This window comes from Mixta sp. BE291, assembly GCF_031457955.1.
In the GTDB taxonomy this organism is placed as follows: domain Bacteria; phylum Pseudomonadota; class Gammaproteobacteria; order Enterobacterales; family Enterobacteriaceae; genus Mixta.
Genome location: NZ_JAVDXN010000014.1, coordinates 1 through 57,671, shown reverse-complemented (window position 1 = coordinate 57,671; position 57,671 = coordinate 1). Strand labels below are relative to the sequence as shown.

Sequence of the window (57,671 nt, the reverse complement as noted above, 5' to 3'; positions counted from 1 at the left end):
CGGCTCTATCAGACGATTGAGAAGGCGAACCATGGTGGATTTCCCTGAACCGGAAAGCCCCATGATGACAAATATCTCGCCTTCTTCAATGGCCAGACTGGCATTTTTAACGCCTAAAGAGAGTCCGGTTTTTTCCAACAGCGTTTCTTTGCTGACGCCTTTATCAATATATTTAAAAGCACGCTCGGGATTTTCGCCAAATACTTTATAAAGATTCTTTGCTTCAAGCTTAATTGCCATGCAATTTAAGTTTCCTGGTTAGTTAATTATTTACAGTGAGACTTGTCCTGGTGAATTTAAAACGGTCTATACCCTATCATACTTAGCATCTCAGACAACCCTTTGCGCGCCGCGCGGCATCACACTTTGAGATGCGCATCTCACCTCAGGTCAGAAGGAGTAAGGGCTAAGGCGGAATAATCGCTGGCTAAAAAAAGATGAATTTCAGGGGTGAGAAGGGGCGTTTTTGCCATTATTTTTAGGAAAAAATCGCGAGCAATTGTGATTAATCACGCAGGATGAAATGATTATTTTTGACGAAGTGTCTGGGTTTGAATTGTGTTATTTGATCGGCATTAGCAGTGAAAAAAGAACAGGGCGCTGAAGCGCCCCGGAGATTATTTAAAAATCCCAGTCCTCATCTTCGGTATCCACCGCTTTGCCCATCACATACGAGGAACCGGAGCCGGAGAAGAAATCATGATTTTCATCGGCATTAGGCGACAGCGCGCTTAAAATCGCCGGGTTTACCTGGGTCATCTCCGCCGGGAACAGCGCCTCATAGCCCAAATTCATCAGCGCCTTATTGGCGTTATAGTGCAGGAAGGCTTTTACCTCCTCCAGCCACGGCGTGTCGCCATACAGCGCCTCGGTATAGGCCAGCTCGTTATCATACAGCGCCATCATCAGTTCAATAGCAAACTGTTGCAGCGCCTCACGGCGGGCGGAGTCAACTTTTTCCAGCGCTTTTTGATACTTATAGCCGATGTAGTAGCCATGCACCGCCTCATCGCGAATAATCAGGCGAATAAGGTCGGCGGTATTGGTGAGCTTACCGCGGCTTGACCAGTACATCGGCAGCCAGAAGCCGGAATAGAACAGAAACGATTCCAGAAAGACGCTGGCAATCTTCTTTTTCAGCGCGTCGTCGGCGCAATAGTGCTGGTGGATCAGCGCCGCTTTATTTTGCAGCGGGCCGCAGCTTTCGCTCCAGGCGTAGGCGGCGTCCACCTCGTTAACCGAACAGAGCGTTGAGAAAATCGAGCTGTAGGAGCGGGCATGCACCGCTTCCATAAAGCTGATATTCGACATCACCGCCTCTTCGTGCGGCGTCAGCGCATCGCTCATCAGCGCGGGCGCACCGACGCCGTTTTGCAACGTATCCAGCAGCGTCAGGCCGGTAAACACGCGGATGGTTAGCTGCTGCTCCGTTTTGCTCAGGCTATTCCATGCCGGTAGATCGTTCGAAAGCGGCACCTTTTCCGGCAGCCAAAAATTGCTGGTCAGCCGGTTCCAGACCTCCAAATCCTTCTCATCTTCAATGCGGTTCCAGTTTATCGCCTGGATGCGCTTAAGGTTTTGCATAGATCCATCCATTCAGTTTATAGCGAGCAGGAAACGCAGCCCTGTACCTCGGTGCCTTCCAGCGCCATCTGCCGCAGGCGAATGTAATAAAGGGTTTTAATACCTTTCTTCCAGGCGTAAATCTGTGCGCGGTTGATATCGCGCGTGGTCACGCCGTCGCGGAAGAACAGCGTCAGCGACAGGCCCTGATCAACATGGCGCGTCGCTTCCGCATAGGTATCAATAATCGCCTCCGGGCCAATCTCATAGGCATCCTGCCAGGCGGCGAAATTCTCGTTGCTCAGGAAGGGCGCCGGATAGTAAACGCGGCCGGTCTTGCCTTCTTTGCGGATCTCAATCCGCGAGACGATAGGGTGGATGCTCGAGGTGGCGTGATTGATATAAGAGATCGATCCGGTGGGCGGAATCGCCTGCAAATTTTGGTTATAGAGGCCGTCGCGCATCACCGCGTCACGCAGCGCTATCCAGTCCGCCTGGTTCGGCAGCGCGATACCCGCGTCGGCAAACAGACGGCGGATGCGCGCGGTACGCGGCAGCCAGGCCTGCTCAATATACTGCGTAAAATAGTCGCCGCTGGCGTAGCGCGACTGCGCAAAACCGGCAAAGCACTGCTGACGTTCGCGCGCCAGCTGGTTTGAGGTGCGTAGCGCATGCCAGGTAATGCAGTAAAAGTAGAGGTTGGTAAAGTCCAGCGCCTCTGGCGATCCGTAGGCGATCCCTTCCCGTGCCAGATAGCCGTGCAGGTTCATCTGCCCCAGGCCAATGGCGTGCGACTGCGCATTGCCCTGCTCGATCGACGGCACTGAATGAATATGGCTCATCTCTGATACCGCGCTCAGGCCGCGCACGGCAATCTCAACGGTACGCGCCAGATTGCCGGAATCCATCGCGTGGGCAATATTCAGCGAGCCGAGGTTACAGGAGATATCTTTGCCCACCTGGCGATAGCTGAGATCGTCATGGTAGCTGGAAGGGCTGTTCACCTGCAGGATCTCGGAACAGAGATTGCTCATATTGATACGGCCCTGTACCGGATTGGCACGGTTGACCGTATCCTCAAACATGATGTAGGGATAGCCTGATTCAAACTGAATTTCCGCCAGCGTCTGGAAAAACGCGCGCGCGTCGATAAAGGTTTTGTGGATACGCGCATCCGCCAGCATCTCATCATACTTCTCGCTGATGCTGATATCGGCAAACGCCTGGCCATACAGGCGCTCCACGTCATACGGCGAGAACAGCGCCATCGGCTGATTCTCTTTCGCCAGACGAAAGGTCACATCCGGGATCACCACGCCGAGCGACAGGGTTTTAATCCGGATTTTCTCATCGGCGTTTTCCCGTTTGGTATCAAGGAAACGCAGAATATCGGGATGATGCGCATGCAGATAAACCGCGCCCGCGCCTTGCCGCGCGCCCAGCTGGTTGGCATAGGAAAAGGCATCTTCCAGCATCTTCATCACCGGGATCACGCCGGAGGACTGGTTTTCGATACGCTTGATCGGCGCGCCCGCTTCGCGCAGGTTAGAGAGCAAAAAGGCTACGCCGCCGCCGCGTTTTGACAGCTGTAACGCCGAATTTACCGCGCGACCAATGGATTCCATATTGTCTTCGATACGCAACAAAAAGCAGGAGACCAGTTCGCCGCGCTGCTGCTTGCCGCAGTTCAGGAACGTCGGCGTAGCGGGCTGGAAGCGACCGGAGAGGATCTCTTCCATCAGCGCGGAGGCTAACGCTTCATCGCCCTGCGCCAGCGTCAGCGCTACCATGCAGACGCGATCGGGGAAATCCTCCAGATAGCGTTTGCCGTCGAAGGTTTTCAGCGCATAACTGGTAAAGAATTTCCACGCGCCTAAAAACGTCTGGAAGCGGAAGCCCCAGCCGGCCGCCCGCTCAAACAGCTGGCAGACAAACGCAAAGGGATAAGCGTTCAGCACGTCCGCTTCATAGTAGCCTTCCGCCACCAGATATTGCAGCCGCGCCGTCAGCGAATCGAAAGGCACGCTGTTGGGGATCACCTGCTGCAAATAGAACTGGCGCGCCGCCTCACGATCTTTATCAAACTGGATATTTCCCTGCTCATCATAAAGATTGAGCATGGCGTTCAGCGCATGATAATCGGGCGCTAGCTGTGGGCTGTCTGTTGTTGCCAAAATTGGGTTACTCCCGCTTTAACGTTGGCGATATCGTCGGCGGTTCCCATTAGCTCGAAGCGGTAAAGGTAGGGAACCTGACATTTTTGCGCAATGATGTCACCGGCGAGGCAAAAGCCTGCGCCGAAGTTGCGGTTGCCTGCGGCAATCACGCCGCGCAGCAGCCGACGGTTAGTTTCATCATTAAGAAACTGAATAACCTGAGCGGGCACCGCACCGCGGGCACTGCCGCCGCCGTAGCTGGGCACCACCAGGATAAAAGGGCGATCTACTTGCAGGCGCTGTGCTTTATCGATCGGAATGCGCCGCGCGGGCAGGCCAAGTCGGATAATGAAGCGATGGGTGTTTTCCGACTGGCTGGAAAAGTAGACCAGCATCGGCTTAGCCCTGCGCCTGCGGCGCCAGGCGCATCAGCTTATCGGGACGAAAACCGCTCCAGTGATCGCCATCGGCCATTACTACCGGCAGCTGGCGATAGCCCAGCGCTTTCAGGTTCTCGATAGCCGCAGGCTCGTCGTCCAGATTAACCAGCTGATAAGCCAGACCCTGCTTATCCATAATGTTTTTGGTCGCGGTACACTGCATGCAGTTGTTTTTAGTGTAAATAGTAATGAGCATGATTCGTATTTCCTTTTATGGTCCTGAAACCCTGTGCTACATTACACGCCAGCGCATAATGCGCTGCGCCTGAATTACAAGGTGTTGTGTCTGTTTGTTGTTTTGAATACTAGATGTAGCGTTTTGGATTTTCAACCATGAAGATGTCAGGCCTAACGGCAAACCACGACGCAGGGCGCGTCAGCGCTGGGGAAATTTTTTTCAGGCAAAAAAATCCCCGCACGCGGCGGGGACAGGGAAGGCAGATCGGGGGTTAGCGACGGGAAGCCAGCAGCGCGCCGATAAAGATACCGATAGCGGTACCGACGCCTGCGCCGTGCCACGGCTTATCGCGAATCCAGGTGTCAACCTGCTGGCCCGCGTCACGCGCCGCCTGACGCACGCCGTTACGGCCGTTGATTTTCGCACGGGTCTCTTTCAGCAGCGCTTCTGCTTTGCTGCGCGCCGCGTCAATATCATCTTTGGTTTTGCTGCCATACGATTTCAGTAAGTCGTCCAGCGCATCTGCCAGTACCGAAACGTCCTGCTGCACGTCTAATTCATCATTTTTCACTGTTTGTTTAGACATTTTTCCTCTCCCTTTGCTGAATAACGTAATACTTAGTGTAGACCATTCCCGGTCAGCGAAGCGCGAAAGGGGGCCAGAGGCGGACTTTCTGGATAATTCTGAATGTCCCTGGCTGCTGCGCTGAGGTAAGGTTGCGAAGCTTTATAAGATTGAGAGGAACAAGCATGTATTTACGACCAGATGAGGTGGCACGCGTTCTGGAGAAGGCTGGCTTTGAAATGGATACCGTGACGCCGAAAACCTATGGCTATCGCCGTGGCGAAAACTATGTTTACGTCAACCGCGAAGCGCGCCTGGGGCGAACCGCACTGGTCATTCATCCGACGCTGAAAGAAAAAAGCCTGAACTACGCGGACCCGGCGTCAGATATCAAGACCTGCGATCACTATACGCACTTCCCGATGTACCTTGTGGGCGATACGCAGGATCACTACGGCATTCCGCACGGTTTCAGCTCGCGCGCCGCGCTGGAGCGCTATTTACAAAGTATGTTCGGTTAACCTTATCCGCCCGACCGCTGTTAAGCCATACCGCTTGTTACGTTGCATTCTGCCGCATGGACAGGTATAAACTTTGCCACATTTAGAAGTTTAGACGTCCATACGGATCAGGCAACCATGCAGTCAGAACAGCCGCAAGGCGGACAATTTAAACGTAGTATGAAGGCGCGCCATCTGGTGATGCTTTCTCTGGGCGGTGTGATCGGCACCGGCCTGTTTTTCAATACCGGCTATATCATTTCCACTACCGGTGCGGCAGGAACGCTACTGGCGTACCTGATCGGCGCGCTGGTGGTCTGGCTGGTGATGCAGTCGCTGGGCGAGCTGTCGGTAGCGATGCCGGAAACCGGCGCGTTTCACGTTTACGCCTCGCGTTACCTTAGCCCAGCCACCGGCTACACCGTGGCCTGGCTCTACTGGCTGACCTGGACCGTTGCGCTCGGCTCCAGCCTGACGGCGGCCGGTTTTTGTATGCAGTACTGGTTCCCGCAAACGCCGGTCTGGCTCTGGTGCCTGGTGTTCTGTCTGGCGATTTTTCTGCTGAATGTCATCTCCACGCGCTTCTTCGCCGAAGGGGAATTCTGGTTCTCGCTGATTAAAGTGATCACCATTCTGGCGTTTATCATTCTGGGCGGCGGCGCGGTATTCGGCCTGATTCCGCTCAAAGATGGCACGCCCGCGCCGTTTTTCCATAACCTCACCGCTTCCGGCTGGCTGCCGCACGGCGCGCTGCCGATCCTGATGACCATGGTGGCGGTTAACTTTGCCTTCTCCGGTACCGAACTGATTGGCATCGCCGCTGGCGAAACGGAAAATCCGCAGAAAGTGCTGCCGCTGGCGATTCGCACCACCGTTGCGCGCCTGATTATTTTCTTTATCGGCACGGTGCTGATTCTGGCGGCGCTGATCCCGATGGAGCAGGCGGGCATCGTAAAAAGCCCGTTTGTGCTGGTATTTGAGAAAATCGGCCTGCCCTGGGCGGCGGATATCTTTAATTTCGTGATTCTGACGGCCATTCTTTCGGCGGCTAACTCTGGCCTTTATGCGTCGGGCCGGATGCTCTGGTCGTTATCGAATGAAGGTACGCTGCCGCGCTGTTTCTCGCGCCTGACGCGACGCGGCATTCCGCTGGTGGCCATTAGCGCCAGTATGCTGGGCGGGCTGCTGGCGCTGTTTTCCAGCGTGGTTGCCGCCGATACCGTTTACGTCGCGCTCTCCGCTATCTCTGGTTTCGCCGTGGTGGCGGTCTGGCTCAGCATCTGCGCCTCCCATTACGCCTTCCGGCGGCAATATCTGCGCGAAGGGCGGCCGCTTGCCGGGCTGAAATTCCGTGCGCCCTGGTTCCCGCTGACGCCGATTCTGGGCTTTGCGCTCTGCCTGCTGGCCTGCGTCGGGCTGGCATTCGATCCTGAGCAGCGCATCGCGCTGTGGTGTGGTTTGCCCTTTGTGGCGATCTGCTATGGTGCTTACTGGTTAACACAACGCAAAACGCAAAACAGCGCTAAGGAAAAACAACATGTTATTTGATCCCATTGCCGATCTTTTACAGCGTCGCGATACGCTGATCCTGGATGGCGCGCTGGCGACGGAGCTGGAAGCGCGCGGCTGTATGCTTGCCGATGCGCTGTGGTCAGCCAAAGTGCTAATGGAAGATCCGCAGCTGATTTATCAGGTGCATTACGACTATTTTGCCGCCGGGGCGCAGTGCGCGATCACCGCCAGCTATCAGGCGACGCCGCAGGGTTTTGCCGCACGCGGGCTGAGCGAGCTGCAATCACGTGAGTTGATTATTCGCAGCGCTGAGCTGGCGCTGCGCGCGCGCCAGGACTATTTGACGCAGCAGCCGCAGGCCGCGCCGCTGCTGGTGGCGGGATCGGTCGGGCCTTACGGCGCTTTCCTTGCTAACGGCGCAGAATATCGCGGCGATTATGCGCTGCCGCAACAGGAAATGATGGCGTTTCATCGTCCGCGCGTAGAGGCGCTGGCGGGTTCCGGCATCGATCTGCTGGCCTGTGAAACGCTGCCTTCTTACGCCGAACTTGAGGCGCTGGTGGCGCTGCTGGCGGAATTCCCCGCCATGCCCGCCTGGTTCTCTTTTACCCTGCGCGACAGCGAGCACCTCTCCGACGGCACGCCGCTGACAAAGGTCGCGGCCTTGCTGAATGGTTGTCCGCAGGCGGTGGCATTGGGCATCAACTGCATTGCGCTGGAAAAGGTGACGCCAGCGTTAACTACGCTGCGCGGCCTGACCGCCAAACCGCTGCTGGTCTATCCCAACTCTGGCGAGCAATATGATGCGGTCAGCAAAAGCTGGCACAGCGCGCCAGCAGGCTGTTCGTTACAGGATAAGCTAAGCGAATGGCGCGCTGCCGGTGCGCAAATTATTGGCGGCTGCTGCCGCACCACGCCGCAGGATATCGCCGCGCTGGCCCACAGCTGCGCGCATCCGTAACCTTTCACACCGCCTTAGCGCCGGGAAAGGCAATCCGGCGCTAAGGAAAAGCGCCGCGTTGCCGATTACACTACTACCAAACCGTAAAATTCAGGAAAGCGTATGAAACGCCTGTTACTGGCGCTGGCGGCAGCATCGCTGCTCAGCGGCTGCGCCACCATTGTTGGCTCCGAAACGCAAAGCGTGCGCATCGATTCGATTCCGCAAGGAGCAACCTTTGTTGTACAGGATGAAACCGGACGCGCGGTAGCGGAAGGCATTACCCCGAAAACCGTGGTGCTGGAGAAATCTACCGGCCGCTATTTCGGCAAAAAAAGCTATCAGGTGATGATGGAGCGGCCTGGCTACGTTCCGCTGACGCTGCCGTTAAAAGAGAAGGCGAACCTGTGGTATATCCTCGGCAACATTCCGCTGGGCGGCTTCCCCGGCTGGCTGCTGGTGGATCCGTTTTATGGCGGCATGTACAACATTGAACCGGCCGTGGTTCAGCCGGTGATCAACCGGGTCGGCGCGCGCGCGGGCTGACCGATTTTCTGCCCGTAAGCGGTCGTCAGCGACACACCCGATCGGCGTACGGGCTGATACGCGCCAGTCACGGCAGCGCGTGAGCGTACCTCCGCGCTGCTGCGCGCCTACTGGGCGGTGGGTTTGACCATCGCGCCGGGATGGGCTTTATGCTTTTCCAGATACTGATGCTGGAAAATGCACATGCGAATGGTGTTACGGTACTCGCCGTTAATAAAGAATTCGTGCTTCAGTACGCCTTCGATCTCAAAGCCCAGCTTGCTGTAGATATGGATCGCTTTCTCATTCTCCTGATCGACAATCAAATAGAGCTTATACAAATTCAGCACGGAAAAACCGTAATCCATTGCCAGCTTCGCTGCCTGGCTGGCCAGCCCTTTGCCCTGATGCAAAGGATCGATAATGATCTGGAACTCGGCGCGGCGATGGACATGGTTGATCTCCACCAGTTCCACCAGGCCCGCTTTCTCGCCGTGGTTTTCCACCACAAAGCGACGCTCGCTCTGATCGTGTATATGTTTGTTATACAGGTCAGACAGTTCAACAAACGCCTCGTAAGGCTCCTCGAACCAGTAACGCATCACGCTGGCGTTGTTATCCAGCTGATGCACAAAGTGCAGATCTTCCCGCTCAAGCGGACGTAATTTCACGCTCATACAAACATCCTGGTAAAAAAGAGAACATATTTTAGTTGCGGCGCGCTTAGAACACAGCCTGTGGTTTGCAGGATACTATCGCTACCAGCGCCACTTTTATCATAGAGAACAAGCGCTCCTTCGGGTAACTTATCTTGTATGAAGCAGATTTTTTCAGATTTTAAGAATTTCACCAATCCGCGAGGTATGGTGCGTGGATATCGGATGTGCATTGGCTGAAATAATAGCGGGAATATAAATGAAACTTTTAATGCCGGCAGGGTTTATTAAATGTTTAGCTATAGAATTAACCGGATTCCGCTGCTTATAATACCGAAGCATCATTAACGCTAAGGAGCAGCGTATAGATACGGTTGAAGAATTAAACGGAACTTATTTTTATAATGGAATCGCTAATATTTCAGCGGGTGAGTTGTTTTTTTGGATCTTGCTGGACGAAGTTAATGATTACATTGGTGGCGTTGAAAACATCACAACGATATCATTGATTTTGCTTGGACAACCGCTAATAAAAACCAGAGGGAAACCCATGGGTACAACGCCTGGGACTTCTGTTGCATCAGTCACAGCAAGGCGCTTGCTGAATATTGAACTTCCTTATCCTCTGCCAACATTTACTAATGCCAGTATAAAAACCCTTAAACCGATGATGGTCAATAATCTGGGTGCATTTGTTGGTCGTACTGTTCCTGTTTTAGGATGGGGGTTATTGACAAAAGATGTGGCGCTAATAACCTTTAATACGTTACATAAATATAATAAAATTGTCCGTGGAGGTGACAAAATATGGTAACTGACGACGAGGTTCTTGCTTTTTTTCGTCGCGAACTACCCGTACTTGCCACGCTACGGTTTAAACCGATTCCCTTGAAACTTGATGACATATTGCAGGAGTATGCGCCAGCAGACGATCTGCTAACGGCAATTGATAAATATGACGCGGTATTTAACGTCGACGTTTCGCCATTAAATCTGGATGATTATTATCCCTGGGAAATTCCCTGGTTTTTCCGACAATGGTTTACGCAAAAACCGGTGATACAAACCCGTAAGCCCCTGAGCGTGCGTATGTTTGCCGAATCAGCCAGGGCGGGGCGCTGGCTGTATAGCTAAGCGATGAGCAGCGCTACAATCACATAGCGGAAAGCCGGTTAACAGTGATGGCAGCCCGTTGTTGGGCAGGCTGCCGGAAACTCAGCAGACGCCGAAGTCGCCATCTTCATGGTAAGGATTCACCAAGCTGGCCGGGATCTCGATCTCTTTTTGCTCTGCGTCATCAATCCGCGCGCACCACAGCGTTTCACCCTCCACGCGCACGATCTGCATTTTTGGGCCGCCGGTTTTCGCCTGCACAAAATCACCTTTCTGAAACATGCTTTTCTCCATCATTCTTCGTTAGTTACATTTTTCTCGCCGCCGCTTAACCAGCCTGTATGCGGGCTGACAGCGCGTGGCACTGTGGTGAAGAGGTTGCTGCCAGCTAATACGCAGCGGACTAACTATACTGATAGTACATTTCAGTAAAACCGGAGGAAAGATGACGATTCATAAGAAAGGTCAGGCACACTGGGAAGGCGATCTCAAACGCGGCAAAGGCACCGTTTCTACTGAAAGTGGCGCGCTGAAACAGCAGCCATACGGCTTTAACACCCGCTTTGAAGATCAGCCGGGCACCAACCCGGAAGAGCTGATTGGCGCAGCGCACGCTGCTTGCTTCTCAATGGCGCTCTCTATGATGCTGGGCCAGGCAGGCCATACGCCGCAGAGTATCGATACCACGGCGGATGTCTCGCTGGACAAACAGGGCGAAGGTTTCGCGATTACCAAAATCGCGCTCGACAGCAACATTAAACTGCCGGGCATCGATAACGCCGCCTTTGATGAGATTATCAACAAGGCAAAAGCGGGTTGCCCGGTTTCACAGGTGCTGAATGCCGAAATCACCCTGAATTATAAACTGGAAAACTAACGTTTTTTCCTGCCGCGCCTGCATCCGCAGCGCGGCTGTTTCACCTCGCTACGCTGATTACCTCCCTGTTTTTACCCGCTCGCAATAACCGCAAAAGCGCGTAGTTTTGCTCGTCATCAGCGCAGAGATCGCTATACTGCCCGCTTTGCATGCCGGAAGGGTAAGGAATCATCGCGATGATGAATAACGACGTACTGCGTAGCCTGCGCTACACGCTAAAACTCAACAACAATGACATGGTCGCGATCCTGGCGTTGGCCGATATGGCGATTCCCGTTGAGCAGATGGCCAGCTTTATGCTGAAAGAAGAGGAAGAGGGCTTTGCCGCCTGCCCGGACGTGCTGATGAGCGGCTTCCTGAACGGCCTGATTTACCACAAACGCGGCAAAGATGAGAGCATGCCGCCGCTGAAGGTTGAGCGCCGTATCACCAACAACATCATCCTTAAAAAGCTGCGTATCGCCTTTGCGCTGAAAACTGACGATATTCTGGCGATCCTGACGTCGCAGCAGTTCCGCGTCTCGATGCCGGAAATTACCGCCATTATGCGTGCGCCGGAGCATAAAAATTACCGCGAATGCGGCGATCAGTTTCTGCGTTATTTTCTGCGCGGCTTAACCGCTCGCCTGCGTCCAGCTACCGGCACCAAATAACACCACACCGATTATGACCTTCTCCGCCGCCTGGCGGGGAACGGTCCTCGCGCTATCCCGCCTCTTTACCTTTTACTGACTCTCTGCGATCGCCCGCCAGACAATTCCGTAATACGCATTTACATCCGGAATGAAAATGATTAAATTTCTCATTCTCACCATTAGCGACGAAATGATTTTTTACCTATGCATTTAATCGCTAAGCCGACATGGACGGATATCACGCCAGGCGTTCTGGCTCAGGGAAAACTGCCTTAAGCGTAGAGCTTCTGCAGATCGAGAACGCGCATACGGTCAGGCAAACGAAAAAAATAATATCTCTTGAAGGTAAACAATGTCTTTGATTTCAGTTAATAACAGGGAAAATCGCCTTGACGGCGTAGCCGCTAAACGGGCGTTAACGTCACTGGCAGCGCTGATCGCCATTGCGCTGTACGGCAACAACGCCTTTGCGGCGGCGCAGGAAAAAACGCTGGTGGTGGACGCCACCAGCGAAGAGACAGCGAACAGCGCCGAAAAGGATTACAGCGTGCCGGTTACCCAGGCGGGCACCAAAATGACCTTAACCGCGCGCGATATTCCGCAATCCGTCAGCATTGTCAGCAAGCAGCGCATGCAGGATCAGCAGATGCAGTCGCTGGGTGACGTATTAAAAAGCACTACCGGCGTAACGCAAAAAGTGGCCGATCTCGATCGCCAGACCTACTACTCACGCGGGTTTATGATTGATAACTACATGGTTGATGACATTCCAACCGTGTTTGAAGAGCGCTGGAACCTTAACGATTCCTCTTCCGATACCGCCATGTATGACCGTATCGAAGTGGTGCGCGGCGCAACCGGCCTGATGAGCGGCACCGGCAACCCGTCAGCGTCGGTGAATATGATCCGTAAGCACGCCGACAGCCGCGAGTTTGTTGGCAACGTCTCCGCCAGCTACGGCAGCTGGGACAAGCAGCGCTACGTGGTTGATCTCTCTGCGCCGTTAACCGAATCAGGCAACGTACGCGGACGCGTGGTCGCCGGTTATCAGGACAGAAACAGCTATATTGATAACTACAGCAACAACAGAAAATTCATTTATGGCGTGGTGGATGCGGATCTCACCGATTCCACCACCTTATCGGTGGGTTACGATTACCAGGAAGATAACGCCGACAGTCCGACCTGGGGCGGCTTACCGCGCTGGTATAGCGACGGCAGCCTGGTCAGCTACGATCGCAGCGACAATACCGCGCCTGACTGGGCCTATCGTAATACCGAGTCCCGACGCGTATTTGCCACGCTGAAGCAGCGCTTTGATAACGGCTGGCAGTTCACCCTGAACGGCACCCATGCGGAAACCAAACTCGACAGCAAGATGCTCTATCTTGATGGTTTCGTGGATAAAAACAGCGGGCTTTTAGTCAGCCCTTACGCAAGCTATCCAGGCTATGACGATCTCGTCGGCGGCACCGGCTATAACACCGGCACGCGCAAAGTGCATGCGCTTGACGCCTTCGCCAGCGGCCCTTATCAGCTGTTTGGTCGTCAGCATGAGCTGATGACGGGCGTAAGCTACAGCCGTCAAAACAACCGCTACCACAATGCCTACGATAACCTCTCACCGCAGGAAGCTGGCGATTACAACAACTGGAATAGCGGTTTCCCTGAAACCAACTGGGGCGCAATGACGCTGGCGCAGGCCGATACGGTGCACCAGAAATCAGCCTATCTGGCGACGCGTATTTCGCTGGCCGATCCGCTGAATCTGATTGTGGGCGCGCGCTACACCAAATGGAGCACCAGCACGGTGACCCAGGCGCTGGCGAAAAACCGCATTACGCCATATGCAGGTCTGGTGTATGACATCAACGATACCTGGTCCGCCTATGCCAGCTATACCTCGATCTTTAACCCGCAGACCAATCGCGATATCAACGGCAACTACCTGAATCCGGTCACCGGCAAAAACTATGAAACCGGATTAAAAGCGGACTGGCTGAACAGCCGCCTCACCACCTCAGTGGCGCTGTTCCGCATTGAGCAGGATAACGTTGCGCAGACGACCAATCAGATCATCCCAAACACCGCCAACGAGCAGGCTTATTACGCCGCGCAGGGCACGGTGAGCAAAGGCATTGAGTTTGAAGTTAACGGCGCGGTCACCGATAACCTGCAAATGACTTTCGGCGCCACGCGCTACGTCGCGGAAGATGGCGACGGCAAAGCGGTGAATCCGATGCTGCCGCGCACCAGCCTGAAGCTGTTTGCCGCTTATAACGTGCCTGCCTTAAAAGAGCTAACGCTGGGCGGCGGCGTTAACTGGCAGACGCATGTCTGGCAGGATGTTGCCGCGCCGCAGGGCAACGGCAACTGGCGGGCAGAGCAGGGCAGCTATGCGCTGGTGGATCTGTTTGGTCGCTACCAGTTCACCAAACAGTTCTCGGTGCAGGCGAACCTGAATAATCTGTTTGATAAATCCTACGATACCAGCGTGAGCCAGTATCAGGTTTACGGCGAGCCGCGTAACGTTTCCATTACCGCCAACTATAACTTCTGATCAACCTGATGGCTCCGTTCAGGAGCCATCGCTTTTCTGCTGCGCCTGAGCCAGGCCGCTTCTGGCTCAGGCGTGCGGCGGGTTATCCCTTTTGTGCCGCACCTCTCTGCACTGGCGACGGCTCAACGTGCATACTTCGTTATCCGACGAAGCATCGGTTCTGCGCCTGCGGCAAGCTGGTGTTCTCTGACAGAAGGAGCCGACCATGTTTGCCGTTATATTTGAAGCCGAACCTCATCCCTCGCAGCGTCAGCATTATCTGAGCCTGGCGGCGGAGCTTAAGCCGCTGCTCAGCCAGATTGACGGATTTATCGCTATCGAGCGTTTTCAAAGCCTGACCCAGCCGGAAAAAATATTATCGCTCTCCTGGTGGCGCGATGAAGAGGCGATCCGCGCCTGGCGATGTCAGGAAGCGCACGGTGCGGCCCAGCAGGCGGGGCGCGATCATATTTTTAGCCATTACCGGCTACGCGTTGCGGCGGTGATCCGTGATTACGGTAACCGCGATCGCGCTCAGGCGCCGCAGCCAAAGGGAGCAACAGATAATGGCGTTTGATTTCGCAACGCTGCTGCTGGCTGGCGTTACTTTTTTGCTGGCGGGGCTGGTGAAGGGCGTGACCGGCATGGGGCTGCCGACGGTGGCGATGGGGGTGCTGGGATCGCTGCTTTCACCGGCCATTGCCGCTGCGATGATGCTATTGCCTTCTTTTATTACCAATATTTTTCAGCTGAGCGGCGGCGGCCACTGTGGCGCGCTGCTCCGGCGGCTGTGGCCGATGCAGCTGGCGATCGTTAGCGCTACGCTGCTGAGCTGCGGGTGGCTGGCCAACGGTCACAGCGCTTATACGCAGCTGGCGCTGGGCGCGGCGCTGATGGTTTACGCGCTCTGGACGCTGAGCGGGCGCAGCCTGGTTATTGCGCCACGGCATGAATCCGTTTTATCGCTGCCGATAGGCATCCTGACCGGAATGTTGACTGGCGCAACCGGCGTGTTTGTGATGCCCGCCGTGCCCTGGCTACAGGCGCTGGGGCTGGAAAAGGATCAGCTGGTCCAGGCGCTGGGGATCTCGTTTACCAGCTCCACGCTTGCCCTTGCCGTCGGGCTGTGGTGGCATGGCGCATTGCCCTCCGTTTCTTTGGGCGTTTCAGGATTAGCGGTGATCCCGGCGCTGATCGGGCTGTTTATCGGGCAGCGGCTGCGCAGGGTTATCTCGCCGCCGGTGTTTAAACGTTACTTTTTAATCTGTCTGCTTGCGCTGGGCCTGGAGATGGTGGTGCGGGCCATCTGAAGGTAACGTATCAGCATTCGTTTTCCGGTTAATGGCAAAAGGTGAAGCAACATGGCATTACGCAGCGAAAAAAACGCCGAGGCGCAGGAGATTTGTCCGCCGGAAGATCTGCTGGCGGCGACGGCGGCCATCATGGCGGATAAGTCACGCGCCCGTATGCTGTGCGTATTGATGGACGGGCGCGCCTGGACGGCAACAGAACTGAGCGCTGCGGCAGATATTTCACCTTCTACCGCCAGCGCCCATCTGGCGAAGCTTACCGCGCAACGGTTTGTGGTTTGTCTGGCGCAGGGACGGCATCGCTATTATCGCTTAAGCAGCGCAGCAGTGGCCGACCTGCTGGAACGGCTGATGGAGATCGCCTGGGCCGGACACGCCGCGCCGCGCATTACCACGCCCGAGCATCTGCGCCGCGCCCGCACCTGTTACGATCATCTGGCGGGGGAGGTGGCGGTAACTCTCTATCAGCGGCTAACCGAGCGTGGCTGGTTAACCGGGGAGGGCAGCGGCCTGAGCGCGCAGGGCGGCATAGCGCTGGCGGCGTTAGGCATTGCGGTGCCGTCCGCTGGCATACGCAGAAAATTCAGCTGCGCCTGCCTGGACTGGAGCGAGCGGCGTTACCATCTCGGCGGGGCGCTGGGTGCCGCCCTGCTCAGCGGGTTTGAGCAGCTGCGCTGGATGGAAAAGGATATCGGCAGCCGCTGCATCCATATCACCGCCAAAGGCGCGAAAGGGCTGAAGCAGCATTTCGACATTCAGCCTGTTTAGCGATCAGGCTTTGACGCAGGTGAACTCAGCGAATCGCTGCTTTATCCGGTGGCCCACCGCTTAATTGCGCAATGCGATGCGATGTGGCCTATTGAAGGCTATTTTTCAACTCCGCCTCCAGAAAGGTTAAAAACTGCCGGTTGATTTCGCTGCGCTGCCGATGCTGCGGATAGACGGCATATAAACCCAGCGGCGCGGGCCAAAAATCATCCAGCAGGGTCACCAGCGCGCCGCGCGCCAGCGCAGGCGCGACGATAAACTCTGGCAGCAGCACCAGCCCCATCCCCGCCACGGCGGCATCGCGCAGCATTTCGCCGTTGTTGCTGATCACCGGGCCGCGCACTTCAAACAGTTTGCTTTTGCCTTGCACGCAAAGCTCCCAGCCGGTTTGGCCTTCTCGCCCGTAGCGTAAGCAGGCGTGACTGCGCAGATCGTCCGGCGAGCGCGGCGGCGAGGTGCGTTGCAGATAGGCAGGGCTGGCGCAAATCACGCGCTTCAGTTCGCCCAGGCGGCGGGCGATCAGCGTCGAATCCGCCAGCGTGCCGATACGAATCGCCATATCAAAGCCTTCGCCGATTACATCCACATAGCGATCGGCCAGCTCGGTTTGCAGCTGCACGGCGGGATGCTGCTGCAGAAACTGCGCCAGCAGCGGCGAAAGATAGCTCATGCCAAACGACATCGGCATGCTGATACGCAACGAGCCGTTCAGCGTTTGCTGCCCGCCTGAGACCGCCTGCTCCGCCTCATGAATATCATCCAGAATTCGCTGCGCGTGACCGGCGAACCGCTGTCCGGCTTCGGTCACCGACAGACGACGCGTGTTGCGCATCAGCAGCCGGGCGTTGAGCGAAGCCTCTAACGCCGCCATGCGACGGCTAACGTACTGTTTGGATAACAACAGCTGTTCGGCCGCTGCGGTGAAGCTGCCAGCCTTTACCACAGCGATAAAAATACGGAGATCTTCTATCTGCATATTGTCCACTAATTTGTGACAGTGATTGCCATTTCAGCGCATTGTTGAGCAAACAGGTTTACATGTAAGCTTCTTTCATCGCAAGGGCAAACACATTCACCGCATATAATTAAGGAACGCATCATGATTGAACAACGTCTGTCAGAACAACGTGGCCAGGGTAATCACGGCTGGCTGAATTCACATCATACTTTTTCGTTCGCTAACTACTGGGATCCTAAACAGACCGGCTTCTCCGATCTGCTGGTGATCAATGACGATCAGGTAGCGCCTTCTCGCGGTTTCGGCAGCCACGCCCACAGCAATATGGAGATTATCTCTTATGTGCTGGAAGGTGCGCTGGCGCATAAAGATTCGATGGGAACGGGCTCGGTGATTGTTCCCGGCGATGTTCAGCTGATGAGCGCAGGCTCTGGCGTAACCCACAGCGAGTTCAATCATGCTGACAACGAGTATGTTCACTTTCTGCAAATCTGGGTGGTGCCGTCAGAAAACGGAACCGAGCCGGGTTATCAGCAGATGTCGGTGCCGGAAGCGGATAAGCGCGGCAGGCTGCGTCTGATTATTTCACCTAATGGTGAAGCGGATTCTCTACGTATCCGTCAGGATGTGAAAATTTATGCCGGTCTGTTTAGCGGTAATGAGCAGGCTACCATTACGCTGGATGAAAACCGTTACGCCTATATTCACGTTGCACGCGGCAGCGTGATGGTGAACGGCATCGCCTTTAACGCAGGCGACGGCGCACGGGTACGTGATGAAAGAACGCTGACCTTTAGCGGCGGCGATGACGCAGAAGTGCTGTTTTTTGATTTGCGTCCGCTGGAAGTGAACCACCCAACGCGCTAACGCACGGAGAAAAGGGGATGCCGAAGCATCCCCTTTTTTTACTTAATGCGATTGCAGGAAAGTCAGCAGATCTTCATTCAACCGATCCTGATGCGTCACCGCGAAACCGTGCGGGCCGTTGTCATACACCTTCAGCTCGGCATTGGCGATCATCTCTGCCGCAACCTTGCCGGTGGTTTCAAACGGCACCACCTGATCGTTGCTGCCGTGAATCACCAGCGTCGGTACATCAATTTTCGCCATGTCCGGACGGAAATCGGTTTGCGAGAACGCGGTAACGCAGTCCAGCGTGCCTTTCAGCGAAGCCAGCAGCGCGATATTTAACGTCTGCGTCAGCACGCCTTCAGAAACCGTCTGCCCGGCATTGGTGCCGTAAAAAGTCGCGGCGAAATCGCTAATAAACTGTGCGCGATCTTTCAGTAAACCTTCACGAATACCGGCGAAAACGCTTAAATCAACGCCCTGTGGGTAATCTTCCGCTTTACCGAAAATCGGCGTTACCGCGCCCAGCAGCGCCAGACCCGCCACGCGCGCCGTGCCGTAACGGCCGATATAACGCGCTACATCGCCGCCGCCCATGGAAAAGCCCACCAGCGTCACGTCATGCAGATCGAGGCTGGTAATTAAATCGTTAATATCAGAGGCGAACGTATCGTAATCGTAACCCTGCCACGGCTGCTCTGAACGGCCAAAGCCGCGACGATCAAAAGCGATAACGCGATAGCCGCGCTCGGCAAGGAAATTGAGCTGGCTGTCCCACATATCCGCATCCAGCGGCCAGCCGTGGCTGAACAGAACCGGTTTGCCGGTGCCCCAGTCTTTGTAATAAATCTGGGTGCCATCCTGTGTTGTGAAAGTACTCATAGCTATCCTCATTTTGATTATTTAACAAAAATGGACTTCATCATTTGCCCGGTGCGACAAGATAACGAACGGTTGGCGGCTGTTCACCGCGATGAAAAGCCTGAACGCGCTGCTGGATCTTCAGGTCATTCATCGTATGGCGTTCATGCTGCCGGAGATGTTCAATCCATGAACCCACTACAAAGGTTTCGACAAAAATACCAGGCTGCTGCGCATCTTCATAAACCGACCAGCTCAGCGCGCCGCCGCGCCGACGTACCCGGCGTATCTCCTGAATACAGACGGTAAAGGCGTGCGCGTCCTCAGGATCAATATAATATTCAACGTTTACCATCACCGGGCCGCGCTGGTGGGCGATGGCGATCTCCTGCAACGATTCCGCCGCGCCGCTGATCTCCAGATTCAGATCGGGATCTTTATTTAAGCGCCAGCGCAGGCCGGTAACGCAGGCCAGCAACATGCCTGCCGTCGCCACGCAGAGCGAAACCTGAATCGAGAAATGTGACGCCAGCTGGCCCCAGATCGCGCTTCCGAGCGTCATCGCGCCGAAGAAAAAAGTCAGATAAACCGCCAGCGCCCGTGCTTTCACCCACTTCGCCGCGCTGCGCTGCGCGCCGAGGTTAAGCGTGGAAAGCACCGCTATCCACGCGAAACCGGTAAAAAACTCAAACGCGTTCAGCAGCCAGAAGTGGCGCACAAAAGCCAGCGCCAGCATGGTCACGGCAAACAGCAGGCTGGCCAGCAGCATCAGACGATCGGCATCGAAACGCTGACGCAGACGCGGCAACAGCACCGCGCCGCAAATCGCGCCGAGGCCGATACAGGCCAGCATAATGCCGTAGCCGCCGGGACCAAGTCCCAGCTCGCGCCGCGCCACCAGCGGCAGCAATGCCCAGCCCGCGCTGGCGAACAGGAAAAACGCTACGGTGCGCACCAGCACATTGCGCAGCACCGGCGCGGCATGCACATAGCGCAGCCCGGCACGTACCGCCGGGAAAAAATGCTCCGGCGGCAGGCGCTGAACGGAAGGCTCCGCGCGCCAGCGATAGAGCACCCACGCCACGCCAAGCACCGACAGCGCGTTCAGCATAAACACCATCCACGGCCCCGCCAGCGACAGGATAACCCCGCCCAGCGCAGGCCCGATGGCGCGGCTGATATTAATGCCCAGCGAGTTAAGGGCAATGGCGGAACCCAGCTCGCTTTTCTTCACCAGGTCGGGCACGATGGCCTGAAACGGCGGCGAACTCATCGCCGCGCCGGTACTCAGCAGAAACGCGGCGATCAGCAGGATCGCGGGCGTCACCTGGCCGGTAAGCGACAGCATGGTCAAACCGGCGGCGGCAATAAACGTCCACAGCTGGGAAAACAGCAGATATTTCCGCCGGTCGACAATATCCGCCATCACGCCGGAGGGCAGGGCGAACAGAAACATCGGCAGGCTGCTGGCCGCCTGCACCAGCGCCACCGACAGCGGATCGGCGCTGAGCGTCAGCATGCTCCAGTTGACGCCGATATCGTTCATCCATGAACCGATATTCGACACCACCGTCGCGATCCACAGCATACGGAATACCGGCTGGCGCAGCGGCTGCCAGGAAGAGGCATGCTGCGCGGGCGCGGCGGCCTGCGCGGTTAGCGCGTGAACATCATTAACCTGCGCCATCGCAGAACTCCTTATGGCTGCGCATCAAAAGGCGAAGCAGCTACAGCCGAGCGCGCCCCAGAAGGCGTTATCGTCTGAAACCGGAATCGAAGATTGTCGCGCCGTATCGTGCTGATGGCTGTGTACGCCGCACGGGCCGCTACAGTGATGCACGGCAGACATCGTGCCGACGCGGTTGGCCTGCGGCGGCGCGCTGCGATAATGTCCCGCGACGTTCACCACCGGCGACCAGTCCGGCAGTACCGGAATCGATGGCGGCGCTTCAGCGCTGAAACCGCCAGCCGCATAAACAATCTTGCCGTCTACCACCGTCAGCACCGATTCGATGCCTTTGATCTCCTCGACTGGCACGCGGAAATAATCTTTGCTCAGCACCGCCAGGTCAGCCAGCTGACCCGCTTTGATCTGGCCTTTTTTCCCCTGCTCGTTGGAGAACCAGGCGCTGCCCTGCGTCCAGAGCATCAGCGCGGTGTCGCGGTCGAGCCGGGCGTTAACGTCATACATCTGCATGCCGCCAACGGTGCGGCCGGAAACCAGCCAGTAGAGCGCGGTCCAGGGGTTATAGCTGGCAACGCGCGTGGCATCGGTGCCCAGGCCAACCGGCACGCCGGTTTCCAGCATTCGCGCCACCGGCGGGGTATGGCGGGTGGCTTCGATGCCGTAGCGCTCGGCGAAATATTCACCCTGAAACGCCATGCGATGCTGTACCGCGATGCCGCCGCCCAGCGCTTTAATACGATCGATATTCGCCTGGGTCACCGTTTCCGCATGGTCAAAGAACCAGTGCAGGCCGTTGAATGGAATATCGCGATCGACCCGTTCGAAAACGTCCAGCATCCGGCTAATGGATTCGTTATAGGTGGCGTGCAGGCGGAAAGGCCAGCGATGCTCCACCAGGTGACGCACCACGCGCTCCAGCTCATCTTCCATTCCCGGCGCCAGGTCAGGGCGCGGCTCCAGAAAATCTTCAAAATCGGCGGCGGAGAACACCAGCATCTCGCCAGCGCCGTTATGGCGGAAGAAATCGCTGCCCTGGCCCGGCGTCAGCATATCGGTCCATTTTTCAAAATCTTCCAGCTCGTGGCCGGGGCGTTGGGTAAACAGGTTATAGGCGATGCGGATGGTCATCTGCTGTTTTTGATGCAGCTCGGCGATCACCTGATAATCTTCCGGGTAGTTCTGGAAGCCGCCGCCCGCATCGATGGCGCTGGTCAGGCCAAGGCGATTCAGCTCGCGCATAAACTGGCGCGTCGAGTTCACCTGCTGTTCCAGCGGCAACGTTGGGCCTTTCGCCAGCGTGGCGTACAGGATCATCGCGTTGGGACGGGCAATCAGCATGCCGGTTGGGTTGCCGTTGCTGTCGCGCTGGATCTCGCCGCCCGGCGGATTCGGCGTCTCTTTGGTATAGCCCACGGCTCTGAGCGCCGCGCGGTTAAGCAGGGCGCGATCGTACAGATGCAGAATAAATACCGGGGTATCGGGCGCGGCTTCGTTGATCTCATCCAGCGTCGGCATGCGGCGTTCGGCGAACTGAAATTCAGTCCAGCCGCCGACCACGCGCACCCACTGCGGCGACGGCGTACGCAGCGCCTGCTCTTTCAGCATCCGCAGCGCATCGGCCAGCGAAGGCACGCCTTCCCAGCGCAGCTCCAGGTTGTAGTTCAGCCCGCCGCGAATCAAATGCAGGTGGGAATCGTTCAGGCCGGGGATCGCCGTTTGCCCCTGTAAATCGATAACTTTGCTGCCTTCGGCGTGATGCTCCATCACTTCGGCGGCGCTACCCACCGCAAGAAATTTGCCGTCACGAATGGCAACCGCCTCAGCGACCGGCTGTTCGCGGTCGATGGTATGAAATTTACCGTTAATTAAAATCAGATCTGCTTTACCGAGCGGGACCATAGATCCTCCTGTCTGAAACGTCCGGCAAAGGCGAAAAACCGCCGGACAAAAGGGCGCGCTGCTCAGGCAGAGCAGTACACGGAAGTTGCCAGGATTATGGTCGGCTGTGGAAAGCAGCGTCTATTATACGAACGTATAGTTATACACAGAGATAATAGCCCGCCCCGCCAACCCCTCTTACTATTCACTCCGACAGCGCAGCTCAGCCTTCTATCTGATGACTGTACCGGCTGTCAGCACGTTTTCCGCATGCCGTTGCGCGGACTCTTTTACTTAAACCTCAAATGGGTATTCTCATGACCAACGCTAAGCTTGAAGTTCTGACGCCTGAAAACAGCCAGCTGATTTTTATTGATCAACAGCCGCAAATGGCATTCGGCGTCCAGTCCATCGACCGCCAGGTATTGAAAAACAACGTTGTGGGCCTGGCGAAAGCGGCCAAAGTCTTTAACATTCCCACCACCATCACCACGGTGGAAACCGAGAGTTTTTCCGGTAATACCTTCCCGGAGCTGCTGGACGTGTTCCCGGAGCATGACATTCTGGAACGTACCTCAATGAACTCCTGGGACGACCAGAAAGTCCGCGATGCGCTGGCGAAAAACGGCAAGAAAAAGGTGGTGGTCGCCGGTCTGTGGACCGAAGTGTGCAACAACACCTTTGCCCTGTGCGCCATGCTGGAAGGCGACTACGAAATCTATATGGTGGCGGATGCCTCAGGCGGCACCTCGAAAGACGCGCACGACTTCTCTATGCAGCGCATGATCCAGGCGGGCGTAGTGCCGGTGACCTGGCAGCAGGTGATGCTGGAGTGGCAGCGTGACTGGGCGCATAAAGAGACCTACAACGCCGTGATGGATATCGTTAAAGAGCACTCCGGCGCTTACGGCATGGGCGTGGATTACGCCTACACCATGGTGCATAAAACCCCAGCTCGCGCAAAAGGCGCGCATCGCACGCTGGCACCGGCTCCGGCCAACAAATAATTGCCCGCAGGCTGGCCCTGTTCGGCCAGCCGCAGCAACGATAAAAGGGAGAAACATCATGACCGCAGGGCTGCTCTCCCTGGGCGCAGGCGTGGTTATTGGTTTGCTCTATGCACTGCTGAAAGTGCGATCCCCGGCTCCGCCCGCCATTGCGCTGGTGGGGCTGTTGGGCATGCTGATTGGCGGCTGGCTGACCAGCGCGGCGCTGGAGGCTTACGCCGCTCACGACGTCACGCAGGCGACGTCGCTCTATACGCGCACGGGCTGATTATGTTGAAATCTTATCTTGTTTCGCTGGCGACCGGCCTGCTGGCCGGTGTCATCTACAGCGCAATGCATGTTCAGTCGCCAGCGCCGCCGATTATCGCTCTGCTGGGGCTGTTCGGCATGCTGGTTGGCGAGCAGCTTATTCCGGTATGCCGACGGCTTATGCAGCGTCAACCGGTCACACTGGCATGGTTTCGTCATGAATGCGTGCCTAAAATCAGCGGCACTCCTCCTCCTGAAGGCGAAAGCAAACCTTAAGAAAGAGCGCCACTCACGTTCGCGTGAATTCAGACAGGGGATCACCGCATGAGGCTGTCACCGTGCATTGTCATTGTTGACGATGAACCTTCCGTGCGCAGCGGGCTATGCAATTTATTGCAGTCGGACGGTTACGAAACCGAGGCGTTTGAATCTGCGGAGGCGTTTCTGCAGGATGACAACGCGCGGGCCGACGCGGCGCTGCTTATTCTGGATGTCAAACTAAAGGGCATGAGCGGTCTGGAGCTTTATCGTCAGCTGATTGCGCAAACCACTCCGCCGCCGGTGATTTTTATCTCCGGTCACGGCGATGAAAACATGCTGTGGTACGCCATTAACCTCGGCGCGGTCACCTTTTTACGTAAACCGATTAACGTGGATACGCTGCTGGATTATATTCGTCGTGAACTCTCTGCCCGCGAGGAGCGCCGATGAGCGAGAAACTTTCCGACGCCGGAAAAATGATGGACGCCGAAGTTTTCGCCTTAAGCGATGACATTATTTTCACGCCGCTGGCGCAGGAAGGCCCGATTGCCTGGACGCTTTGCCAGCCGCTGCATGGCGCGGACCCCTTTATCATCGCCAGCGCGGCCAGCGAAGAGAGCGCGTTTCAGGCGATCCCGCTGCTGAAAAATGAGTTTTCGCTGCGCGCGCAGCTCACCCATGACTGGGCGGTAATGCCGATCGGCGCGACGCTGCATCACGGTCGTTACGCGTTGGTCTACGCCTCTTTTGCTTTTAAAACGCTGGCGCGAGTCAGAATCAGCGCGATTGCCGATTTTTTAGCGCAGGCGGTGCGCCTCTGTCAGCCGCTGCGGCAGATGCACGCGCTGGGATTGATTCATAACGATATCAAGCCGGGCAACTTTTTTATCGATCCCGACGGCGAATGGCGGTTGGGCGGATTTGGCCTCACCGTCACCGCTGAAAGCGCTGCGCAGACGCGCCTGAATGTCTCCGGCGGGACGCTGGCCTATATGTCGCCGGAACACACCACGCGCACCCGTGACGCGGTGGACAGCCGCAGCGATCTCTACAGCCTGGGTATTGTGCTCTATGAGCTGCTGACCGGCTCGCTGCCTTTTGATCTCAGCGAAGGCGGGCAGGCGGAGTGGGCGCATCACCATATCGCCTCTGCGCCCCGGCCGCCTCATCAGCTGTGCGCCGCGATCCCGCCAATGCTTTCCGTGATTATTTTGCGCCTGCTGGAAAAATCGCCCGCCAATCGTTACCAGACCGTGAGCGGACTTATCGCCGATCTGCGCCGCTGCCAGGCGACCCTTTCGCCACAGCAAGAGATCGCGGCGTTTACGCCAGGACTACAGGATCGCGTTCCCGCCCGCTGGCTGACGGATAACCTTTATCTACATCATCCGCAGGAAGGGCAACTGCTGGCCGCTTTTGAGCGGGTTGCCGCGGTGAACCGTTCCGCGCTGGCTATCGTTAGCGGGCCGCAGGGTAGCGGTAAATCCTCGTTAATCGCCTCAGCGTTAAAAAAAATTCAGCATAAACCGGCGCTGCTCGCCGTCGGCAAGGCCGATCAATATTCGCCGGTGCTGCCCTATGCGGCGATCGCCGCCGCCTTTCGCTCGCTGACGCTTTACCTGCTCGGTCTGGGCGCGGTTGAAGTCAGCGGGTGGAAAATGCGACTGCGTCAGGCGCTGGGAAGCCATGTCGGGCTGGCGGTGAATCTGGTGCCGGAGCTGGGGCTGCTGCTGGCAAGCAAGCCGCTGTTGCCTGCCGATATGCACTCTGCCGATGCGCGCCTGCGTTTTAATCAGATGGCGCACTGCCTGGTGACGGCGTTTGCCACGCCGGGGCGTCCGCTGGTGCTGATTATCGATGATATTCACTGGCTCGATCAGGCCAGTTTACAGCTGCTGGAGTATCTGGCGGAAAACAGCGCGGCGCTGCCGCTGCTGATGGTGATGTCGCACTGCGATGCGGAAAGCGGCGCTGAGCCACAGCTGACGGGACTGCGCGCCGCCGCCGGTCACCTGGTGGAAATCAGGCCGCAGCCGCTCGGCGTTAAAGCGATAGCGCGCTGGCTGGCCGAGCTGTTTCAAACGCGCGCCGCAGGCCTGAGCGAGCTGGCGGCGCTTATCCATGAGAAAACCGGCGGCAATCCGCTGTTTGTCCATGAATTTTTTCGCCGTATCGTGCAGGATGGCCTGGTTATCCACCATCCGCAGCACGGCAAATGGCATTACGACCTGGCGGCGATTCGGGCGCGTAACTATACCGAAAACGTTACCAGCCTGATGCTTCAGCAGCTGGCTGAACTGCCGTTGCCGACGCGCAAGCTGCTCGGCTGTTTCGCCAGCGTCGGCGGCAGCGGCAAGCTGGCGCTGCTCAGCCAGCTACAGAATATTTCGCTCAACTGCCTGCGGGAACAGCTCCAGCCCGCCATCGCCGCGCGCCTGATTACCCTTGCCGGAGATGAGTATGCGTTTACGCACGATCGCCTGCATAAGGCGGCGCAGGCGCTGCTGGAGCCGGAAGAGATTTGTCGGCTTAACGTTGCCGCCGCCCGTCAGCTAACCGATACGCTAAGCCAACACGATAACAACGACACGCTGTTTCTGGCGGTGCACCATATTACCTGCGCCATCGACGATCTGCGTACTACCCCGGATCGCGATCGCTATCGCGCCGTTTGCTGTCGCGCCGCGCAACGCGCTAAAAGCACCGGTGATTACGCTTCGGCGGTGCGCTATCTGCGCACGGCGAAAACACTACAGCCGGATGCGCCGCAGCCCGCATCGGATGACGCCTTTATGCTCGACTTCCAGCAGGCGGAGTGCGAATTTTTACAGGGCAACCTGCCTGCGACGCTGACGCTCTGTAACCAGCTAATGAGTATGCCCGGCAGCCGCGAGCAAAAAGCGCTGGCGGCCGGTATGCTGGCGGAAGTGCATATGCGCCAGTCGAATATGGCGCTGGCGCTGGAGACCGCGCTGGCCTGGCTGGCGGTGTTTGGTATCCATCTGAGCCGCGATACCGACGATCGACAATGCCTGGCGGCGCGTCAGGCGCTTGAGGCGCGCATCGGCGGCGATCTTGCTCTATTTCGCACGTTACCGATGGTGGAAGATGGCGAAGCAGAAGCCATTATGAACCTGATGATCAGCGCCAGCATGTTCGCCGCGTTCGCCAGCCCGCGCCTGCATTTTTTAATACTCTGTCAGGTGCTGGAGATGACGCTCGATCGCGGGCTGTGCGGCGCATCCACCACCGCGCTCGGCTGGTATGGCGTGCTGCTGGGGCGGCGTTACGATGCTTATCCGCAGGGCCTGCAATACAGCCTGCTGGGATGCGATCTGGTGATGCAGCATCCGTTTCATCGCTTTCGCGGGCGCACGCTGCTGGCGCTGGATCTCGCCAGCGCCTGGGTAGAGCCGCTGAGTCAAACCGTGGCGCATGCCAAAAACTGCTTCACCGTCGCGGTCGATCACGGCGATCTGACCGTCGCCTGTTTTATTATTCGTCACCAAACCATGAATTTTCTCACGCGCGGCGATCACCTGGACGGCATGCTGACCACCCTTGAACGCGGGCTGAGCTTTATTCGTAAGCTGCGCTTTCCCGATGTCGAGGTGCTGCTGCTGATCCAGCGGCTGTATGTGACGCATCTGCGTAATCCCTCGTCGGCGCACTTTAGCGGCGAGGAAGTGCTTCCTGATGCGCTGATCGCCCCAGAGAATGGTCGCGCGCCGATTGCGCTGACGCGCTTTTGGTTCTGGCTGTATCGCGGCATGTCCCATTTCCTGGCGGGCGAATATCCACAGGCCAGCCGTGCGCTTGCCGAGGCTGGCGCGCTGACCTATGCGGTGCCGGGCTATCTGCATCTGCTGGATTATCACTTTTACAGCGCGTTGACGCTGACGCTGCCGCTGACGCCAGAAACGTTCAGCAGCGCGCACCGCCAGGCACTGCTGACGCACTATGAAACCATTAATCAGTGGGCGCAGCATAATCCTGCCACCTTTGCCGATAAGGCCGCGCTGATTGCCGCGGAGCTGGCGCGCCTGGAGCAGCGTAATGGGCAGGCCGTCGAGCAGTATGAAACGGCGATCCGGCTCTCCGGCGAGGCGGAGTTTCATCCGATTAACGGGCTGGCACACGAGCTGGCCGGCCATTTTGCCAAAGCCTGCGGCTGGCAGGTGGCGTCAGACGCCTATTTCAAAGGGGCATTTGCCGCCTGGCGCCGATGGGGAGCGCTGGCTAAACTGCGGCAGCTGGAGCGGCTCTGGCCGCATCTGGCGCCATCGGTGCAGAGCACGCCTTACGACACCATCGCCTTTGCCCAGAATGAGGCGATCCGCGATCTGGAGAGCGTGCTGCGCGCGGTACGCGCCATGACGGAAGAGATCAACCTTGATCGGTTGATCAATATTCTGATGACGATGCTGCTGGAGCGTGCGGGCGCGCAGCGCGGGCTGCTGATCCGCATTCTGGATAACCATCTGCCGGAAATCCAGGCATGGGCGGAAACCACTTCCGATGGCGTGAAGGTGCGTATCGTCAAAGAACGACCAACGGCAACCAATATGCCGCTGTCGGTGCTGGCCGCCGTGATGCGTACCGGCCAGGAGATTCGCACCGGCAAGCCGGAAACCTTCAGCCCGTTCAGCCAGGACGCCTATCTGGTCACCTCCGGCGCGGCGGTGATGTGCGTGCCGATGTACAAGCAGGCAAGAATGGTCGGCGTGCTTTATCTGGAAAACCGTCTGATGCCGGATATTTTTACCGCCGAGCATTCGCGTATCGTCAGGATGCTGGCGGCGCAGGCGGCGGTATCGCTGGAAACGGCGCGGCTGTATGCCGAACTGCTGGAAGAGAATATTCAGCGCGGGCGGATAGAGAAAGAGCTGCGCGCCAGTCAGACGTCGCTGATGCTGGGCGAAAAGATCAGTAACACCGGCACCTGGCGCTGGGAGCTAAAGCAGGATTTGATGTCCGTTTCCGACGAGTACGCCCGGATCCTCGGCCTGCCGGCCAGCCAGCACACGCTTTCGATGGTGGATTTTTTACAGCGGGTACATCCGGAAGATCATCCGCGCATCAGCGCGCTGGTCACGGCAAGCGTCCACAACGGCGTTTCCATGCGCGCCGAGTTCCGTATTTTCCGTTCGGACGGCAGCTGTCGCTATATTTTGGGTGTCGGCAATCCGGTCGGCGAGGGCTGCGATATCGATGAATATTTCGGCACCATTACCGACGTCACCGCCCGACGGCAGTCGGAAGATGCGGTGCGCGTGGCGCAGGCGGATCTGGCGCGCGTCTCGCGTGCAACCACCGTCGGGCAGCTTACCGCCTCGATTGCGCATGAAATTAATCAGCCGCTGATGTCGATTGTCGCCAATGCGGGCGCCAGCCTGCGCTGGCTAAGCCGCGAACCGGCCATGTTAAGCAACGCGCGCAGCAGTCTGGAAGAGATCATCAGCGAAGGGGAGCGGGCGGGAAATATTATTCGCGGCCTGCAGGCGTTAACCCGCAATCAAACCTCAGGCTACGCCCGCGTCAACTTACATCATCTGGTGTGGCACATTATGGCACTTTCGCGCAGCGAGCTGGAGCGGCGGCAGATTGTGCTGGAGTATGCGCTCAAGGCGGAAGCGGCGTTTATTTATGGCGACAGCGTGCAGATCCAGCAGGTGCTGCTGAATCTGGTGATGAACGCCATTGACGCGATGTCAGATATTCACCAGCGCGCGCGCGTGCTCACCGTGAGTTCTGAAAACCCGACGGCAGGGAAGATCCGGCTGGAGATTGCTGACACCGGCATTGGCCTCTGCCCGGAGGTAAAAGCGCGGCTGTTTGATTCGTTTTACACCACGAAAGCGCAGGGCATGGGAATGGGGCTGACCATCAGCTATGGCATTATTGAAAAACATCGCGGCGAGCTCACCGCCGAATGTCGCCAGCCGTACGGCAGTTTGTTTACCTTTACGCTGCCGACCGAGAGCGAGAGCGAGAACTGAACGCCGGATGATGCCGCCAGCAGGCTAGCGGCTGCCGGTTTTCACAATATTCAGGCGCTCGGCGGCTCTGACTAAATCGGTCAGCGAGCGTACCGCCATCTTCTCCATCACCCGGCGCTTATGCACCTTAGCGGTGATTTCGCTGACGCCCAGCGCCGTGGCGATCTGCTTGTTCAGCAGCCCGCCAATCGCCAGCTGCAATACTTCGCGTTCGCGCGGCGTCAGGGATTCATAGCGGGTGCTTAGCGCCTGCTTTTCCCGCGATGCGGCAAGATTCTTTTCCGCCAGCTTAAGCGCATCGGCGACTGCCTGCAGCAGCAGGCGCGGAACGGCGGGCTTGGTCATAAACTCATACGCGCCCGCTTTCATCGCTTTTACCGTCAGCGGAATGGTGCCGTAGCCGGTAAGGAAAATCGTCGGGATCAGATAACCCAGCTGGGTCAGCGCGTCGGTAACGTCAAACCCGTTCGCCTCCGGCATATTCATATCAAGGATCAAACAGCCCGGCGTTGGGCTAAAAGGGTGAGCCAGAAAAGTTTGTGCAGAAGCGAAAGCGGCCACCTGATAATCCTCAGCCGTCAGCAGGCTAACCAGGGATTGCCGAACCGAATGATCATCGTCAACCACATACACAATAGAATCCATGATTAGCCTCTGTCATCAGGGGGAATAGTGCTGTATCGCTAACCACACTAGTTATATTAATTACAGCAATATGATGGCAACTTTTTTGCAACGAGTCTGGATGTTATCACAATAGTTATCATTATCATCTATGAAAAACCATCATAACCATGATTAGCTAAGTGCATGATGAAAAAAGAATATTTTTTGCACTATCGGTACAAGGCGCACCCGTCATTAGCGCAAACATTGTGCGTTTGTGGCCTGTGCCAAGTCGCTAAGAGGGTGAAAATTGATCATCACGGCTTATCCGTTTTTGTGATGAAACGGGTTTAATTGATCTGCCGCAAGTTCAGTCTTTTCTGACTCTGCCACAGTATGCCGCAGACGTGTTAAAACCTCGGCAAGGGTAGGGAAATAAGATGACATTGAAAATGAGTTTAACCGGACTGATGCTGGTGTGGTTGGTTTACGTAGGTTGGATGGTCAGTTATTACAGCAGCACCTTCAGCCTGTTCCAGCACTGAGATGATAACGGCCTGCGCAAAGCGGGCCGTTTTGCGCTGTAAGCATGCTCTCAGGAAATTAACGCCAGACAGGGAAGCTCGGTAGATTAATCGGCCCCCAGGGGCTGCCATGGTTTATATAATCAATTTTTATATCGGCAGGGATGGTGATTGTTTGTCTTGCGTTATCATACCCTTTGGCACCCAAGTAGCCACCTATAACAGAGCCATAAAGTCCGCCGTTCGGTATTTTTGATGCGTTTCCTAAAATTCCCCCGATAAGCGTTCCTACCGCCTGAGGTGTGTCCCTGCCTCCGGAAACAGATTTGATTTCTTCATATCCTAATAATTTCATTTTTTATCTCCTTGAAAAGTATATTTTTGTGGCTATAAATATCACGGTTGTTATAGCTGCATAACATACCTTCTTAAGCGTATTTTCAAAATAACCGTGATGAAGGTATTCAGGCAAAATATGCATTGCAGTAAAAAAAATAAAATATAAAAAAAAGGAAATGATTAAATTTTTTTTCATTACGCATCTCAGGTTAATGTTTTTTTATATGTACATTATGTTTTTATTGGGATCAATATGTTTTTAAAGTCAGTTTTTTGCTTTTGGTTAATTATTATTTAAATGAATTTATTTGACTGGTTTATTGCCGGAAGTTTTCTGTTTACGGTTATATTAATCGTCTCCTTGACGAACGATATTGCTTTAAACGTATTTTCTGCTATTTTTTTTCGCCGCTATTAATTTTTCATTGCACTATTTTCAGTATACAAAAATAAAATTGGGTTTGGTGCGGGCCATCTATTACTGGAGTTAGTTGGTACTGAAGCTGATGCAACACCGCTTACTCCTATCCCTTTCTCTGCTCCTGGATCAAGATCGATCTGTAAAAAAAACAGGCAAAAAATACCTGTACAGCTTTCGATTTTTTGTATAGCTTAGGCTGCATCAACTTAGCTTATTTTATAATCTGACCACGAGGGCGCCAATGATGCAGCAGCAACGATGGACACCTAAAACCGATAAAGCACTTGCTCAGCGTTTTGAAATGGCAGATATGGATATCCCTACTCAGCAGGAAACGCTGGGGCAGATTGTCGCTGATATTTTACGGGCGGGACAAACGGTAAATCGCAAGGCGATTTGCGCCAGGCTGCTAACCAAGCTGGATGGCGCCGCCAGCAAGGAAATGGAAAAGCATTACCATGCACTGCTGGCTCTGGCGCTGGGAAGAGAGTAACTCCCTGCTTGATGACGCTCTCCGGCTTGGTTTGTTGACATTAATAATCTGTATTTACGTTATGTATACCCGCAGTAAAACTCTCCTGATTCTGGCGTAGCTGTTGCCGCAAAGAACAGCTACGCCTGGAAAGCGCATCCGGTTATTCCGCTTCGTCTGAATGATCGGTTTCCTTTAACATCAGCACAGGAGAGAGTTTGGATAAAGAAGATTTTAAGAATGTGCATGTAGCCCTTGGCGAAGCGGTGATGTCCATTCTGGACAGTCAGAGTGCTTTAAGTAATCACGCCATCATGGATAAATTACAGCAGCTTGCGGAACACGAAAGCGATGAAGAAAAAGTCATGGCTTACTGGGAAGCAAGAAAAGCATTCAGACATATTCCGCAGTCAGTGACGGGGCTCCGTCGAAAAGACGCCGACAACACTGACGCTAAAACAGTCAAAATCCCACAGCACCGCTTCGGATTCAGAAGAGCGCGAAGTGAGAATCGTGAGGAGAATGACTAGATAAGATACCGGCAGGCTGCAAAGCAGCCTGTCGGTATCTTTGTTACCCGATCTGTTTATTCCTGCCCGCCAGCGGCGCGATCACCATCTGCAATACTGTCATTCCCAGCAGCGCCAGCAGCGCGCTATTCCAGCTGGCAAAAATTTCATGCAGCCAGCCAAACGCCAGCGGACCCAGCGCCGCCAGCCCATAGCCTACGCACTGCGCCATTCCGGAAAGCTGGGAAGCCTGCTGATGATTGGCGGCTCTGAGGCTGAACAGCGCCAGACAGGTTACCATTGATGCGCCCGCGCCCAGCCCGGCGCTGATCAGCCAGAGCGCCGCCAGCTGCGGCGCCAGCAGCAGCCCGGCGAGGCCGATAAAAATAGCCAGCGACGCGACAAAACCAATCAGCCGCTGATCGCGCTGTTTTTTCAGCGCCGCCATGCAGCCAAGGTTGGCGGCAACCGCAATCACTTGATAGAGAAACAGCAGCCAGCCTGCCGTTAGCTGGCTAAAGCCATGCGCCTGCGCATAGGGCGTAAACCAGGCGATCAGGGTATAAAACACCATCGACTGCAACGCCATAAACAGTGAAACCTGCCAGCCGAGGGGCGATTTCCACGGCGAGGTTAACCGCACGGTGTTGGCGCTATGCGGCTGCGGGCGCGGCGTGCGGGCGTATTTAAGCGGCGGCAGCCAGGCCACCAGCGCAATCAGCGCGGGCACCAGCCAGATGCCCAACGATAAGATCCATCCCGCCGACGTCGCCTGCGCCAGCGGAACGGCGGTGCCGGAAGCCAGGCTGGCGGTAATCGCCATCGTTGAGGCGTAAAGGCCAATATATTTTGCCGTATGTTCCGTGAAGTCGCGTTTAATCAGCGGCGGCAGCAGCACGTTGGCGATGGCGATACCCGCGCTGAGCGTCAGCGTACCCAGCCAAAGACCGCTCTCATAGCCCATAATGCGCCACAGCGATCCCAGCGCAATCAGCCAGACCGCGGCCCATAGCGCTTTTTCCAGCCCCAGCCGACTGCCCAGCCAGGAGGCGCAGGGTGCCAGCACGGCAAACATGCCCAGTGGAATAAAGTTCAACAGGCCCGCTTCAGAGGCGCTCAGGTTAAATGTCCGGCTGATATTTTCCAGCACCGGGCCGGTAACGGTAATCGGGGTACGTAAATTGGCTGCGGTTATCAGCAATACAAACAGGAAAAAAAACGGGGAGGGGGATATCGACGATCGCATAATACCTACGCACAAAAAGCAGAAAATCTGCTGATAGTGCGTTGGTTAACGTTAACGCTTACGCAACAGGGCGCGGCCCTGATGTCTGCGCGCCATACTATCCAACCGCATCGAGGCTGTAAAGCGGCGGCATCGCTGACCAGGCCAACAGAGATACCTGACTGGCTAAAAAACAGATAAGGTAAATAGCGGGACTGGCAAATTGTCAGACGATTTAACGAGCTGGACGGAATGCCAAATGCCAAAATCCGTAAGCAACGACTGGATAAACTTGCAGCGCGACCATGAAACCGGCATCGAAAGCGTGCATGCCCATTTTTACGGCCATGCTTACGATCCGCACGACCATGACGAGATGCTGGTGGGCGTGACGCAAACGGGGCTACAGCGTTTTCACTGTCATCGTACGCTGCATACCAGCAGTCCAGGCCGGGTGATCCTGATTGAGCCGGGCGCGGTACACGATGGTCACGCACCGCATGAGGAAGGCTTTGCTTATACCATGCTCTATCTGCCGCAGGCGTGGCTGACCACTATGCTGCAGCGCCGCAGCGCAGGCGATATTTCCACGTTACAGGCCGCTTTTCAGCATACGCTGACCGACGATCCGTTACTCAATCACGCTATTTCGCAGGCCTTTCACGCCATACATTTTCATGAAGGCAAACTGGCGCGCGACCAAAGCCTGGATAGATTGATCGATCTGCTTTCACGCCACCTTTCCCTTCGTCCCGCGCTGGAATTGGGCGAGTCGTTTAACCAGATGTGTCGGGTGCGGGATTATATGCATGACGGTATGGCAATGGATATCGGTCTTGACGAGTTGGCAAACTATGCTGGTATCGATCGCTTTCGTTTGACCCGTCAGTTTCAAAAAGCGTTTGGTCAGTCGCCCCACGCTTATCTGGTGCGGCTACGGTTGCGTACCGCCCGGATGCTGCTGGTGCAAGGGTTCCATCCCGCCGAAGCCGCCGCGCAGGTCGGTTTTGCCGATCAAAGCCATTTTGGCCGCTGGTTCCGGCGCGCTTATCGCATTACGCCAGCTGAATATCAGCACCAATGCACAAACGTTCTATACGCGCGTAGCCCCTCTCTTTGATGATGGCCTCTGTTGTTAATTACCGGAGAGCCTGATTGATGTTTGATACCAAAGTCGCACTGATTGTTCGTCATGACCTGGCAATGTGGCAGCGTCTGAACGTGGTGGCGTTTCTTGCCAGCGGCGTGGCTTCCGCCGCGCCGGAAATGATGGGTGAACCCTATAGGGATGCGCATGGCAATCGCTATGGCAATATGCTGGGCCAGCCGATGCTGGTTTTTGAAGCAGAGCTTAACGGCTTGCAGAATGCGCACCGAAAAGGGCTGGAGCGGGAACTCACGCTGATCCCCTATGTATACGCCATGTTTTCTACCGACCATGACCAGGCCAACCGCGATGTTTTTCTGGCCGAGGATGCGGATAACCTGGATTTAGTCGGCCTGGCGTTACGCGGCCCGAAAAAGGCAGTAGATAAAGCGATGAAGGGGCTGGCGCTGCATAAATAGGCCGCAACGGTTTATTGCCTCTGGCCCGCCCGTTTCCCTGCGTCAGATAAATGGAACTTGCGTTTAGCGGCAGCCACTCAAGGATCTTTATCTGACGGAAGGAAAAACGATGCGCCTCTCTGGGTTTTCACCATCAAACTTTACCGCGCCGCGCGAACCTGCGTTGCCCGATGCGGGAACGCCAACGGCTAAGCCGCCTGAGGCGAAAAGCGCTGGCCTGGCTCCCCTCTCTTTTAACCGCTCGACGCTGTCGGGCCAGAGCAATCTGCCGCTAGTCGGGCAACCTGGCCGACAAACCACACCGCCGCTTGCACAGCTACTGTCGAGCCTGATCGGCAACCTGCTGTCGGAGCTCACCGGCTCCGGCGCGATGACCGGCGCGCTGCCGCTCACCTCCGCCGCCAGCGGGCAAATGCCGTTTGAGCAAGTCATCACCACGCTTGGCAGACATGAAGATCTACTGAAAAAGCCGCTCGATCGGGCTGGCGTGGAAAAGCTGCGTAACGATCCTGCAACCCCAAGCGATGCCAAACAGGCGCTGGACGCGCTGGCAAACAATCCCGCGATGTTTGATGCCATTGACCCGGCGAAGAACGGCAAAAGCGACGGCAAGATCAGCGCAAAGGATATTCAGAAGTGGCAGCAGAATCCGGCGATCAGGCAATATGCCGATGCTAAAGCGGAAACCTATACCCATGATTATGTGCCGTCAGACTCTGCGCCCGGCTCGCCTGCGCGTGAGATGAACGCGAATGACGCCATGCGTGAGCTTTATCTTTACTCTGAAAGCCTGCCGAAGAAAGTCAGCCTGGAAACCCTGCAGAAAATTGCCGATGGCTCGCAGGATATGGGCAAATGCCCGCCGCAGGTGGCCGCCGCGGCGAAATATTACACCAGCCATCCCGAACAGTGGCAGCAGCTTACCGGTAAGGACGATCCCGGCGCGAGCGTGTCACGCGATCGTTTATGTGATGTCGCCGCTTACAATGTGAAACTCTCACCGCAGGAGAGCAAAGCGCTGGAAACGCTGCAAAACAATAAAGATATTTTCTTCAAGGGCGGCGGCATTAAGCCCGACAAGCTGACCAACATTGCCAATGACACCCATAACAGTCAGGAAGTGCGCGATGCGGCCAACCTGCTTAGCCAGCCGAACTCAATGCTGTTTTCCATGCTGGATAACGGTAAGCATGGCGCGGGCGGCAACTTCTTTAATAAAGCCAATGACAGAAACATCGGCAAAGGCGATCTGGATGCCTTTATACGTAAAGGCTCCAACCAGGTTGCCTCGCCACCTCAGTTAGCCAACGCGCCCACCACGCTGAAAGAGCTGAGCGCGCAGGATGATATGGCAAGAGGGCAGGAAACCCAGCCCGATCAGAAAAAGCAGAAGGGCGGCGGCATCTTTAAGCTGCTTGATATCCTGAGCTATGTGGCTACCGGTTTGAGTATGCTGATCCCCGGCGTCGGGGCGGCGGGCGTCGCGGCAACGGCGGGACGCGCAGCGCTGACGGCAGGACTGAAAGAAGGCCTGAAGCAGGGCGTGAAGGAGGGGGTGAAAGAGGGAGCCGGTCAGGCGATGAACGCGGCGTTAACGGCACAGTCGGGCAATCAACAGGTGAGCGCGCCACGCGTCTGGGCACAGAGCTAAGTCGCTGCGGGAGAAGAACAATGTATATCTGTGCAGGCGAGCGCGGAAAATCCTTTCTTTAAGCTGAATGCAGCTAACCAGCGCAGGCTCGGCTGCTGCGACAAAATCCTTTGTGCGGGCGAGGCCCGCTGCGTCAATAAAAAAGGCCGCGTTTGCGGCCTTTTCTCAACTAAACGCGATTATTCAGTAACTTTGTTTTTAAGCTCGCTGGCGCCTTCTTTGGTTTTGTTCCAGCCTTTCTCAGTGCCTTCTTTGGTGGCGTTCCAGCCCTTTTCGGTGCCTTCTTTGGTTTTATGCCACGCTTTCTGCGAGCCTTCGCTGGCTTTGCTGCTCAGATTATCGCTTTTACCTTCAGCGGCATGCTCTGATTTCAGCTTCATCTCTTCGCCCTGATGCTGCGTCTGATGCAGCTTTTCTTTGGCGGTATGCGCCCCTTCATGCGCGGCGGCAACGGTATCATCCGTTGCGTGGGTGGTGGCCGCGAAAACCGGCGAAGCCAGCATTAAAGCAGACAGTGCGATGATAGTCTTTTTCATATTCCCTCACTCAATAAAGGTTAGCAATCTAATAGTATAGTTAACAATGGCACGATTAGCGGAGGTTCGCCTTCAGAATAAACTGTAAAAATCAGACGTGACCAGGCCCGTTCAAACATGCGCCTCCTGCTACACTCTGTCCGTGATTTTCAGGAGGGAGGTCAAATCCGGTTAGGGCATTCCGGCTTACTATTTGCTAAACCCACCCGCTTTTCTTTAAAAACTGAGGCGCCGTTTAATGTTTTCCCGCTTTTTTATTTATCGCCCGGTGTTTGCCTGGGTTATTGCCATTTTGATTATGCTTCTTGGGGCGCTTTCCATTACTCAACTGCCGGTGGAGCAGTATCCGGATGTGGCGCCGCCTTCCGTTAATATCAGCGCCACCTATACCGGCGCATCCGCCGAAACGCTGGAAAACAGCGTGACGCAGGTGATTGAGCAACAGCTGACCGGGCTGGATAACCTGCTCTATTTCACCTCCAGCAGCAGCTCGCGGGGAAGCGTTACCGTAACGGTGACCTTTAGCCAGGGCACCGATCCCGATACGGCGCAGGTGCAGGTGCAGAATAAAGTGCAGCAGGCGCTGTCGCGCTTGCCCAGCGAAGTACAACAGCTTGGCGTGACCGTAACCAAATCGCAGTCCAACTTTTTGCTGGTGATGGGGCTGTATGACACCAGCAATAAAAGCAGCAGTAACGATATTGGCGACTGGCTGGTGAGTAATATGCAGGAGCCGCTTGCCCGTACGGAAGGGGTGGGGGATATTCAGGTGTTTGGCGGTCAGTACGCAATGCGCATCTGGCTGGACCCTTACAAGCTGGCCTCGTTTTCGCTACAGCCGGCGGATGTCTCCGCGGCGATCCAGGCGCAAAACATTCAAATTTCCGCCGGTAAAATCGGCGGGCTGCCTTCGCCAGATAATCAGCAGCTGACCGCCACAGTGCGCGCGCAGTCGCGCCTGCAAACGCCGGAACAGTTTCGCAATATCATCGTAAAAAGCGATCGCAACGGGGCGATTGTGCGCGTCGGAGACGTGGCGCGCGTTGAGCTGGGCAGCGAGTCTTATGATATGTCTACCCGGCTGAACGGTCATCCGGCTGCGGGCGTGGGCGTGATGCTGGCGCCGGGCGCGAACGCGCTGGATACCGCCACGCTGGTTAAACAGAAGGTGGAAGAGTATCGCCATTCCATGCCTGCAGGCTATGAAGTGGCTTACGCGCTGGACAGCACCGACTTCATTAAGATCTCCGTGCAGGATGTGGTGGTGACCCTGATTGAAGCGATCGCGCTGGTGATCGTGGTGATGTACCTGTTTTTGCAGAACATGCGCGCCACTATTATTCCGGCACTGGCGGTGCCGGTGGTGCTGTTGGGCACCTTCGGCGTGCTGGCGCTGTTCGGTTATACCATTAACACGCTGACGCTGTTCGCGATGGTGCTGGCGATCGGCCTGCTGGTGGATGACGCCATTGTGGTGGTAGAGAACGTCGAGCGCATTATGCATGACGAAGGCTTACCGGCGCGGGAAGCCACCGAGAAGTCGATGGGCGAGATATCCGGCGCGCTGGTGGCCATTGCGCTGGTGCTTTCCGCTGTGTTTCTGCCGATGGCGTTTTTTGCCGGTTCAACCGGCGTTATCTACCGCCAGTTCTCGGTGACGATTATTGCCGCGATGGTGCTTTCGGTGGTGGTGGCGCTGACGTTAACGCCTGCGCTTTGCGGCATGCTGCTTAAGCCGGTAAAACCGCATCGCCGTGGGTTTTTCGGTGGGTTTAACCGCTTTTATGCGGCGACCGAGCGTAAATATCGCCATAAGGTTCTGGCAACGCTACGCCGCCCGCTTATCCTGATCGCGCTGTATGGCGCGATAGGCGTTGTGCTGTTCGTGATGTTTACCCGCCTGCCGGGCAGCTTTCTGCCTACGGAAGATCAGGGCAGCATTATGCTACAGGCGACCCTTCCCGCAGGCGCAACGTCGAACCGTACGGAGGCGGTTAACCAGCAGATCATCGACTGGTTTCTTAGCGAGGAAAAAGAGAATGTTGATGTGATATTTACTATCAACGGCTTTAACTTCAGCGGCGCAGCGCAGAACGCCGGAATGGCTTTTATTAAATTAAAAAACTGGGACGAGCGCGAAGGCACGGCTAATTCCGCCGGGGCGATCGCCGCCCGCGCCACGGCTGCGCTTTCTTCGATTCGTGACGCGCAGGTGTTTGCGTTGACGCCGCCTTCCGTTCCGGGTTTGGGCCAGAACAACGGCTTTACCTATGAGCTGCTGGCCAGCGGCGGCACTACCCGCAGCGAGCTGGCCTCATTGCGTGACCAGCTGTTGCAGAAAGCGGCGCAAAGCCCGGCGCTGACCGCCGTCAGGGCTAATATTCTGCCGCAGACGCCACAGTTGCAGATCGATATCGATACCAGTAAAGCGGTCGCGCTTGGACTTCAGCTGAATGATGTGACCAGTACGCTGACCAGCGCCTGGGGCGGCGCTTATATCAATGACTTTATCGATCGCGGACGCGTTAAACGCGTTTATATTCAGGCCGATGCGCCTTATCGCTCTGCGCCGTCTGATTTAAATAACTGGTATATCCGCAACGCTGATAACGGCATGACGCCATTTTCAGCTATCGCTTCGACCCGCTGGACCATGGGGCCGGAAACGCTGAATCGCTATAACGGCTCCGCCTCATTTGAAATCCAGGGGCAGAACGCCGAAGGTTACAGCTCCGGTGATGCGATGAATACCATTGAGCGGCTGGCTAACCAGCTGCCGGCCGGGACGACAGGCGCATGGAGCGGGCTGTCGCTGCAGGAGAAACAGGCGGGAGGGCAGTCAACCGCGCTGTATGCCATCTCGGTGCTGGTGGTGTTTCTCTGTCTGGCGGCGCTTTATGAGAGCTGGTCCATTCCGTTTTCGGTACTGCTGGCGGTGCCGCTGGGCGTACTGGGCACTTTGCTGGCCGTTAGCCTGCGCGGGCTGAGCAACGATATCTATTTTCAGGTGGCGCTGCTGACCACGGTTGGCCTGACCTCCAAAAACGCTATTTTGATTATTGAGTTTGCTGAGGATGCGGTCAAACAGGGGCGCTCGCTGAGTGCGGCGACGTTGCAGGCGGCGCGCACCCGCCTGCGCCCGATTATCATGACTTCGCTGGCCTTTATCGCAGGCGTGACGCCGCTGGCGGTAGCGACTGGAGCGGGCGCTAACAGCCGTATCGCCATCGGCACCGGTATTATCGGTGGTACGCTGGCTGGCACGGTGCTGGCGCTGTTTTTTGTGCCGCTGTTTTTCGTGCTGGTGAAGCATTATCTCACCAGCCATCGCGCCACGCGCCAGCAGCACGCTAACTCCACCGCCGACCGTTAAGCGCTTTTACCTGACACTGCCCGCGGCCTCGCGCCCGGGCAGTAAAAAAGCACGCAGGGTTAATGCGTGCCGCCTTTCTGGTTTTTTAGCTTTATCTTACCGTCACGCTCCCGAGGTACACTATCCGGCCTGGTATTCAATAAAGGTGGAGAAACGGTGTCCAGAGCCTGGTGTTATCTTTTTCTGGCGATAGTGGCAGAAGTGAGCAGCGTTGTAGTGATGAAGTTACTTTCCAGAGAAGCTAACTGGGCAGGCATGGTGCTGATGTATTTTTCCATTGGTCTTTCTTTTACTTTTATGGCGCTGGCGCTGAAAAAAATTGCCCTGGCGGTCGCCTATGCCACCTGGGAGTCGCTGGGGCTGTTAGCAGTGGCGGCGATCGGCAGCATTTTCTTTAAAGAGCAGCTTAGCGTAATGCAGTTTGTCGCGATTCTGCTGTTATTGGGCGGCGTGCTGCTGGTAAACATTGCTGAAAACGAACACGGAGAGTGTTGACGATGGCTGCTTATTTTTATCTGGCCATCGCCATTGTGCTGGAAGTGACCGCCAACGGTTTTCTGCAACGCTCAGAGGGTATGGCGAAAAAGCTGCCTGGCGTGGTGGGGTTACTGTTTATTTTTGCCTCGTTTACCGCGCTGTCGCAGGCGCTGAAAGGGCTGGATATGGCCACCGCTTACGCCATTTGGGGCGGCTGCGGCATCCTGCTGACAGCCTTAACCGGCTGGATTATTTTCAAACAGCCCCTTGGTAAAAAAGGTTGCGTGGGGCTGCTGATGATTACCGCAGGAATGGTGCTGCTGAAGCTTGGCTGACTGGCGTATTGCCGCGCTGGGTTATTGTTTGAGGTTTCGGCTGTTTAAATCGCCGGAACCGCTAGCGGGGTATGACTATTTATTATCGTTGTCGGTAACGCTTTGCGTTAATAATTAATGGTGTAGAAATGAAAGCACAATATTAATGATTTTATTTTTTATCATGTTTTTTAATATATATAGCATGGTAACGATGTGCGGCGTTTTCTGAAGTTTTCGCTGCAATGTCTGTCATTTCAGTTGCTATTTTCGATGGTCTTCTCATTTTTAAGTTTTCCTGCATATTTTCATGGATATCAAATTAAACGATAGATTATTCTATGCGGCGTAACGTTCATTCGCTGAGGTATATCATTTACCTCGCAAGGTTAGGTCGAAATGGAATTCAATCTACTATTTCACAGGAATATATATTTCCTGTTCGCGCTATTTTCCGGCGTGGCTTTTTCTGCCGCTCCCGGCGACGAGCAGTTTATCCTGCAGCAGCAGCGCCAGCAGGCCTTAAAAGAGCAGCTGACTCCGCCCGTCCCCGATGTGCGCTTATTCCCGCCAGCGGCAATGTCCGGGCGGATTACCTTTCCCAGCGAGAGCCCCTGCTTCACGATTAATCAGGTAACGCTGCAAGGCCAGCAGGCGCTTCCTCACTGGCTGCCGTTGCAAAAGCTGGCGGATCGGGCGATCGGAAAGTGCCTCGGCACGCAGGGGATTAACCTGCTGATGAGTTCGCTGCAAAACCAGATTATCTCCCACGGCTGGACAACCACCCGCGTGTTGGCTCCCGCGCAGGATTTAAAAACCGGCCAGCTGCGGCTGACTATCGTGCCGGGCCAAATCCGTTATGTGGTGATGACGCCGGACAGCAGCCGCTGGTTCTGGCCGTATGGCGCTTTTCCTGCCCATGAGGGTGATTTACTTGATCTGCGCGATATCGAGCAGGGGCTGGAAAACCTGCAACGCCTGCCGACCGTGCAGGCGGAAATGGAGATAGTTCCGGCAGCGCAGCCGGGCGAGAGCGATATTATTATTACTCGCCAGCAGCGTAAGTTTTGGCGGCTGGGGATGTCGCTGGATGATGCTGGTACTATCGCCACCGGACGCTATCAGGGCGGTTTGACGCTCTCGCTTGATAATCCGCTAGCGCTCAGCGATCTGTTCTGGTTCTCACTAACCCACGATTTACAGCCCGGAAGGGAAAAAAGTAACCAGAACCTCAGCGCCTGGTGGTCTGTGCCGGTTGGCTGGTGGTCACTCTCATTAACCGGCAGCGACTATCACTATCATCAGACGGTAGCGGGCCTGACGGAGGATTACCGCTACGGCGGCAAAAGCAGGACGCTAAGCGCACAGCTCAGTCGGGTATTACACCGCAGCAGCGCGCAAAAAACCACGCTCACCTGGGACGTACAAACCCGTACCACCCGTAACTATGTCAACGATACCGAAGTCACCGTTCAGCGTCGTCACATCTCCTCATGGAAAGCGGGGCTTCAGCATCGCCACTATATCGGTTCGGCGACGCTTGATGCAGGCATCAGCTATCAGCGTGGTACCCGCTGGTTTGGCGCGCAGCCCGCGCAGGAAGAGTTGTTTAATGAAGGCACGGCGCTGAGCCGCATTCTGCACACCGATGCCCGCCTGAGCCTGCCTTTTACGCTGGTCAGAGAAAACTTCCGCTATGACGTGGCCTGGCAGCGCCAGACCAGCAATACGCCATTAACCACGCAGGAGCAATTCTCTATCGGAGGGCGCTGGACAGTGCGCGGCTTTGACGGTGAGCGCACCCTCAACGCCGATCGCGGCTGGATGGTGCGCAATGATTTATCCTGGCGTTTGCCGCTGTCGGGAGGCGAATTTTACCTTGCCGCCGATTATGGCGAAGTGGCCGGTAAAGGGTCGCAATCTCTGGTAGGCAACCATCTGGCTGGCGGCGCGGCAGGATTGCGCGGCAGCCTGTGGCGGGTAAGTTATGACCTGTTTGCCGGCGTGCCGTTTTCGCGTCCACCCGGGTTTAAAACCAGCCCGGCGACCTTTGGTTTCAACCTGAATATGGATATCTGACCATGCGCTATAAGGGATTTACCGTGCATGCGCCGCTGCTGCTGGGCGGAGAAGATGGCGAGGCCGAAATATTGGGCGCCGCCGTCTGGCTGTGGATGCATTCGGACATGCATCGGGATGCGCCGCTGCATGTGCTGCCGCTGGTACTGCTGCCGGTGATAAAGCGCCGTCAGTACGTACTGGTTCAGGAAGGCGACCGCCCGGTCTGTTTTCTGAGCTGGGCGTGGATGGATGAAAGTATGGAGCGGCGCTATCTGAATCACGGCGTTCTCTCCCTGCCGGAAGCCGCGTGGTGCTGTGGCGAACGCATGTGGTTTCGGGACTTTATCGCACCGTTTGGCCATGTCCCGCAGATGTTCCGCCTGCTGCGCGAAGAGATATTTCCTCATCATATTGCCCGTTTGCTTTGGCATCGGGGCGGAGACAAAGGCCGACAGATTAAAACGTTTTATGGTCGTCGGGTTACCGTTGACGAGATCCGGCAATGGAAACAGGCGTATCCGTTATCGCAACAGTGATTGTCCCGGATCCTGCAATACCCGGCTGATTTAGCAGATTCAGAAGAAAAGGAATTCAACAATGAACAGGCTCTTGTACCGCGTGGTGTTTAGCAAAGTTCGTGGCATGCTGCTGGTGGTAGCGGATATCGCGCGCGCCTGCTCGGGGGGAGCGCCTTCTTCCGCTACAGGTCATAACCACCGTCGCCTGGTCGCCCGTCCGGGCGTGCTGAGCTTTAGCCTGTGGCTGGCGCTCGGCGTCGTGCAGACGGCGCAGGCTACGATTGTGGCCGATAAATCTGCGCCGGGAAGACGGCAACCCACAATAGTGGTTAGTGCTAATGGTACGCCACAAATTAATATCCAGACGCCGTCCGCTGGCGGCGTCTCTCGCAATAGCTACAGCCGGTTCGACATCGATAAAAAAGGCGCGATTCTCAATAACTCTCGCACGCATGCTTCCACCCAGCTGGGCGGCATGGTGGCCGCTAATCCTTGGCTGGCAAAGGGTGAAGCCAAAATTATTCTCAATGAGGTTAACGCCCGCGATCCAAGTCGGCTGAACGGCTATATCGAGGTGGCAGGCCGCAGGGCGCAGGTGGTGATCGCCAGCCCGTCGGGTATTACCTGTAATGGCTGTGGCTTTATCAACGCCGGGCGTACCACTCTGACCACCGGCACGGCGCAGATGCGTAATGGCAATCTGATCGGCTATCAGGTGGATCGGGGTGAAATAGTGATCGAGGGCAGAGGGCTGGATGCTTCACGCCAGGATTACACCGATATCATCGCCCGCGCGGTAAAGGTGAACGCTGCAATTCACGCCCATGATCTAAACGTTACCGCCGGGCGTAACCAGGTGGACGCCGCGCATGATAAAACCACGGCGCAGAGCGATAACGGTTCGCTAAAACCACAGCTTGCCATCGACGTCGCGCAGGTTGGCGGCATGTATGCCGGAAAAATTCGCCTGCGCGCCACGGAACAGGGCGTTGGCGTGCGCAACGCAGGCTATGTTGGCAGCGAGGCGGGTTTGGTAACGGTGACGGCTGACGGACGTATCGAGAACAGCGGTGAACTCAGCAGCTATGGTGCTCTGCAGCTGAGTTCCGCCAGCGGCGTGATCAACAGCGGCAGGATGCTCAGCCAAGAGAGTTTGACGGCGAAGAGTGGCGGAGATTTCAGCAACAGCGGCAGCATTTGGGCATCGGCTGACGCCAGGGTAACGGCGTCTGCTGCGGTGCAGAACAGCGGCTCTGTGGCCGCTCGCAATAACGTTACGCTGTCAGGTTCGACGCTGACCAGCAGCGCCAAAAGTGCGCTGGCGGCGGGCGTACAGCCTGATGCTGGTCTGGGCAACAGTGGCGATCTCACGTTGAACGCCTTCGGCAAACTTGAGATGAATGGCCTGAGCCTGGCTGGCGGCACGCTACGCGCAACAGGGCAAGGGCTGGATGCAGCGGGCAGCCAGACGAAGGCGAACAATATTATCCTGGATGCCCGGCAGGGACGCCTCAGCACCGCTTCCGCATTGGTAATAGCTGATGACACGCTGACCGCGACGACGGCCGGAATGCTGGATAACGCCACTGGAAAAATAGCCGCAGATAAACTTTCGCTTACCGCCAGGCGGTTTGATAACCAACAGGGGCAGCTGATTCAGAGCGGCGCGCAGGCGCTAATGCTAAACCATCGGGATGGCATTAATAACCGCAATGGAAAGATAGCCACCAACGCCGTCGATCTCACGCTTCAGTCTGCTTCGCTGGATAACCGCGACGGGGAAATCACGCACGTCGGAAGCGGAACGTTATCGATCGCCGCCGCGACGTTGCAGGGCGATCACGGCAATATGCTCTCTTCCGGTGCGCTGAAGCTGGGCGGTAAAAAGCTGGTGTTGGATGATGCCGTCACTGCGGCAAACCATATCAGCATTGATGCCGGAAACCTGTCAAATCGCGCCGGACAACTGATACAGAATGGGCAGGGCGCGATGACGCTGATCGTGCGAGAGAAGACCGATAACCAGCGCGGGCTGATAGCGGCTAACGGTGCGATATCGTTGAATACTATGCACTTTGGCAACCGCAGCGGCCGGATTCTGGCGGCTGAAAATGGTAGCCTGACGGTAACCGCATCCGGGCAGGTCGACAATCATGACGGCATGCTGGCGGCGGCCAATAACCTCACGGTCAACACGAATCGGCTTAACAATGACGGCGGTCAGATCAGTACGCAGCAGGGCGCGGCGCGGCTGTCCAGCAGCCAACAGATGAGCAATGTTGCCGGGCAGATTGCCGCCGCGCAGGCGTTGCAAATAACGGCGGCTGGCCTGGATACCCGCCAGGGCAAACTCATCGGGAACACGATCTCACTGCTGTTGGGCGAGAAGGCTCTGAATAATCGCGATGGCGTGATGGCGGCGCAGAATGCGCTTACCGTCAGCAGCGGCGAACTGCATAACACTAACGGGCTAATGCAGTCCGGCGCGGCGATGCGGATTGATACGCATGGTTACAGACTCAACAACAGCCAAACCGGCGAGAGCGGCGGCATTCAGGCTGCAGGTTCGCTGGCGATAAACGGCGGAAATCTTGATAACGTGCAGGGCCACATCGTGGCAGACGGCGATGCCATACTGACGATTGAGCAATTGAATAACCAGGATGGGCTGCTGGCTGCCCGGCAGCAGATGACGGTTTTGGCCAGCGGCGCAGTGAATAATGACCGTGGACTAATACAGTCTGGCGGCAGTATGCGCCTGGACGCGCAGCAGAATGCTCTGAGTAACCGCAACACGCAGGATGGCGGCGGAATTATCAGCTTCGGTAGGCTAAACGTGACCGCTGGCGCGATAAGCAACCAGAACGGGATGCTAGGCGCTGCCAGGGCAGCCGACGTTCAGGCAACGGCGGTGGATAACCGCAAGGGCATACTGGCCTCCCAGTCTGGCATGCAGCTGAGCGCGCACGCCCTGAATAACCGTGACGGCACGTTGAGCGCCGGGCAGAAGATGGCGCTAACGCTCGACGGCGAGCTTGATAATAACGCGGGCCAGGTGAGCGCCGGTGGCAGCCTGAACGCTATCGCCGGGCAGTTGCAAAATGCTCGGGGCATGATGGTGACCGGCGGCGAGGCACAGCTGAACATTGGGCAGATCGATAACCGTCATGGGCAGCTGGTGGCGCTGGGCAACTTCACCTTACGCTCAGTATCGCTGAATAACGACAGCGGCCTGCTGCAGAGCGGCAGCGCGCTGATCTTGAACGCCGGACAGATCAGTAATCGGGAGAGCGGCGAAACCGGTGGTATCACCAGCCAGAATGAGATGCAGATTAACGCCTCAGCGCTGAATAATAACGGCGGCATGCTGCTTGCCGGAAAGCAGGCTACGCTGGATACAGCCTCGTTCAGTAATATTGCCGGTACCCTGGCGACGCTGGGCGCCCTGAAGCTAAGTGTGCAGAGCGATACGGATAACCAGCACGGGCTGATCCAGGGCAATGGCGTAGTGCTGGATAGCGCTGGACACCAGCTGGATAACCGGGAAGGCACAGTTAATAGCCTGGCCGCCATGCAGATGGTTATGAGCGGGCTGAACAACCAGAGCGGTACGCTGGGCGCAAAAAGCGACATCAACTTACAGGCCGCCTGGCTGGATAACCGCAATGGCGGCCGCGTGGTGGGTGAAGGTCATGCCGATGTCACCCTGGAAAGGTTGCTGAACAACGGCGGGCAGATACAAACCGTTGGCAACCTGCTGGTCAGCGCGGCACAGGGCGTGATTGATAATATGTCAGGGCTGCTGCGCAGCGGAGCCACGGCGACGCTGAATGCCGCATCGCTGATTAACCGCGACACCCTGAAGAGCGAAAAGGGCATTGAAGGGCGGGATATCGTTATCAACAGCCGTGAGCTGGATAACGCCGCAGGCAGCGTGCTGGCCGGGCAGAGTCTTTCCATTATCAATCACGCAAAACTTGATAACCGCAGCGGTGACCTGGCGGCGGGCGGCGCGCTGGCGCTTAGCGGCGCATCTTTGAATCTGGTGAACACCGCCGGGATCGTGAAGGCGGGCCAACAGGTAACCGCGCAGGTTGACCGCCTGAGCGGAGACGGTCAGCTGTTGTCACTTGGCGATATGATGCTGAGCAGCCGTGAAGCGATCAATAACAGCGGCGACATGATTGCCAACGGCAACTTCACGCTGACCACGCCGGGAAGCATCACCAACCATGGCCGACTGCTGGCGGGGGCGAAGCTTGATCTTACCTCAGGCAAACTGCTTAACGCCGCTAGCGGCGAAATCGTCGCCGGTTATACCTGGCTGACGGTAGCGAACGCGTTAAACAATCAGGGCCTGATTAACGGCAGCGGGACGCGGCTGCTGGCCGATACGCTGACCAATAGCGGCACCGGCCGTATTTACGGCGATTATTTGGCTATTCAGGCCAGCACGCTGAATAACCGTGCGGCAAACGGCGTCGCTGCGACGATTGCCGGACGCAAGCGTGTAGATATCGGTGCTGGAACGATTAACAACCTCGATCATGCGCTGATTTATAGCGATGGCGAACTGGCGCTGGGTAGCAGACTTAATGAGAATGGGGTGGCTACCGGGCAGGCGGACCAGCTGAATAACCACAGTTCAACGATAGAATCTGCCGGAAGTATGGCGCTGGCGGCGAGGCAGCTTAACAATATCAACGACCGCTTCGCCACTGAAGTGGTGCAGATTTCCACCGAGCAGATAACCGAATATCAGCACCGGGGCTCCCCAACTCGGTGGTCGGCGGACGAAGCGGGTGTGTTTGTTGACCGCAACTCGTCCGATCGCCTGCTGAACCTCAACACGCCGGATAAGACCGGACATAACAACGACAATTTCTATCAGTACGACTACACCCGTATCACGAAAGAAGACGTTATCAGGGAGAGCGATCCCGGGAAAATTTTTGCTGGCGCAAGCCTGGCTGTCAGCGCGGATCGGGTGCTGAATGATAAAAGCCAGATTGTGGCGGGCGGCACGCTGGGGATAGCGGCGAATAGCGTGGATAACGTGATGCCGGAAGGTAGCCGCTGGATAAGCGATAAAGGTACCGTCATTCACTATTCCCGTAAATCGCGTAAGGGAAAAGACAGCCAGAGAAAAAGCAGCGCTGAGTATGTTCCGCCTACGGTGATCCAGTCTATTACCCTGAAGCCGGGAAGGCTGGAGGGCGGTAGTCAGCCGGAGGGCAGCGGTCTGCAGATAGCAGCAGCGCAGCAGCAGGGAACCCATGTCGCTATTGAGGACACCGGCAGCGTATCGGCAACGGTGGTGGGTAGCGATATCCATCCCGGCTTGCAAAATATTGCGCATGTGGATAGCCCGTCCCTCGGAGAGATGGCCGAGGTGAACCGTCCGGTGGTGTTAAAACCAGGTCAGCAGTATGAGGTGCCGGGTAAAGGCGAGCAGGCGACGGTAGTGCGCGTCAGCGGGCCGAACACACGCCTGCCGGATACCAGCCTGTTCAAGACGCATCCGGAGCCGGAGGCGGGCTATCTAATCGAGACCGATCCGCGTTTCACCAACAATAAGAAGTGGCTCGGCAGTGATTATATGCAGAACGCTTTCTTGCATGATGGCGACAACCTGCATAAGCACCTTGGCGACGGCTATTATGAGCAGCGACTGGTGCGGGAGCAGGTTATCGCCCTGACCGGTGGGCGCTATCTGGCTGACTATCGCGACGACGAAGCGCAGTTTAAAGGGCTGATGAATGCGGGGATTGCTTTCGGTAAGCAATATAACCTGATCCCTGGCGTGGCGCTGACCGCAGCGCAGATGAGCCTGCTGACGGAAGATATGTTGTGGCTGGTGAATACCGAGGTGGAACTGGCAGACGGAACGCGGCAGACGGTGCTTGTGCCGCAGGTATATGCGCGCGTGAAGAAAGGGGATATCGACGGTTCGGGCGCGCTGCTGGGCGGGCAGAACCTGGTAATGAACCTGAACGGCGATCTGCTGAACAGCGGTACGATAAGCGGGCGCGAGGTGGTGCAGCTCAGCGCGGAGAATATCACCAATCAGGCGGGAGCTATCCAGGGAGCGGATATAAGCCTGCTGGCGCGCACAGATATCAACAATGTCGCGGGTGCGATTGCGGGAAGTCATTCGGTGCTGGCCAACGCCGGGCGCGATATCAATATTGTTTCCACCACCCACAGCGCCGGGCAGGACAGTTTTGAACGCACCACTCTTAACCGTATCGCCGGGATTTACGTGCAGGGCGAAGACGGCAAACTGTCGCTCAGCGCCGGGCAGGATATCACTCTGGCAGGCGGGCAGGTGATTAACAGCGGTGCCCTGAGCCAGACGGTACTCAATGCCGGGCGCGACCTGAACCTTAACGCAGTGATGACCTCGGCCAGCGATAATCTTACATGGGATAAAGATAACTGGCTGAAGCAGTCCGTTACGCAGCACGCTGGCAGCGAGGTTACCGGGGCGGGCGCCGTGCTGCTGCTCGCCGGGCAGGATATCAAGGCGCAGGTCGCCAGCGTCTCCGCAGGCGACAGCCTTGGCGCAGGCGCGGGGCGTAATATCACCATCAGCGCCGTAACGGACAGCAAAAATTTTGAATCGCACCATAAATCCACCGGCAGCAATGGCGCGTTCTCTAAAACGACCATTACCACTCACGATACGTCCACCAGCGAAACGGCACGGGGCTCGCAGTTCAGTGGCGACAGCGTGACGATGCAGGCGGGCAATAATCTGCTGGTGCAGGGCAGTAGCGTGGTGGGTAATAACGAGGTGCGCCTGACGGCCGACAATAACCTGACCATCACCACCGCCGAAGAACATGGCAGGGAAAGCCATCAGCGTCAGGAGAAAAAAGCGGGTCTGTCGGGCACCGGCGGTATTGGAGTGACCTATGGGACGCAGCAGCTGAAGGTGACGGACAGCGCACAGGAGGTGACGCATCGGGGCAGCACTGTTGGTTCGGTGAATGGTAACGTCTCGCTGAGTGCAGGTAATTCACTGACGGTAATGGGTTCAGACCTGGTAGCCGGAAAAGACATGGCGCTGGCGGGTAAAGATGTGTCGATTGTGGTGGCGGAAAATAACAGTACGCAGACGCATACAGTGGAGCAGAGAACGAACGGTCTGACGCTGGCGCTGTCGGGCACGGCGGGAAGTGCGCTGAACACGGCGGTGACGCAGGCGAAATCAATAAAGGATGAGGGTAACGGACGGATTCTGGCGCTGAAGGGAGTGCAGGCCGCGCTGAGCGGCGTGCAGGCGGGTCAGACGGTGATGCTGAACCAGGCGCAAGGGGGCTCACCGGGCAGTATGGTGGGGGTGAACCTCTCCTACGGCAGTCAGTCGTCAAAATCGGAGCAGACGCAGAGGCAGAGTATCTCACAGGGAAGCACGCTGACGGCGGGGAATAACCTGAGCGTGAGTACCTCGGCAGGGGATATTCGCGTGCAGGGGAGCCAGCTGAAGGTGGGTAACGATGCTGTACTGAGCGCCAGCCGGGACATCATCATGACCTCCGCGGAGAACATCTCCTCGCTGACCGGGAAGAATGAGAGCCACGGGGGGGCGTTGGGGGTGGGGGTGAACGCTGGCGGCGGCGCGAACGGGATATCGCTTAACGCCAGCGTGAACAATGCCAGAGGCAAGGAGAACGGCAACGGCACCACGCATACGGAGACGACAGTTGATGCAGGCAACCATCTCAGCATCGTCAGTGGTCGCGACACCACGCTGACGGGTGCCCAGGTGAGCGGGAAGAGTGTCACCGCCGACGTGGGGCGCAACCTTCTGCTTGCCAGCGAGCAGGACACCGATAAATACGACAGCAGACAGCAGAGCGCCAGCGCGGGAGGGAGTATCAGCATGGGCGGCGGCTCAGGCAGCCTCAGCCTGAGCAGGGACAAAATGCACTCAGATTATGCGTCGGTGCAGGAGCAGACGGGTATTTTTGCCGGTGAGGGTGGCTTTGACGTCACCGTTGGAGCGCGCACGCAGCTGGACGGCGCGGTAATTGCCTCAACGGCGGCAGCGGAGAATAACCGTCTGGAGACGGGCACGCTGGGTTGGCGTAATATCCGTAACGAAGCGGAATATAAGGTTGAACACCAGAGCGTGGGTGTGAGCACCGGCGGCAGCGTGGGCAGCCAGTTTGTGGGGAATATGGCAAATGCTTTGCTGAGTGGCCTGAACGGCAGCGGCAGCGCCAGCTCGACCACACAGGCGGCGGTGAGCGAAGGCCGCATTGTCATCCGCGACAACGCGAATCAGCAGCAGGACACGGCAGGCCTGAGCCGGGATACGGAGAACGCGAATCCGGGGCTGGCACAGATATTTGATAAAGAGCGTGAGCAGCAGCGGCTGCGGGAAGCGCAGCTGATAAGCGAGATTGGCAGCCAGGTCGCAGATATCGCCCGGACGCAGGGGAAAATAATCGCAACGAAGGCCGCAAATGAAAAGATGGCGAGCGCCACGCAGGCTGACCGTGACAGGGCGCTGGCGGAGCTGAAAAAGCAGGACCCGACGAAGCGGTACAGTGATGATGACGTCACCAGTCAGGTTTACAATCACTTCTACAACCAGGCGCTCAGCGAAAGTAAGTCAGGCACCGGCGGTGCCGTACAGCAGGCCATTCAGGCGGCGACGGCGGCGATACAGGGGCTGGCGGGCGGTAACCTCGGGCAGCCGGTGCGGTGAGCGGTGAAGTGATGGCGCAGCTGATGATGGAAAAGCTGTATCCGGGTAAGAAAGTCAGCGAGCTGACGGAAACCGAGAAGCAGACCCTCAGCGCGCTGGGTACACTGGCGGCAGGTCTTGCGGGCGGCCTTGCGGGTAACAGCACGGCGGACGTGCTGGCCGGAGCGCAGATTGGGAAGAATGCGGCTGAGAATAACTTCCTGCTCCCTGCCGCGCCGGTTGCGCCCGTTGCGCCGCCTGCTGGCGGTAATGGTGAGGTGAATCCGGGCAACGGCTGCAACGGCGCATCGGTCTGCGTGATGACGAAACCGGACGGCAGCGTTGAGGAGACGCCGCCGATTACCGACGGACCGTCCATCGTGGAAGCGCGCGATGAAGCCGCAAAATCCCGCGACCCGAACGTGGCGAAAGATCTTACCGATGCGGAAAAAGCTGAGCTGGGCGGTTCAGGATCGGGAACGCCGGGCGGCTGGGAACCGCAGGACGAGGAGAATGGGCGGAATCAGGAGTCTCAGGCCAGTAACTCAGAGAAATTATCATGGGAGTCGTGGCAAAATTATCCTAAGAAGACTATAGATGGCCGCCAGTATGCACAGATTGGAGATCGTTTATATTCACAACATGCAGTTGATAGGATGCAACCTTCAGGCTTAGGTTCTCCGGCTGGAACTTCAGGGCCGGGCAGAAACATAACGCCTAATATGGTTGAACATGTAATAAAGAATGGCTCACCACAAAATAGCGTTGTTAATGGCGTTACCCGAACTACCTATTGGAGTGGTGATGTAGGAGTGGTTACTGAAAATAATGGTAACGTAATCGTGACAGTCCTACGGAGAAGTGGGCAATGATTAATTGGATTTACCCAGAGGTTATAGCTGATCTCATTGAAGCTTGTAATGATTTTATTAATGGAAAAATTACAGCACAAGAGATACAAAGTAAAATTTATGGTGCAGAAAATCAAATAGTTGCTATTGATGAGAAATGGTTGAGAGAACTATTATTTAATGCAGAAAATGAAATTGAACTGTTGATTTATACAGTTGATGAAGGACAATTACAAAGCTCAGTAATGCCGATAGTTCAAAATATTTTGAGTAAAATTAAATAGTGAAATCCCGCCCTTTACCGGCGGGATTTTTACTTTAAACCCCGTCAGCTACTTCTCCCCGGCCAGCCGGATGATCAGCTGCCCCGGTCCGGTGATCACTTCGATCTTCTGTCCGGTCTCAAACCCCAGTGCCGTTATCCAGCGGCCTTTAAGGGTAATTGAGGGCGACGGCTTAAACTTCCGCTGATCCCGGATATAGCCCACGGTATAGCGGCAACAAAGTCACGGCGGATATTGGGCGCGACCTGCTTATCCGCAGCCAGCAGGACAGCGATCGCTACGACTCGAAGCAGACCAGCTTCGGGGCGGGCGGTAGCTATGGCTTCAGCACCATGCCGGTATCGGGCTACCTCAGCCTCAGCCAGGACAAAATGCGCAGCCGCTACAGCAGCGTGCAGGAGCAGAGCGGCATTTTCGCCGGTGAGGGCGGTTTTGACATCACCACCGGCAACCACACGCAGCTGGACGGCGCGGTAATCGCCTCCACGGCGGAGGCCGGTAAAAACCATCTCGACACCGGCACGCTGGGCTTCAGCGATATCGGCAACGCGGCGGATTATAAGGTCAGCCACAGCGGCATCAGCGCCGGGCTCTCCAGCGCCGGTCCGCTGGGCGGTCAGCTGCTGTCGAATGCACTTTCTAACGCCACCGGCACGCTGCTGGCGGGGCTGGGCGGTAAAGGCCATGCGGAAGGCACGACGCAGGCGGCGGTGGCTGACGGCACCATTACCATCCGTAATCAGCAGCAACAGCAACAAAACCTGAATGACCTGAGCCGCGACACGGAACACGCCAACGGCAGCATCAGTCCGATATTCGACAAAGAGAAGGAGCAGAAGCGGCTGCAGATGGCGCAGATGGCGGGCGAAATCGCCGGTCAGATGAGCACCATCGTACAGACGCAGGGCGATATCAACGGCCTGGAAGCGGCGAAGAAAGCTGGCGTTAAGGGCACGGCGAACGAGCTGCGTGATAGCGACGCCTATAAAACCGCGCAGCGCGATTTCGGTACTGGCGGTAAGTGGCAGATGGTGACGCAGTCGGTGAGCGGCATCCTCAGCGGGCTGGCGGGCGGCAACGCGATGCAGGCGGCGGCGGGCGCGCTGAATCCGTGGGTGGCGCAGGTCATCAAACAGCAGACCACTGACGCGAAAGGCAACGTGAACGTAGCGGCGAGCTGGCGGCACGCTATATCGCTGAGCAACGCTTTGGCGCGGACACGCAGGCGAAAATTGATGCGCTGAGCGAGGACCAGCGCCAGGAGCTGAGCCTGATGAGCACGCTGGCAGCGGGGCTGGCAGGTGGCCTCGCCGGTAACAGCACGGCATCCGCCACCACCGGCGCGCAGGCCGGGAAAAATGCGGCTGAGAATAATGCGCTGGGCGCTATGGCTGGCTCAGGTCTGGGGTTCTGGTTAGGGAAAACACCTGACGCAACAGCAGCTGATAAAGCGAAAATGGCTGGCGATATAGCGAAGGGAAATGCGATTGTCTCAGCAGGAGTAGCCAGTACAGTAGGGGTTGGTGCCTTAACGGCGGAACAGGCTGCGATGTGGGCGCTGGGCGCGGGTGCAAATGCGGGAGTGCAGTATTTAGATAACGGGGAAGTGAATCCGGTTAACTCAGTAATAGCAGGCTGGGTAAATGTGGCGACTATAGGGCAGGGCTGGAAGGGGACTGTAGCCTGGAACAGTGCGGGGGGTGCTTTGACTAATACTATAAATGGTGATGATCCACTGACCGGAGCTATAACAACGGGGGCAGGTGCTTGGGCTGGATATGGTGTTGGTAACTATATTGTGAAACCGGCAGCAAATACGGCGGGTAAGTGGTTAACCGGTGGCTGGAATCCGAAGTTTGATGCTAACTTGTTGAAATACAGTGAGGTGAAAGGTCAGTTCGGTATTTCGAAAGAAATGTTGCCGAGTCGGATCCCTGGCGCAATAGGTAATGCCAGCGGCAGCTTAACATCTGAGTTTGGAAGTATTTTAATCCAGGAAAAAAATAATGGGATGGAGGGAGGGGAATGAAGAGCCTTCTATTCTTAATTACCATAATAATACTCTGCATATTAGGGATGTTTACTATTGGTGTGATATTTTATATTTCTATGGAGGTTTTTTTCTATATTTACGCCGGTGTGCCGTTATATTTTGAAGTTTATCAATTTAAGAGATTGTTAAAAATGAGTGTTGGTGGTGGTGGTATTTTAGGCTTAGGGGTTGGTATGCTTCATTTATTCAAAGTTAAAGGTTTTTAATCCGAAAAGGATACATCACAAGTGTTTTTGTACCATATACTGGTTGAGAATAATGCGCTGGGAAGTGTTTTGCAGCAGCGAATAAGCAGCAATCTGGCACAATAGAGAATTACGAATCAGGAACACAGGCAGCAATAAAAGAAGCCTGTAGTGGAGGAACGCCAGTGTCCTGTGAAACGGCGATGGCTGCGGTAGAGAGTGTAATACAATGGGGGCAGGCGCCTGGGCTAGATATGGTGCTGATAAATATATTGTGAAGCCGGCAACCAATTTGGCGGGTAAGTGGTTAACTGGTGGCTGGGATCCTAAATTTGATGCTAACTGGTTGAAATACAGTGAGGTGAAAGGTTAGTTCGGGATTTCGAAAGAAATGTTGCCCAGTAAGATACCTGGGGCAGTAGGTAATATGGGAGCTTCCATTACATCAGAAATGACTAAGACTGAACTACAAAAAGGCATTAATGATAAATTTAAGAAAGGAGAGCGTGAATGAAACTATTTATTTCCAGCCTCTTCATCATGGCTACTTCCATGTTTTCAGGGATTGCAATTGCTGAGTTTTCTTATTTTATATTGCTTATCATTAAATATTTTGCATATGGGGAAGTCGATTTTAGATGGTCAGAAGTTTTAAGAGGCCTAAGGATGGGAGGGGCAGGAGGAGGAATACTGGGTTTTGGTATAGTTTTGTTTCACTTCCTTGGCATAAAAGGATTTTAAGTAAAGATAAGGGTAAATTTGTTATTGAGAATAACTCGTTAGCCCATGTACTGGCAGCAGCGAACAAGCAAAAACCCGGCACCACGGCAAATTATGAATCAGGAACACAGGAAGTAATCAGGGAAGCCTGTAGTGGAGGAATTCCAGTATCCTGTAAGACGGCAATGGCGGCGGTTGGGAGCGCAATAGCCTGGCCGTTTTTGCCGGGAGCGACCGCAGCAACCAGCCTGATAGGTGCGGG

50 protein-coding genes and 1 pseudogene (1 of these 51 running past the window's edge) are annotated in these 57,671 nt (G+C 56.2%); 34 read left to right on the top strand and 17 right to left on the bottom strand.

Translation table 11 applies throughout. The features are described from left to right. The 6 genes from proV to J2X14_RS20490 form a co-directional block, all read right to left on the bottom strand. Nucleotides 1–240: the start of a glycine betaine/L-proline ABC transporter ATP-binding protein ProV gene (gene proV / locus J2X14_RS20515; RefSeq protein ID WP_352412992.1), read on the bottom strand. Its footprint begins 957 nt before the window's first position; the window shows 240 of its 1,197 coding nt (coding positions 1–240); the start codon lies at nt 238–240; its stop codon lies beyond the left edge, outside the window. A gap of 381 nt (nt 241–621) precedes the next feature. Continuing rightward, nucleotides 622–1,584: a class 1b ribonucleoside-diphosphate reductase subunit beta gene (nrdF, locus tag J2X14_RS20510; RefSeq protein WP_352412991.1), complete on the bottom strand. Its 963-nt coding sequence runs from the start codon at nt 1,582–1,584 to the stop codon at nt 622–624. A gap of 17 nt (nt 1,585–1,601) precedes the next feature. After that, on the bottom strand, nt 1,602–3,737 hold the full coding sequence (gene nrdE, locus J2X14_RS20505) for a class 1b ribonucleoside-diphosphate reductase subunit alpha (RefSeq protein WP_352412990.1): 2,136 nt from the start codon (nt 3,735–3,737) through the stop codon (nt 1,602–1,604). After that, a complete protein-coding gene (nrdI, locus tag J2X14_RS20500; protein ID WP_352412989.1) occupies nt 3,710–4,114 on the bottom strand; it encodes a class Ib ribonucleoside-diphosphate reductase assembly flavoprotein NrdI in 405 nt (134 codons plus the stop codon). Before nrdI ends, nrdE begins: the two co-directional genes overlap by 28 nt. Nucleotides 4,115–4,118: 4 nt before the next feature. After that, nucleotides 4,119–4,355, bottom strand: coding sequence for a glutaredoxin-like protein NrdH (gene nrdH / locus J2X14_RS20495; protein ID WP_352412988.1), 237 nt, complete (start codon nt 4,353–4,355; stop codon nt 4,119–4,121). A 253-nt stretch (nt 4,356–4,608) separates the two neighbouring features. Further along, nucleotides 4,609–4,923 carry a DUF883 family protein gene (locus J2X14_RS20490; protein ID WP_352412987.1) on the bottom strand — a complete coding sequence of 105 codons (315 nt, stop codon included), beginning with the start codon at nt 4,921–4,923 and terminating at the stop codon, nt 4,609–4,611. 164 nt (nt 4,924–5,087) lie between these two features. Here J2X14_RS20490 and J2X14_RS20485 point away from each other — a divergent pair, with 164 nt between their 5' ends. The 4 genes from J2X14_RS20485 (at nt 5,088) to J2X14_RS20470 (ending at nt 8,400) form a co-directional block, all read left to right on the top strand. Further along, on the top strand, nt 5,088–5,423 hold the full coding sequence (locus J2X14_RS20485) for a DUF2002 family protein (protein WP_352412986.1): 336 nt from the start codon (nt 5,088–5,090) through the stop codon (nt 5,421–5,423). Between the two features lie 117 nt (nt 5,424–5,540). Beyond that, nucleotides 5,541–6,950, top strand: coding sequence for an S-methylmethionine permease (gene mmuP / locus J2X14_RS20480; RefSeq protein ID WP_352412985.1), 1,410 nt, complete (start codon nt 5,541–5,543; stop codon nt 6,948–6,950). Then, complete coding sequence (gene mmuM / locus J2X14_RS20475) at nt 6,940–7,875, top strand: homocysteine S-methyltransferase (protein WP_352412984.1); 936 nt, start codon at nt 6,940–6,942, stop codon at nt 7,873–7,875. The genes mmuP and mmuM overlap by 11 nt, the downstream gene beginning before the upstream one ends. Before the next feature lie 102 nt (nt 7,876–7,977). After that, complete coding sequence (locus J2X14_RS20470) at nt 7,978–8,400, top strand: hypothetical protein (protein WP_352412983.1); 423 nt, start codon at nt 7,978–7,980, stop codon at nt 8,398–8,400. Nucleotides 8,401–8,507: 107 nt separating this feature from the next. Here J2X14_RS20470 and speG read toward each other — a convergent pair whose 3' ends face one another. Beyond that, nucleotides 8,508–9,056: a spermidine N1-acetyltransferase gene (speG, locus tag J2X14_RS20465; protein WP_352412982.1), complete on the bottom strand. Its 549-nt coding sequence runs from the start codon at nt 9,054–9,056 to the stop codon at nt 8,508–8,510. A 343-nt stretch (nt 9,057–9,399) separates the two neighbouring features. Between speG and J2X14_RS20460 the strand changes: the two genes are divergently transcribed. Beyond that, the gene (locus tag J2X14_RS20460) at nt 9,400–9,849 is read left to right on the top strand and encodes an STM2901 family protein (protein WP_352413007.1); all 450 of its coding nucleotides are present in this window, start codon (nt 9,400–9,402) and stop codon (nt 9,847–9,849) included. Next, nucleotides 9,843–10,169, top strand: coding sequence for a DUF1493 family protein (locus J2X14_RS20455; RefSeq protein WP_352412981.1), 327 nt, complete (start codon nt 9,843–9,845; stop codon nt 10,167–10,169). Before J2X14_RS20460 ends, J2X14_RS20455 begins: the two co-directional genes overlap by 7 nt. 81 nt (nt 10,170–10,250) lie before the next feature. On the opposite strand, the gene J2X14_RS20450 is transcribed toward J2X14_RS20455, so the two are convergent. After that, nucleotides 10,251–10,430: a GDFGVC terminal motif YodC-like protein gene (locus tag J2X14_RS20450; protein WP_352412980.1), complete on the bottom strand. Its 180-nt coding sequence runs from the start codon at nt 10,428–10,430 to the stop codon at nt 10,251–10,253. A 163-nt stretch (nt 10,431–10,593) separates the two neighbouring features. Between J2X14_RS20450 and J2X14_RS20445 the strand changes: the two genes are divergently transcribed. The 6 genes from J2X14_RS20445 (at nt 10,594) to J2X14_RS20420 (ending at nt 16,277) form a co-directional block, all read left to right on the top strand. After that, nucleotides 10,594–11,025, top strand: a complete 432-nt coding sequence (locus tag J2X14_RS20445; RefSeq protein WP_249892025.1) for an OsmC family protein — start codon at nt 10,594–10,596, stop codon at nt 11,023–11,025. A 176-nt stretch (nt 11,026–11,201) separates the two neighbouring features. Beyond that, on the top strand, nt 11,202–11,678 hold the full coding sequence (locus J2X14_RS20440; protein ID WP_352412979.1) for a YehS family protein: 477 nt from the start codon (nt 11,202–11,204) through the stop codon (nt 11,676–11,678). Nucleotides 11,679–12,012: 334 nt separating this feature from the next. Further along, nucleotides 12,013–14,220 (top strand): ferric-rhodotorulic acid/ferric-coprogen receptor FhuE, encoded by a 2,208-nt coding sequence (gene fhuE / locus J2X14_RS20435; protein WP_352412978.1) that lies wholly within the window; start codon nt 12,013–12,015, stop codon nt 14,218–14,220. A gap of 205 nt (nt 14,221–14,425) precedes the next feature. After that, nucleotides 14,426–14,776: an antibiotic biosynthesis monooxygenase family protein gene (locus tag J2X14_RS20430; RefSeq protein WP_352412977.1), complete on the top strand. Its 351-nt coding sequence runs from the start codon at nt 14,426–14,428 to the stop codon at nt 14,774–14,776. Further along, nucleotides 14,766–15,509, top strand: a complete 744-nt coding sequence (locus tag J2X14_RS20425; RefSeq protein WP_352412976.1) for a sulfite exporter TauE/SafE family protein — start codon at nt 14,766–14,768, stop codon at nt 15,507–15,509. The genes J2X14_RS20430 and J2X14_RS20425 overlap by 11 nt, the downstream gene beginning before the upstream one ends. A 51-nt stretch (nt 15,510–15,560) precedes the next feature. Continuing rightward, complete coding sequence (locus J2X14_RS20420; RefSeq protein ID WP_352412975.1) at nt 15,561–16,277, top strand: ArsR/SmtB family transcription factor; 717 nt, start codon at nt 15,561–15,563, stop codon at nt 16,275–16,277. An 88-nt stretch (nt 16,278–16,365) separates the two neighbouring features. Here the strand turns inward: J2X14_RS20420 and J2X14_RS20415 are convergent, their stop codons facing one another. After that, nucleotides 16,366–17,253, bottom strand: coding sequence for a LysR family transcriptional regulator (locus tag J2X14_RS20415; protein ID WP_352412974.1), 888 nt, complete (start codon nt 17,251–17,253; stop codon nt 16,366–16,368). A gap of 123 nt (nt 17,254–17,376) precedes the next feature. Between J2X14_RS20415 and J2X14_RS20410 the strand changes: the two genes are divergently transcribed. Then, a complete protein-coding gene (locus J2X14_RS20410; protein WP_352412973.1) occupies nt 17,377–18,102 on the top strand; it encodes a pirin family protein in 726 nt (241 codons plus the stop codon). Between the two features lie 42 nt (nt 18,103–18,144). On the opposite strand, the gene J2X14_RS20405 is transcribed toward J2X14_RS20410, so the two are convergent. From J2X14_RS20405 to J2X14_RS20395, 3 genes are read right to left on the bottom strand one after another with little or no spacing between them, the layout of a single operon-like run. Beyond that, a complete protein-coding gene (locus J2X14_RS20405) occupies nt 18,145–18,966 on the bottom strand; it encodes an alpha/beta fold hydrolase (protein ID WP_352412972.1) in 822 nt (273 codons plus the stop codon). A gap of 40 nt (nt 18,967–19,006) precedes the next feature. Further along, nucleotides 19,007–20,632, bottom strand: coding sequence for an MFS transporter (locus J2X14_RS20400; protein WP_352412971.1), 1,626 nt, complete (start codon nt 20,630–20,632; stop codon nt 19,007–19,009). A gap of 24 nt (nt 20,633–20,656) precedes the next feature. Then, complete coding sequence (locus tag J2X14_RS20395; RefSeq protein WP_352412970.1) at nt 20,657–22,531, bottom strand: amidohydrolase; 1,875 nt, start codon at nt 22,529–22,531, stop codon at nt 20,657–20,659. Between the two features lie 296 nt (nt 22,532–22,827). Here J2X14_RS20395 and J2X14_RS20390 point away from each other — a divergent pair, with 296 nt between their 5' ends. From J2X14_RS20390 to J2X14_RS20370, 5 genes are read left to right on the top strand one after another with little or no spacing between them, the layout of a single operon-like run. Next, nucleotides 22,828–23,517, top strand: a complete 690-nt coding sequence (locus tag J2X14_RS20390; protein ID WP_352412969.1) for a hydrolase — start codon at nt 22,828–22,830, stop codon at nt 23,515–23,517. A 58-nt stretch (nt 23,518–23,575) separates the two neighbouring features. Continuing rightward, nucleotides 23,576–23,785: a DUF1427 family protein gene (locus J2X14_RS20385; RefSeq protein ID WP_352412968.1), complete on the top strand. Its 210-nt coding sequence runs from the start codon at nt 23,576–23,578 to the stop codon at nt 23,783–23,785. A 2-nt stretch (nt 23,786–23,787) separates the two neighbouring features. Continuing rightward, nucleotides 23,788–24,042: a XapX domain-containing protein gene (locus J2X14_RS20380; protein WP_352412967.1), complete on the top strand. Its 255-nt coding sequence runs from the start codon at nt 23,788–23,790 to the stop codon at nt 24,040–24,042. 48 nt (nt 24,043–24,090) lie between these two features. Next, complete coding sequence (locus J2X14_RS20375; RefSeq protein WP_352412966.1) at nt 24,091–24,477, top strand: response regulator transcription factor; 387 nt, start codon at nt 24,091–24,093, stop codon at nt 24,475–24,477. Then, complete coding sequence (locus J2X14_RS20370) at nt 24,474–30,026, top strand: AAA family ATPase (protein ID WP_352412965.1); 5,553 nt, start codon at nt 24,474–24,476, stop codon at nt 30,024–30,026. Before J2X14_RS20375 ends, J2X14_RS20370 begins: the two co-directional genes overlap by 4 nt. 24 nt (nt 30,027–30,050) lie before the next feature. Here J2X14_RS20370 and J2X14_RS20365 read toward each other — a convergent pair whose 3' ends face one another. Both J2X14_RS20365 and J2X14_RS20360 read right to left on the bottom strand, forming a co-directional pair. Beyond that, the gene (locus tag J2X14_RS20365) at nt 30,051–30,671 is read right to left on the bottom strand and encodes a response regulator transcription factor (RefSeq protein ID WP_352412964.1); all 621 of its coding nucleotides are present in this window, start codon (nt 30,669–30,671) and stop codon (nt 30,051–30,053) included. Between the two features lie 564 nt (nt 30,672–31,235). Continuing rightward, on the bottom strand, nt 31,236–31,511 hold the full coding sequence (locus J2X14_RS20360; RefSeq protein WP_352412963.1) for a hypothetical protein: 276 nt from the start codon (nt 31,509–31,511) through the stop codon (nt 31,236–31,238). A gap of 649 nt (nt 31,512–32,160) precedes the next feature. Between J2X14_RS20360 and ycgZ the strand changes: the two genes are divergently transcribed. Together ycgZ and J2X14_RS20350 are read left to right on the top strand one after the other, a co-directional pair. Next, complete coding sequence (ycgZ, locus tag J2X14_RS20355; RefSeq protein WP_352413006.1) at nt 32,161–32,409, top strand: regulatory protein YcgZ; 249 nt, start codon at nt 32,161–32,163, stop codon at nt 32,407–32,409. 197 nt (nt 32,410–32,606) lie between these two features. After that, nucleotides 32,607–32,918 (top strand): hypothetical protein, encoded by a 312-nt coding sequence (locus tag J2X14_RS20350; protein WP_352412962.1) that lies wholly within the window; start codon nt 32,607–32,609, stop codon nt 32,916–32,918. A gap of 43 nt (nt 32,919–32,961) precedes the next feature. On the opposite strand, the gene J2X14_RS20345 is transcribed toward J2X14_RS20350, so the two are convergent. After that, complete coding sequence (locus tag J2X14_RS20345; protein ID WP_352412961.1) at nt 32,962–34,143, bottom strand: CynX/NimT family MFS transporter; 1,182 nt, start codon at nt 34,141–34,143, stop codon at nt 32,962–32,964. A 238-nt stretch (nt 34,144–34,381) separates the two neighbouring features. Here J2X14_RS20345 and J2X14_RS20340 point away from each other — a divergent pair, with 238 nt between their 5' ends. From J2X14_RS20340 to J2X14_RS20330, 3 genes are all read left to right on the top strand, one after another. After that, nucleotides 34,382–35,242, top strand: a complete 861-nt coding sequence (locus J2X14_RS20340; RefSeq protein WP_352412960.1) for an AraC family transcriptional regulator — start codon at nt 34,382–34,384, stop codon at nt 35,240–35,242. 38 nt (nt 35,243–35,280) lie between these two features. Then, nucleotides 35,281–35,688, top strand: coding sequence for a DUF2000 family protein (locus J2X14_RS20335; protein ID WP_352412959.1), 408 nt, complete (start codon nt 35,281–35,283; stop codon nt 35,686–35,688). Nucleotides 35,689–35,797: 109 nt separating this feature from the next. Then, nucleotides 35,798–37,339, top strand: a complete 1,542-nt coding sequence (locus tag J2X14_RS20330) for an HrpF/NolX family T3SS translocon protein (protein ID WP_352412958.1) — start codon at nt 35,798–35,800, stop codon at nt 37,337–37,339. Between the two features lie 179 nt (nt 37,340–37,518). Here the strand turns inward: J2X14_RS20330 and J2X14_RS20325 are convergent, their stop codons facing one another. After that, nucleotides 37,519–37,875 (bottom strand): KPN_00521 family repetitive protein, encoded by a 357-nt coding sequence (locus tag J2X14_RS20325; protein WP_352412957.1) that lies wholly within the window; start codon nt 37,873–37,875, stop codon nt 37,519–37,521. Nucleotides 37,876–38,113: 238 nt separating this feature from the next. Between J2X14_RS20325 and J2X14_RS20320 the strand changes: the two genes are divergently transcribed. The 8 genes from J2X14_RS20320 (at nt 38,114) to J2X14_RS20285 (ending at nt 54,451) form a co-directional block, all read left to right on the top strand. Beyond that, nucleotides 38,114–41,248 (top strand): efflux RND transporter permease subunit, encoded by a 3,135-nt coding sequence (locus J2X14_RS20320; protein ID WP_352412956.1) that lies wholly within the window; start codon nt 38,114–38,116, stop codon nt 41,246–41,248. 156 nt (nt 41,249–41,404) lie between these two features. Then, on the top strand, nt 41,405–41,743 hold the full coding sequence (locus tag J2X14_RS20315; protein ID WP_352412955.1) for a DMT family transporter: 339 nt from the start codon (nt 41,405–41,407) through the stop codon (nt 41,741–41,743). Nucleotides 41,744–41,745: 2 nt separating this feature from the next. After that, on the top strand, nt 41,746–42,060 hold the full coding sequence (gene mdtI, locus J2X14_RS20310) for a multidrug/spermidine efflux SMR transporter subunit MdtI (protein ID WP_352412954.1): 315 nt from the start codon (nt 41,746–41,748) through the stop codon (nt 42,058–42,060). Between the two features lie 378 nt (nt 42,061–42,438). Continuing rightward, nucleotides 42,439–44,118: a ShlB/FhaC/HecB family hemolysin secretion/activation protein gene (locus J2X14_RS20305; protein WP_352412953.1), complete on the top strand. Its 1,680-nt coding sequence runs from the start codon at nt 42,439–42,441 to the stop codon at nt 44,116–44,118. Between the two features lie 2 nt (nt 44,119–44,120). After that, on the top strand, nt 44,121–44,636 hold the full coding sequence (locus J2X14_RS20300; protein ID WP_352412952.1) for a toxin-activating lysine-acyltransferase: 516 nt from the start codon (nt 44,121–44,123) through the stop codon (nt 44,634–44,636). A gap of 61 nt (nt 44,637–44,697) precedes the next feature. Next, nucleotides 44,698–53,337, top strand: a complete 8,640-nt coding sequence (locus J2X14_RS20295) for a two-partner secretion domain-containing protein (RefSeq protein WP_352412951.1) — start codon at nt 44,698–44,700, stop codon at nt 53,335–53,337. Between the two features lie 23 nt (nt 53,338–53,360). Then, entirely contained in the window at nt 53,361–54,188 is an 828-nt protein-coding gene (locus tag J2X14_RS20290) for a VENN motif pre-toxin domain-containing protein (protein ID WP_352412950.1), read from the top strand. Beyond that, nucleotides 54,185–54,451 (top strand): hypothetical protein, encoded by a 267-nt coding sequence (locus J2X14_RS20285; protein ID WP_352412949.1) that lies wholly within the window; start codon nt 54,185–54,187, stop codon nt 54,449–54,451. Before J2X14_RS20290 ends, J2X14_RS20285 begins: the two co-directional genes overlap by 4 nt. A gap of 48 nt (nt 54,452–54,499) precedes the next feature. On the opposite strand, the gene J2X14_RS20280 is transcribed toward J2X14_RS20285, so the two are convergent. Beyond that, the gene (locus J2X14_RS20280; RefSeq protein ID WP_352412948.1) at nt 54,500–54,655 is read right to left on the bottom strand and encodes a SymE family type I addiction module toxin; all 156 of its coding nucleotides are present in this window, start codon (nt 54,653–54,655) and stop codon (nt 54,500–54,502) included. Nucleotides 54,656–54,660: 5 nt separating this feature from the next. Between J2X14_RS20280 and J2X14_RS21040 the strand changes: the two are divergent. From J2X14_RS21040 to J2X14_RS20260, 3 genes and pseudogenes are all read left to right on the top strand, one after another. After that, nucleotides 54,661–56,480: pseudogene (locus J2X14_RS21040) on the top strand (VENN motif pre-toxin domain-containing protein); the annotation flags it as partial. Beyond that, complete coding sequence (locus tag J2X14_RS20265) at nt 56,477–56,710, top strand: hypothetical protein (protein WP_352412945.1); 234 nt, start codon at nt 56,477–56,479, stop codon at nt 56,708–56,710. The pseudogene J2X14_RS21040 and the gene J2X14_RS20265, both read left to right, overlap by 4 nt. A 489-nt stretch (nt 56,711–57,199) precedes the next feature. Then, nucleotides 57,200–57,430: a hypothetical protein gene (locus J2X14_RS20260; RefSeq protein WP_352412944.1), complete on the top strand. Its 231-nt coding sequence runs from the start codon at nt 57,200–57,202 to the stop codon at nt 57,428–57,430. The last annotated feature ends 241 nt before the right edge of the window (nt 57,431–57,671 follow it).

Coding starts and splice junctions, on each gene's coding strand:
- nrdF (WP_352412991.1), bottom strand. CDS start 1,584: ATGCAAAACCTTAAGCGCATCCAGGCGATAAACTGGAACCGCATTGAA.
- nrdI (WP_352412989.1), bottom strand. CDS start 4,114: ATGCTGGTCTACTTTTCCAGCCAGTCGGAAAACACCCATCGCTTCATT.
- nrdH (WP_352412988.1), bottom strand. CDS start 4,355: ATGCTCATTACTATTTACACTAAAAACAACTGCATGCAGTGTACCGCG.
- J2X14_RS20490 (WP_352412987.1), bottom strand. CDS start 4,923: ATGTCTAAACAAACAGTGAAAAATGATGAATTAGACGTGCAGCAGGAC.
- J2X14_RS20485 (WP_352412986.1), top strand. CDS start 5,088: ATGTATTTACGACCAGATGAGGTGGCACGCGTTCTGGAGAAGGCTGGC.
- mmuP (WP_352412985.1), top strand. CDS start 5,541: ATGCAGTCAGAACAGCCGCAAGGCGGACAATTTAAACGTAGTATGAAG.
- mmuM (WP_352412984.1), top strand. CDS start 6,940: ATGTTATTTGATCCCATTGCCGATCTTTTACAGCGTCGCGATACGCTG.
- J2X14_RS20470 (WP_352412983.1), top strand. CDS start 7,978: ATGAAACGCCTGTTACTGGCGCTGGCGGCAGCATCGCTGCTCAGCGGC.
- speG (WP_352412982.1), bottom strand. CDS start 9,056: ATGAGCGTGAAATTACGTCCGCTTGAGCGGGAAGATCTGCACTTTGTG.
- J2X14_RS20455 (WP_352412981.1), top strand. CDS start 9,843: ATGGTAACTGACGACGAGGTTCTTGCTTTTTTTCGTCGCGAACTACCC.
- J2X14_RS20450 (WP_352412980.1), bottom strand. CDS start 10,430: ATGTTTCAGAAAGGTGATTTTGTGCAGGCGAAAACCGGCGGCCCAAAA.
- J2X14_RS20445 (WP_249892025.1), top strand. CDS start 10,594: ATGACGATTCATAAGAAAGGTCAGGCACACTGGGAAGGCGATCTCAAA.
- J2X14_RS20440 (WP_352412979.1), top strand. CDS start 11,202: ATGATGAATAACGACGTACTGCGTAGCCTGCGCTACACGCTAAAACTC.
- fhuE (WP_352412978.1), top strand. CDS start 12,013: ATGTCTTTGATTTCAGTTAATAACAGGGAAAATCGCCTTGACGGCGTA.
- J2X14_RS20430 (WP_352412977.1), top strand. CDS start 14,426: ATGTTTGCCGTTATATTTGAAGCCGAACCTCATCCCTCGCAGCGTCAG.
- J2X14_RS20425 (WP_352412976.1), top strand. CDS start 14,766: ATGGCGTTTGATTTCGCAACGCTGCTGCTGGCTGGCGTTACTTTTTTG.
- J2X14_RS20420 (WP_352412975.1), top strand. CDS start 15,561: ATGGCATTACGCAGCGAAAAAAACGCCGAGGCGCAGGAGATTTGTCCG.
- J2X14_RS20415 (WP_352412974.1), bottom strand. CDS start 17,253: ATGCAGATAGAAGATCTCCGTATTTTTATCGCTGTGGTAAAGGCTGGC.
- J2X14_RS20410 (WP_352412973.1), top strand. CDS start 17,377: ATGATTGAACAACGTCTGTCAGAACAACGTGGCCAGGGTAATCACGGC.
- J2X14_RS20405 (WP_352412972.1), bottom strand. CDS start 18,966: ATGAGTACTTTCACAACACAGGATGGCACCCAGATTTATTACAAAGAC.
- J2X14_RS20400 (WP_352412971.1), bottom strand. CDS start 20,632: ATGGCGCAGGTTAATGATGTTCACGCGCTAACCGCGCAGGCCGCCGCG.
- J2X14_RS20395 (WP_352412970.1), bottom strand. CDS start 22,531: ATGGTCCCGCTCGGTAAAGCAGATCTGATTTTAATTAACGGTAAATTT.
- J2X14_RS20390 (WP_352412969.1), top strand. CDS start 22,828: ATGACCAACGCTAAGCTTGAAGTTCTGACGCCTGAAAACAGCCAGCTG.
- J2X14_RS20385 (WP_352412968.1), top strand. CDS start 23,576: ATGACCGCAGGGCTGCTCTCCCTGGGCGCAGGCGTGGTTATTGGTTTG.
- J2X14_RS20380 (WP_352412967.1), top strand. CDS start 23,788: ATGTTGAAATCTTATCTTGTTTCGCTGGCGACCGGCCTGCTGGCCGGT.
- J2X14_RS20375 (WP_352412966.1), top strand. CDS start 24,091: ATGAGGCTGTCACCGTGCATTGTCATTGTTGACGATGAACCTTCCGTG.
- J2X14_RS20370 (WP_352412965.1), top strand. CDS start 24,474: ATGAGCGAGAAACTTTCCGACGCCGGAAAAATGATGGACGCCGAAGTT.
- J2X14_RS20365 (WP_352412964.1), bottom strand. CDS start 30,671: ATGGATTCTATTGTGTATGTGGTTGACGATGATCATTCGGTTCGGCAA.
- J2X14_RS20360 (WP_352412963.1), bottom strand. CDS start 31,511: ATGAAATTATTAGGATATGAAGAAATCAAATCTGTTTCCGGAGGCAGG.
- ycgZ (WP_352413006.1), top strand. CDS start 32,161: ATGCAGCAGCAACGATGGACACCTAAAACCGATAAAGCACTTGCTCAG.
- J2X14_RS20345 (WP_352412961.1), bottom strand. CDS start 34,143: ATGCGATCGTCGATATCCCCCTCCCCGTTTTTTTTCCTGTTTGTATTG.
- J2X14_RS20340 (WP_352412960.1), top strand. CDS start 34,382: ATGCCAAAATCCGTAAGCAACGACTGGATAAACTTGCAGCGCGACCAT.
- J2X14_RS20335 (WP_352412959.1), top strand. CDS start 35,281: ATGTTTGATACCAAAGTCGCACTGATTGTTCGTCATGACCTGGCAATG.
- J2X14_RS20330 (WP_352412958.1), top strand. CDS start 35,798: ATGCGCCTCTCTGGGTTTTCACCATCAAACTTTACCGCGCCGCGCGAA.
- J2X14_RS20325 (WP_352412957.1), bottom strand. CDS start 37,875: ATGAAAAAGACTATCATCGCACTGTCTGCTTTAATGCTGGCTTCGCCG.
- J2X14_RS20320 (WP_352412956.1), top strand. CDS start 38,114: ATGTTTTCCCGCTTTTTTATTTATCGCCCGGTGTTTGCCTGGGTTATT.
- mdtI (WP_352412954.1), top strand. CDS start 41,746: ATGGCTGCTTATTTTTATCTGGCCATCGCCATTGTGCTGGAAGTGACC.
- J2X14_RS20305 (WP_352412953.1), top strand. CDS start 42,439: ATGGAATTCAATCTACTATTTCACAGGAATATATATTTCCTGTTCGCG.
- J2X14_RS20300 (WP_352412952.1), top strand. CDS start 44,121: ATGCGCTATAAGGGATTTACCGTGCATGCGCCGCTGCTGCTGGGCGGA.
- J2X14_RS20295 (WP_352412951.1), top strand. CDS start 44,698: ATGAACAGGCTCTTGTACCGCGTGGTGTTTAGCAAAGTTCGTGGCATG.
- J2X14_RS20290 (WP_352412950.1), top strand. CDS start 53,361: ATGATGGAAAAGCTGTATCCGGGTAAGAAAGTCAGCGAGCTGACGGAA.
- J2X14_RS20285 (WP_352412949.1), top strand. CDS start 54,185: ATGATTAATTGGATTTACCCAGAGGTTATAGCTGATCTCATTGAAGCT.
- J2X14_RS20265 (WP_352412945.1), top strand. CDS start 56,477: ATGAAGAGCCTTCTATTCTTAATTACCATAATAATACTCTGCATATTA.
- J2X14_RS20260 (WP_352412944.1), top strand. CDS start 57,200: ATGAAACTATTTATTTCCAGCCTCTTCATCATGGCTACTTCCATGTTT.